This is a genomic window from Dactylosporangium siamense (assembly GCF_016862795.1).
In the GTDB taxonomy this organism is placed as follows: domain Bacteria; phylum Actinomycetota; class Actinomycetes; order Mycobacteriales; family Micromonosporaceae; genus Dactylosporangium; species Dactylosporangium siamense.
This window is the reverse complement of sequence record NZ_BONQ01000185.1, coordinates 1-52,105: the sequence shown is the minus strand read 5'-3', so window position 1 is coordinate 52,105 and position 52,105 is coordinate 1. Positions and strand designations below refer to the sequence as shown.

The 52,105-nt window shown below is 72.0% G+C and carries 42 protein-coding genes; 21 read left to right on the top strand and 21 right to left on the bottom strand.

Annotated features, from left to right (window positions below):
• The 4 genes from Dsi01nite_RS53805 to Dsi01nite_RS53790 form a co-directional block, all read right to left on the bottom strand.
• Positions 1-1,246: Zn-dependent hydrolase (locus tag Dsi01nite_RS53805; RefSeq protein ID WP_203854285.1), on the bottom strand; the 1,246-nt coding region annotated here is incomplete at its 3' end.
• Positions 1,243-1,617, bottom strand: a complete 375-nt coding sequence (locus tag Dsi01nite_RS53800; RefSeq protein WP_203854284.1) for a hypothetical protein — start codon at positions 1,615-1,617, stop codon at positions 1,243-1,245. The genes Dsi01nite_RS53800 and Dsi01nite_RS53805, both read right to left, overlap by 4 nt.
• Positions 1,618-1,644: 27 nt before the next feature.
• Positions 1,645-2,175, bottom strand: coding sequence for a hypothetical protein (locus tag Dsi01nite_RS53795; RefSeq protein WP_203854283.1), 531 nt, complete (start codon positions 2,173-2,175; stop codon positions 1,645-1,647).
• Entirely contained in the window at positions 2,172-3,068 is an 897-nt protein-coding gene (locus Dsi01nite_RS53790; protein WP_203854282.1) for an IclR family transcriptional regulator, read from the bottom strand. The genes Dsi01nite_RS53795 and Dsi01nite_RS53790 overlap by 4 nt, the downstream gene beginning before the upstream one ends.
• A gap of 200 nt (positions 3,069-3,268) precedes the next feature.
• Here Dsi01nite_RS53790 and Dsi01nite_RS53785 point away from each other — a divergent pair, with 200 nt between their 5' ends.
• From Dsi01nite_RS53785 to Dsi01nite_RS53750, 8 genes are read left to right on the top strand one after another with little or no spacing between them, the layout of a single operon-like run.
• Complete coding sequence (locus Dsi01nite_RS53785) at positions 3,269-4,336, top strand: ABC transporter permease (protein ID WP_203854281.1); 1,068 nt, start codon at positions 3,269-3,271, stop codon at positions 4,334-4,336.
• A complete protein-coding gene (locus Dsi01nite_RS53780) occupies positions 4,333-5,154 on the top strand; it encodes an ABC transporter permease (protein WP_203854280.1) in 822 nt (273 codons plus the stop codon). Before Dsi01nite_RS53785 ends, Dsi01nite_RS53780 begins: the two co-directional genes overlap by 4 nt.
• Complete coding sequence (locus tag Dsi01nite_RS53775; protein WP_203854279.1) at positions 5,151-6,014, top strand: ABC transporter ATP-binding protein; 864 nt, start codon at positions 5,151-5,153, stop codon at positions 6,012-6,014. Before Dsi01nite_RS53780 ends, Dsi01nite_RS53775 begins: the two co-directional genes overlap by 4 nt.
• Positions 6,011-6,985 carry an oligopeptide/dipeptide ABC transporter ATP-binding protein gene (locus tag Dsi01nite_RS53770; RefSeq protein ID WP_203854278.1) on the top strand — a complete coding sequence of 325 codons (975 nt, stop codon included), beginning with the start codon at positions 6,011-6,013 and terminating at the stop codon, positions 6,983-6,985. The genes Dsi01nite_RS53775 and Dsi01nite_RS53770 overlap by 4 nt, the downstream gene beginning before the upstream one ends.
• Positions 6,986-7,010: 25 nt before the next feature.
• Positions 7,011-8,639, top strand: a complete 1,629-nt coding sequence (locus tag Dsi01nite_RS53765; protein ID WP_203854277.1) for an ABC transporter substrate-binding protein — start codon at positions 7,011-7,013, stop codon at positions 8,637-8,639.
• On the top strand, positions 8,636-10,024 hold the full coding sequence (locus Dsi01nite_RS53760; protein ID WP_203854276.1) for an amidase: 1,389 nt from the start codon (positions 8,636-8,638) through the stop codon (positions 10,022-10,024). Before Dsi01nite_RS53765 ends, Dsi01nite_RS53760 begins: the two co-directional genes overlap by 4 nt.
• Positions 10,021-11,100, top strand: coding sequence for a ring-opening amidohydrolase (locus Dsi01nite_RS53755; protein WP_203854275.1), 1,080 nt, complete (start codon positions 10,021-10,023; stop codon positions 11,098-11,100). The genes Dsi01nite_RS53760 and Dsi01nite_RS53755 overlap by 4 nt, the downstream gene beginning before the upstream one ends.
• 8 nt (positions 11,101-11,108) lie before the next feature.
• On the top strand, positions 11,109-12,056 hold the full coding sequence (locus Dsi01nite_RS53750; RefSeq protein ID WP_203854274.1) for a hypothetical protein: 948 nt from the start codon (positions 11,109-11,111) through the stop codon (positions 12,054-12,056).
• Here Dsi01nite_RS53750 and Dsi01nite_RS53745 read toward each other — a convergent pair.
• Complete coding sequence (locus tag Dsi01nite_RS53745) at positions 12,045-13,502, bottom strand: ankyrin repeat domain-containing protein (protein WP_203854273.1); 1,458 nt, start codon at positions 13,500-13,502, stop codon at positions 12,045-12,047. The two genes, Dsi01nite_RS53750 and Dsi01nite_RS53745, sit on opposite strands and share 12 nt — an antisense overlap.
• Positions 13,502-14,455, bottom strand: a complete 954-nt coding sequence (locus Dsi01nite_RS53740) for a helix-turn-helix transcriptional regulator (RefSeq protein ID WP_239137167.1) — start codon at positions 14,453-14,455, stop codon at positions 13,502-13,504. The genes Dsi01nite_RS53745 and Dsi01nite_RS53740 overlap by 1 nt, the downstream gene beginning before the upstream one ends.
• Before the next feature lie 82 nt (positions 14,456-14,537).
• On the opposite strand from Dsi01nite_RS53740, the gene Dsi01nite_RS53735 reads away from it, so the two are divergent.
• A complete protein-coding gene (locus tag Dsi01nite_RS53735; protein ID WP_239137165.1) occupies positions 14,538-15,470 on the top strand; it encodes an alpha/beta fold hydrolase in 933 nt (310 codons plus the stop codon).
• Positions 15,471-15,516: 46 nt separating this feature from the next.
• A complete protein-coding gene (locus tag Dsi01nite_RS53730) occupies positions 15,517-16,356 on the top strand; it encodes a polysaccharide deacetylase family protein (RefSeq protein ID WP_239137163.1) in 840 nt (279 codons plus the stop codon).
• Between the two features lie 158 nt (positions 16,357-16,514).
• Here the strand turns inward: Dsi01nite_RS53730 and Dsi01nite_RS53725 are convergent, their stop codons facing one another.
• The 8 genes from Dsi01nite_RS53725 to kduI form a co-directional block, all read right to left on the bottom strand.
• Positions 16,515-20,819 (bottom strand): LamG-like jellyroll fold domain-containing protein, encoded by a 4,305-nt coding sequence (locus Dsi01nite_RS53725; protein ID WP_203854271.1) that lies wholly within the window; start codon positions 20,817-20,819, stop codon positions 16,515-16,517.
• A 220-nt stretch (positions 20,820-21,039) separates the two neighbouring features.
• Positions 21,040-22,536, bottom strand: coding sequence for an aldehyde dehydrogenase family protein (locus tag Dsi01nite_RS53720; RefSeq protein ID WP_203854270.1), 1,497 nt, complete (start codon positions 22,534-22,536; stop codon positions 21,040-21,042).
• Between the two features lie 28 nt (positions 22,537-22,564).
• Positions 22,565-23,551, bottom strand: coding sequence for an ABC transporter permease (locus Dsi01nite_RS53715; protein ID WP_203854269.1), 987 nt, complete (start codon positions 23,549-23,551; stop codon positions 22,565-22,567).
• 82 nt (positions 23,552-23,633) lie between these two features.
• Positions 23,634-25,160, bottom strand: coding sequence for a sugar ABC transporter ATP-binding protein (locus tag Dsi01nite_RS53710; protein ID WP_203854268.1), 1,527 nt, complete (start codon positions 25,158-25,160; stop codon positions 23,634-23,636).
• Complete coding sequence (locus Dsi01nite_RS53705) at positions 25,157-26,053, bottom strand: ABC transporter permease (protein WP_203854267.1); 897 nt, start codon at positions 26,051-26,053, stop codon at positions 25,157-25,159. The genes Dsi01nite_RS53710 and Dsi01nite_RS53705 overlap by 4 nt, the downstream gene beginning before the upstream one ends.
• Before the next feature lie 101 nt (positions 26,054-26,154).
• Complete coding sequence (locus tag Dsi01nite_RS53700) at positions 26,155-27,240, bottom strand: sugar ABC transporter substrate-binding protein (protein ID WP_203854266.1); 1,086 nt, start codon at positions 27,238-27,240, stop codon at positions 26,155-26,157.
• A gap of 104 nt (positions 27,241-27,344) precedes the next feature.
• A complete protein-coding gene (gene kduD, locus Dsi01nite_RS53695; RefSeq protein ID WP_203854265.1) occupies positions 27,345-28,100 on the bottom strand; it encodes a 2-dehydro-3-deoxy-D-gluconate 5-dehydrogenase KduD in 756 nt (251 codons plus the stop codon).
• Positions 28,097-28,984 (bottom strand): 5-dehydro-4-deoxy-D-glucuronate isomerase, encoded by an 888-nt coding sequence (kduI, locus tag Dsi01nite_RS53690; RefSeq protein WP_239137161.1) that lies wholly within the window; start codon positions 28,982-28,984, stop codon positions 28,097-28,099. Before kduI ends, kduD begins: the two co-directional genes overlap by 4 nt.
• 90 nt (positions 28,985-29,074) lie before the next feature.
• Between kduI and Dsi01nite_RS53685 the strand changes: the two genes are divergently transcribed.
• Entirely contained in the window at positions 29,075-29,866 is a 792-nt protein-coding gene (locus tag Dsi01nite_RS53685; RefSeq protein ID WP_203854263.1) for an IclR family transcriptional regulator, read from the top strand.
• Between the two features lie 83 nt (positions 29,867-29,949).
• Here the strand turns inward: Dsi01nite_RS53685 and Dsi01nite_RS53680 are convergent, their stop codons facing one another.
• Positions 29,950-30,174: a tautomerase family protein gene (locus Dsi01nite_RS53680; RefSeq protein WP_203854262.1), complete on the bottom strand. Its 225-nt coding sequence runs from the start codon at positions 30,172-30,174 to the stop codon at positions 29,950-29,952.
• A gap of 201 nt (positions 30,175-30,375) precedes the next feature.
• Between Dsi01nite_RS53680 and Dsi01nite_RS53675 the strand changes: the two genes are divergently transcribed.
• From Dsi01nite_RS53675 to Dsi01nite_RS53665, 3 genes are all read left to right on the top strand, one after another.
• On the top strand, positions 30,376-31,140 hold the full coding sequence (locus Dsi01nite_RS53675; RefSeq protein ID WP_203854261.1) for a YcnI family copper-binding membrane protein: 765 nt from the start codon (positions 30,376-30,378) through the stop codon (positions 31,138-31,140).
• Complete coding sequence (locus Dsi01nite_RS53670) at positions 31,137-32,813, top strand: copper resistance CopC/CopD family protein (RefSeq protein ID WP_203854260.1); 1,677 nt, start codon at positions 31,137-31,139, stop codon at positions 32,811-32,813. The genes Dsi01nite_RS53675 and Dsi01nite_RS53670 overlap by 4 nt, the downstream gene beginning before the upstream one ends.
• Positions 32,814-32,954: 141 nt before the next feature.
• The gene (locus Dsi01nite_RS53665) at positions 32,955-34,961 is read left to right on the top strand and encodes a PAS domain S-box protein (protein ID WP_203854259.1); all 2,007 of its coding nucleotides are present in this window, start codon (positions 32,955-32,957) and stop codon (positions 34,959-34,961) included.
• An 8-nt stretch (positions 34,962-34,969) separates the two neighbouring features.
• On the opposite strand, the gene Dsi01nite_RS53660 is transcribed toward Dsi01nite_RS53665, so the two are convergent.
• The 4 genes from Dsi01nite_RS53660 to Dsi01nite_RS53650 all read right to left on the bottom strand — a co-directional run bounded on the left by Dsi01nite_RS53660 (position 34,970) and on the right by Dsi01nite_RS53650 (position 39,902).
• Complete coding sequence (locus Dsi01nite_RS53660) at positions 34,970-36,196, bottom strand: FIST signal transduction protein (RefSeq protein ID WP_203854258.1); 1,227 nt, start codon at positions 36,194-36,196, stop codon at positions 34,970-34,972.
• 69 nt (positions 36,197-36,265) lie between these two features.
• Positions 36,266-38,443, bottom strand: a complete 2,178-nt coding sequence (locus Dsi01nite_RS53655; RefSeq protein WP_239137159.1) for a bifunctional polysaccharide deacetylase/glycosyltransferase family 2 protein — start codon at positions 38,441-38,443, stop codon at positions 36,266-36,268.
• Positions 38,440-38,940, bottom strand: coding sequence for a hypothetical protein (locus tag Dsi01nite_RS58125; RefSeq protein WP_239137158.1), 501 nt, complete (start codon positions 38,938-38,940; stop codon positions 38,440-38,442). The genes Dsi01nite_RS53655 and Dsi01nite_RS58125 overlap by 4 nt, the downstream gene beginning before the upstream one ends.
• A 251-nt stretch (positions 38,941-39,191) precedes the next feature.
• Positions 39,192-39,902 carry a TetR/AcrR family transcriptional regulator gene (locus tag Dsi01nite_RS53650; RefSeq protein WP_203854257.1) on the bottom strand — a complete coding sequence of 237 codons (711 nt, stop codon included), beginning with the start codon at positions 39,900-39,902 and terminating at the stop codon, positions 39,192-39,194.
• Between the two features lie 81 nt (positions 39,903-39,983).
• Here Dsi01nite_RS53650 and Dsi01nite_RS53645 point away from each other — a divergent pair, with 81 nt between their 5' ends.
• Entirely contained in the window at positions 39,984-40,859 is an 876-nt protein-coding gene (locus Dsi01nite_RS53645) for an NmrA family NAD(P)-binding protein (protein WP_203854256.1), read from the top strand.
• A 42-nt stretch (positions 40,860-40,901) separates the two neighbouring features.
• Positions 40,902-41,645, top strand: coding sequence for an SGNH/GDSL hydrolase family protein (locus Dsi01nite_RS53640; protein ID WP_203854255.1), 744 nt, complete (start codon positions 40,902-40,904; stop codon positions 41,643-41,645).
• Positions 41,646-41,744: 99 nt separating this feature from the next.
• On the opposite strand, the gene Dsi01nite_RS53635 is transcribed toward Dsi01nite_RS53640, so the two are convergent.
• Positions 41,745-41,984 carry a cellulose binding domain-containing protein gene (locus Dsi01nite_RS53635; RefSeq protein WP_239137156.1) on the bottom strand — a complete coding sequence of 80 codons (240 nt, stop codon included), beginning with the start codon at positions 41,982-41,984 and terminating at the stop codon, positions 41,745-41,747.
• Between the two features lie 309 nt (positions 41,985-42,293).
• Here Dsi01nite_RS53635 and Dsi01nite_RS53630 point away from each other — a divergent pair, with 309 nt between their 5' ends.
• A complete protein-coding gene (locus Dsi01nite_RS53630) occupies positions 42,294-43,349 on the top strand; it encodes a polysaccharide deacetylase family protein (protein WP_203854254.1) in 1,056 nt (351 codons plus the stop codon).
• 101 nt (positions 43,350-43,450) lie between these two features.
• Here the strand turns inward: Dsi01nite_RS53630 and Dsi01nite_RS53625 are convergent, their stop codons facing one another.
• Positions 43,451-44,170, bottom strand: coding sequence for a hypothetical protein (locus tag Dsi01nite_RS53625; RefSeq protein WP_203854253.1), 720 nt, complete (start codon positions 44,168-44,170; stop codon positions 43,451-43,453).
• Positions 44,171-44,511: 341 nt separating this feature from the next.
• Here Dsi01nite_RS53625 and Dsi01nite_RS53620 point away from each other — a divergent pair, with 341 nt between their 5' ends.
• From Dsi01nite_RS53620 to Dsi01nite_RS53605, 4 genes are all read left to right on the top strand, one after another.
• Positions 44,512-46,689, top strand: a complete 2,178-nt coding sequence (locus Dsi01nite_RS53620) for a hypothetical protein (RefSeq protein WP_203854252.1) — start codon at positions 44,512-44,514, stop codon at positions 46,687-46,689.
• 16 nt (positions 46,690-46,705) lie between these two features.
• Positions 46,706-47,314, top strand: a complete 609-nt coding sequence (locus Dsi01nite_RS53615) for a hypothetical protein (RefSeq protein WP_203854251.1) — start codon at positions 46,706-46,708, stop codon at positions 47,312-47,314.
• Positions 47,311-50,421: an ATP-binding protein gene (locus Dsi01nite_RS53610; protein ID WP_203854250.1), complete on the top strand. Its 3,111-nt coding sequence runs from the start codon at positions 47,311-47,313 to the stop codon at positions 50,419-50,421. Before Dsi01nite_RS53615 ends, Dsi01nite_RS53610 begins: the two co-directional genes overlap by 4 nt.
• A 109-nt stretch (positions 50,422-50,530) precedes the next feature.
• Positions 50,531-52,105: fibronectin type III domain-containing protein (locus tag Dsi01nite_RS53605; RefSeq protein ID WP_203854249.1), on the top strand; the 1,575-nt coding region annotated here is incomplete at its 3' end.

Here is a 52,105-nt window from a genome sequence, read left to right as displayed (position 1 = left end):
GGAGCAACGTCCGCAGCACGACCTTCGTGCCGGCGGCGATCTGGGCCGGCGTGGTGTACTCCTGCGGCGCGTGACTCACGCCGTCGCGGCTGGGCACGAAGACGAGCGCGGCCGGGGTGATCCGGTTGACCTGCTGGGCGTCGTGGCTGGCGCCGCTGGGCAGCACCCGGTAGGACAGGCCGAGCGCGGCGCACGAGTCGCGGACACGTCCGGCGAGCGCGGCGGACAGCAGCACCGGAGAGGTGTCGGCCAGGACGTCGACCCGCACGCTCGTGCCGTGGGACCGGGCGATCCGGTCGAACTCGGCGGCCAGCCGCCGGGCCACGTCGCGCTGCCGGACGGTGTCCACGTCGCGGACGTCGACGGAGAAGTCGACCGCGCCGGGGATCGTGGTGATCGAGCCGGGCTCGACCTCGAGCCGCCCGACGGTGACCCGGGTGCCGTGGTGCCGTGCGTCGCGTGCCAGCCGGTCGCCCAGCGTCACGCACTCCGCGGCGACCACGAGCGCGTCGTGGCGCAGGTGCATCGGCGTCCCGCCGGAGTGGGTGGCCCGGCCGTGCACGGCGACCCGCAGCCGGGTGCTGCCGGAGATCAGGTCGACCACGCCGATGTCGGCGCCGCGCGACTGCAGGACCTCGCCCTGCTCGATGTGCAGCTCCACGAACGCGTGCCAGTCCTCGGGTGCCCAGCGGGCCTCGTCGGCGCGGTCGGGGGTCAACCCGACGGCGGTCATCGCCTCGGCCATGGTGCGGCCGTCGCGGTCGGCGAGCCGGTCCAGGTCGGCCCGGCCGGTGAGACCGGCGACCATCCGGCTGCCGTTGCACGCCTGACCGAACCGGGCGCCCTCCTCGGCGGCGAAGGCGACGAAGCGCCACGTCCGCCGGCGCGCCGAAGCCCGGCGGGTCACCACCTCAGCGATCTCCATCGCCGCGGCCACTCCGGCGATCCCGTCGAGCCCGCCGCCGTGCGGGACGGTGTCCAGATGCGAACCCGTGCCGAGGGCGGCGGCGTCGCCGGGCAGTTCGGCGATCGTGTTTCCGGCCGGATCCGTGTGCACGAGCAGGCCCAGGCCGCTCATGTGGGCGGCGAAGACGGCGTGCGCCTCCCGTTCGAGGGGGGTGTACGCGAGCCGGGTGCAGCCCTCGCCGGCCTCGGTCAGCCGCGCGAACCGGTCCAGGTGCGCCGCGATCCGGTCACTGTCCACAGTGTCCAGTGCGGCCGCGTCGAGGGCGGTCGGCGGTGTCATGGCGTGTGGTCCGCCGTCCTGACGCCGTCGCGGGCCGAGCAGACCGCGACGACCTGCCCACCGCCGCCCGCCACCGCGGCGATGAGCGGCTCGATCGGTCGGTCGGCGGTGATCGCGTCGGCGACGAGGACGACCCGCTCGGCGCTCAGCCCGTCGGACGGGTCGTGGCCGTCCAGCAGCAGCCGGCCCAGATCGAGGTCCGCCTCCAGGCGGGGGATCCCGAGCTCCCGGGCCACCACATGGGCGAGCAGCACGTCGAGCGTGGCCGACCAGCTCACCACCGAAGTCGGACGGTGCTGCGCGGCGACCTCCGCCAGTGCCGCGCCGGCGAGTTCCACATTGGACGGATCGGCCCGGTTGGTCATGGGCATGAGACTCCTCCTGTCACGTGCGAGCTGTCAGGCTGGGACAAAGCCGTGCGGGCCGCGACGCACGAGCGCCATGGCACCGGGCTCCTCGGCGACGACGGCGACACCTGCGACACCTGGCTCCTCGGCGACGACGACGGCAACCGCGGCGATCACCGCCCCGTCCGCGCGCAACCGTGGCACCAGATCCCGAGCGGTCGCCCCGTTCAGTGCGACGACCACCACCCGGTCACCCCGGTCGAGCTCCCCGAGCTCCGGCGTACACCAGTCGCGATCCGGCACGTCCGAACCTTCGGGGAACGCGACGAAGGGCAGCCCGGTCCACAGGGACACGGCCGCGCCGAGCGCCGCGGCGCCCGGCCCGCCGGCCGCGATCCGGTCGGCGGTCGCGGGGACGTGCCCGGCCAGCCCTTCCGCCAGCCGGCGCAGCAGCGCCGGTCGGGACAGCCACCGGGCCGCCGCGTCCGCGGCGCCGGTGCTCGTCGCCCAGAGGTCGGCCGCCAGCTCGGCGGCGAGCTCGCCCGGGGACCGGTCCAGCGCGGCCAGGGTGAACGGGCTCACGACTCGGCCCGGACCCCGGACACCCGCGGCGCACGGCCGGCGGGCAGGCCGTGCGCCGCGGCGTCGCCGGCGAACAGGTCGGTCAGCTCGGCCACGCCCGGGTCGGCCGCGAACGGCTTGTCGTAGCCCTGTTCCCGGGAGATCCGCTGCGCGGTGTCGAGCACCACCCGGGCCGCGGCCGCGCGCTCGGCCGGATCGGCCACCCGCGACCACGCGGCGCAGACGGTCACCGCGGTGCTGACCCGGCCGGCCGGTCCACTGTGGACCGGCGCGGACACGGCCCACACGCCTTCGTCGAGCTCGTTGTCGCAGACGTCGAACCCGCGCTCGCGGATCAGTGCCAGGTGGTCGATGATCCGGTTCAGCTCGCGCACCGTGCCGGCCGTGAACGACGGGCGCGGAAACGACGAGAGCAGCGCCTCGGCGAGGGCCGGGTCCTGGTAGGCAAGGATCGCCCGGGCCGAGGCCGCGGCGTGCAGCGGGACCTCCTGGCCCAGGCGGACGAACAGGCGCAGCGGCCGTTTCGTGCCGGCGATGGAGACGGCCACCACCCGCCCGTCGATGAGCTGGGTGAGGACGACGGTCTCACCGAGCAGCCGCTCCGCCTCCAGCAGTGCCGCCGGCGGCTGGATCAGGAACGGCTCGTAGTCGTCGCTGTGGCCGAGCTTGACCGCGTTGGCGCCGAGCACGTACCGCTTCGTGGTCGGCGACCGGCTGACGAAGCCTTCGTGCTCCAGGGTGCCCAGCAGCCGGTGCATGCTTCCGACCGGGATCTCCAGCTGCTGGTGCAGCTGCTGCAGCGTCAGCCCCTGCCGGTAGCTCGAGAGGTGATTGAGCACGGCAAGCGCACGCACGACGACGTGCATCGGCTTCTCCTCGCCAGTCTTGCCCATCAGCCGTTCCCCATCCCTCGTGTCGCACATGTTTCCGCCACACGAAATCGTTGTTTCCGCGAGGTCCGAAGTATTGAAGCCACTGTACTGGCTTGTCAATGCCTCCTCTTGACAGCTGCGCGGGACGTTCCAATACTTGCCCGATCGATGGTGGAAATGCAGTTTCCGCCACACGGAAACAGAGTTTGAGGAGGTCCGGCTTGGTAGGCACAGTCACTGCCCGACCCACTGCCGAACCCGCCGCCGCGCGACTGGCGGCGGTGGCGCTGCTCGCCGGCCGGAAGCTCGGCGGTGCCCTGCTCGTGATCTGGGGCGTGGTCACCTTCACCTTCCTCGTCGTGCGGGTCGTCGCACCCGACCCGATCGGCCTGCTCGTCCCGCCCGGGGCCGGCACCGAGGTCCGCGACGCGGTCCGCACCGAGCTCGGGTTGGACGGCTCGATCGTCAGCCAGTACGGCATCTACCTCGGCCACCTCGCCCGCGGCGACCTGGGCACCTCGTTCGGCACCAACCAGCCCGTCAGCGACGACCTGCTCGACCGGTTCCCGGCCACGCTGGAGCTGGCCGTGCCGGCCCTGATCATCGGCGTCGCGCTCGGCACCGGCCTGGGCATCGTCGCCGCGCTGCGCCGGGGCCGGCTCGCCGACCACGCCATCCGCGTCGTCACCGTGGCCGCCCTGGCCATGCCGCCGTTCTGGCTCGGCCTGATGCTGCTCTCGCTGTTCTTCGTCAGCCTCGGGATCCTGCCCGGCCCGATCGGGCGGCTCCCCGCCGGCGTCGACCCGCCGCCGACCATGACCGGCTCCTACGTGCTCGACGCGCTGCTGGCCGGCGACACGCAGACGGCCGGCCTCGCGGCGGCCCAGCTGGTGCTGCCGGTGGCCGTGCTGGCCTGCGGGATCTTCGCACCGATCACGCGGGTGGCCCGCTCGGGCATGGTGGAGGCACTGCGCAGCGACTACGTGCGCACCGCCACCGCCTACGGGTTCCCCCACCGCCGGGTGCTGACCGCGCACGCCCTGCGCAACGCGCTCCTGCCGGTGATCACCATGATCGCCAACGGCGTCGCGTTCGCGTTCACCGGTGCCGTGCTGGTCGAGGGCGTCTTCGGCTGGCCGGGCATCGGGCAGTACGCCCTGGTCGCCGTGCAGCAGTCCGACTTCCCGGCCCTGCAGGGTTTCGTGCTCTACGCCGCGGTCGTCTACGTCGTGCTCTACGCGCTGGTCGACCTCGCCTACGCCGCCGCCGATCCGAGGACGCGCTCATGAGCGCCGCACCGGGCCGCTGGTGGCGGCACCATCCGATGTCCGCCCGGCTGGGTGCGGCGCTGATGCTGCTGCTGCTCGTCGCCGCGCTCGTCGGCCGGCTGTGGACGCCGTACGACCCGAACACCCCCGGCGTCGGGGACCCGTTCCTGGCACCCGGTGCCCGGCACTGGTTCGGCACCGACCAGGCCGGCGCCGACGTGTTCTCGATGACCCTGGCCGCGACCGCGACCGACGTCTGGCTGACCGTGGTCGCGGTGGCCCTCGCCTTCGCCATCGGCGGCGTGCTCGGCGCCGTCGCCGGATACTGGGGCGGCTGGACCGACTGGCTCATCATGCGCGTCACCGAGGTCCTGCAGTCGTTCCCGGCCCTCCTGCTGGCCATGCTCCTGGTCGCGGCCCTGGGCAACGGGCTGGTCAACGTCATCGTCGTGGTGGCCTTCGTGGGCCTGCCCGGCTACCTGCGGCTGATCCGCGCCGAGGTGAAGGCCCGGCGCGGCTGGGAGTTCGCCGACGCCGCGATCCTCGCCGGCAACAGCGGCGCCGGCGTGCTCGCCCGGCATCTCGTCCCCAACAGCCTCACCCCGCTGGTGTCCTACGCCGCCGTCAACGCCGCCTGGGTCGCGATCGTCGTGTCCAGCCTCGGCTTCATCGGCGTCGGCATCGAGCCCGGCAGCCCGGAATGGGGCTCGATGATCGCCGGCGGCCGCGACTTCCCCGACGAGTACTGGATCTCGCTCTTCCCCGGCCTCGGCATCCTGCTCCTGTCGACCGCCTTCTACCTGGTGGGCGACGGCATCGTCGATCGGGACGAGCGATGAGCGCGGCGCTGCTCGAGGTGCGCGGGCTCTCCGGGGTGTTCCGCACACGCGCGGGCGACACCCCTGTCCTGCACGACGTGTCGTTCGACCTGCCGGCGGGCGGCATCACCGCCGTCGTCGGCGAGACCGGCAGCGGCAAGTCGCTGACCGCCCTGTCCATCCTCGGCCTGCAGCCGCCCGGCCTGGTCACCGGAGGCTCGATCCGCTTCGACGGCCGGGAGCTGATGGGTCTGGACGAGGCCGGCTACCGTGCCCTGCGCGGATCGCAGATCGCGATGGTCTTCCAGGACGCCCGCTCGTCGCTCAACCCGGTGCTCACCGTCGGGCGGCAGCTGTGCGACGTGGCCCGGCTGCACCGCGGGCTCTCCCGCCGGGACGCGGCCGCGCTGGTGGAGCAGACCCTGGCCCGGGTCGCGATCCCCGAGCCCCGCCGCCGGATGGCCCAGTATCCGCACGAGTTCTCCGGCGGCATGGCGCAGCGCGTGATGATCGTCATGGCCCTGCTGTGCGAGCCGCGGCTGCTGCTGCTCGACGAGCCGACCACCGGCCTGGACGTCACCACGCAGGCCGACGTCATGGAGCTCATCGTGGCGCTGACCCAGGAGGCCGGCCTCACCACCTGCCTGGTCACCCACGACCTCGGCCTCGTCGGCGAGGCCTGCGACCGGGTGGTGGTGATGCGGCGCGGCCGGGTGGTCGAGCAGGCCGACGCGGCCACGTTCTTCTCCGACCCGGCCACCGACTACGCGCGAACCCTGCTCGCGGCCAACCGCGACACGGTCGACCAGGGCACGGCCAACCAGGGCACGGCCAACCAGGACACGGCCAACCAGGACACGGAACCGGAGGGGACGGCATGACCGAGCCGGGGAAGCCACTGCTGAGCGTCACCGGGCTGCGCACCGAGTTCACCGTGCGCAGCCGAGGGTCCCGGCGCACCCTGCGCGCCGTCGACGGGGTCGACCTGGAGCTGCACGCCGGCCGGACGTCGGCCGTGGTCGGCGAGAGCGGCTCGGGCAAGTCGACCCTGGCCCGGTCCATCCTGCGGCTGGTCGAGCCGACCGCCGGCACCGTCCTGGTCGACGGCCGCCCGCTGTCGGCGTTCCGCCGCCGGCGCGACATCTACAAGGACATCCAGATGGTGTTCCAGGACCCGCGCTCCTCGCTGGACCCGCGCCAGCGCGTCCGCGAGATCCTGGACGAGCCGATGCGGCTGCACCTGCGCCGCTCCCCCGCCGACCGGGCCCGCCGCATCCGGGAGCTCCTCGCGGCGGTGGAGCTGGACGAGGCGATCCTCGAACGGCGGCCGGCCGCGCTCTCCGGCGGCCAGCGCCAGCGCGTCGGCATCGCCCGGGCCCTGGCCGTCGAGCCGAAGGTCGTCATCCTCGACGAGCCGACCGCGTCGCTGGACGCCTCCACCCGCGGTGTGGTGCTCGACCTGCTGGCCCGGCTGCAGCGCGAGAACGACCTCGCCTACCTGCTCATCTCGCACGACCTGCACACCGTGCGCCGGATCGCGCACACCGTGGCCGTGATGTACCTCGGCCGGGTGATCGAGACCGGCCCGGTCGCGGAGGTGCTCCGGCATCCGGCGCACCCGTACACGCAGGCCCTCATCGACGCTGCGCCCGTTGCGGCGCACGGCGGGCACCACCGCACCATCCGCCTCACCGGCGAGATTCCGAGCCCCTTCGACCGCAACCCGGGCTGCGTGCTCGCGTCGCGCTGCCCGCTCGCCGAGGCGAGCTGCACCACCAGGCAACCCTCCCTGGCCGAGTTCCGGCCCGACCACTTCGCCGCGTGCCCGGTGACCCACCGACAACCGCGATGACGAAACTGAGATGAGGACCGCTGCCATGACCCGTTCCCGCTTACGCCGGCGCCTGGCGTACGCGCTCGTGCTCGTCCCCCTGCTGACCGCGTGCTCCGGCAAGACGGACACGCCGAGCTCCGCGCCGACCGGCCTGGTGGCCGCCTGGCCCAGCGACGTGTCCACGATGGACCCCGGTGACACCCGGACCGACCAGGACAAAGAGCTGGCCATGAACGTCTACCAGAACCTGGTCGGCTACCAGCTCGACGCCGACGGCGACCACGCCGTGTCACACGGTCTCACCTCGACGCCCGCGGTGGCCGCGTCGTGGACGTTCGCCGCCGACACGATCACCTTCACGCTGCGCCCGGGCCTGAAGTTCTACCCGAGCGGCAACCCGCTGACGGCCAAGGACGTGGTCTGGTCGCTGCAGCGCGCGCTCAAGCTCAACGGCGCCGTCGAGCTCAACAACAGCGGCGTGTTCAAGCCGGAGCAGATCACCGCGCCGGACGACGCGCACGTCGCGATCCGCTACACCGACAGCGCCGGCGCGCCCGTCAAGGCCAGCGACGTCAACCTGGCCACGCTGCGCACCTGCTGGTACGGGATCGTGGACTCGGAGGTGGCCCGCGGCCACGCCACCGCGGACGACCCGATCGCCAAGGAGTGGCTGAAGAACAACACCGCCGGCAGCGGCCCGTACTTCGTGAAGAGCCGCCAGGTCGGCCAGACCATCAACCTGGCCGCCGTGCCCGGCAACGAGATCAACAAGGCGGCGTTCGAGACGGTGACGCTGCGGGTGGTGAGCGACGGCAACGTGGCGACGCTGCTCAAGGGCAAGAGCGTCAACGTGGCGCTGTACGGACTCAGCCCCCGCGACACCAGCTCGCTGAAGTCCGACGCGTTCCGGGTCGCGCACGCGGCCACGTCCAGCTACGTCTACCTGCAGCTGGCCTCCGACACCGGGCCGTTCGCCGACCAGCGCGTCCGGCAGGCGGTGGCGCACGCCCTGCCCTACGACAGCATCATCAAGAACGTCTGGTTCGGACAGGCCACCCGCGCCGACTCCTACGTGGCGGCGGCCGCCCCGGGCTACGACCCGGCCTGGAAGTCCTACGGGGACAAGGCCGCGGCCACCGCCCTGATGGCACAGGCGGGCAACCCGAAGATCGGCACGAAGCTGCGGTACCCCAGCGAGGACCCCACCTTCGCCACCGAAGCCCAGCTGATCAAGGAGGCCCTCAAGCCGCTGGGCATCGAGGTGACGCTGGAGCCGCAGACGTCGGCGGCCATGTTCAAGCTCATCATCGGCCGCGCGACCAGCAAGTCGCCCGGCGCGCCCGACGACGGCATGGTGCTGTTCAGCCTGTCGACGTACGTCGAGGACGCGAAGACCCCGGTCAAGCTGTGGAGCGTCACCGGCGGCGTGGTCAACTTCGCCCGTACCGGCATCGCCGAGGTCGACACGCTGCAGGCGCGGCACGCGATGGCGCCCCCGAGCGACGAGCGGATCCAGGCATACCAACGGATCCAGCAGCTCGCCGCGCAGGACGCCGGCTTCCTGCCGCTGGTGCTCACCGGCCGGACCATGGTCAGCGCCACCGGGGTGACCGGCCTGGCCTTCACCCCCGAACCAGTGATCCTCTACTGGGCGTTGCGGCCCACGACGTGACCTCCACCGAACTGTGGCGTAGGTCGGCGCGAGCACTCGCGTCGGCCTACGCCGAGGGGTCGACGACACCGGCCGAGGTGGTCGGGTCCGTCATCGAGCACGCGGCCCGCGTCGACGAGCGCCTCAACGTCTTCGCCCACCGTGCGTTCGACGCCGCCCGCGCGCAGGCCGAACAGAGCACCCTGCGGTGGCGCCGCGGCGAGCCGCTGAGCCCCTACGACGGGGTGCCGCTGACGGTCAAGGACAACATCCCGGTCGCGGGCATGCCGTGCGAGTGGGGCAGTCGGGTGTTCGAGGGCCGGGTCGCGCCGCGCGACGAGCTGTGCGTGGCCCGGCTGCGCGAACGCGGCTGGGTCGTGCTCGGCAAGACCAACGTCTCGGAGTTCACCCTCGGCCGCGGCAACGTCAGCACGCGACTGCACGGCACCACCCGCAACCCGTGGGATCCGGCGCTGACGACCGGCGCGTCCACCGGCGGCGGCGCGGCCGCGGTCGCGTCCGGCGTGGGACCGGTCGCGCTGGGCACCGACGGCGGAGGGTCGATCCGCTGGCCGGCCGGCTACTGCGGGCTGGTCGGCCTCAAGCCCTCGGTCGGCCGGGTGCCACGGGTGGACGGGCTGCCCGTCGTCCTGCACGACTTCGAGGTGGCGGCGCCCCTCGCGCGCAGCGTGGCCGACGTCGAGGCGCTGCTGGACGCGATCGCCGGACCGGATCCGCGCGACCGCGCCTCGCACCTGACGCCCGCCGCCGCCGGGCCGGACCGGCCGCTGCGGATCCGGTACGTGCCGCAGTTCGGCGAGCACCCGGTGGACCCGGAGATCACCGCCTCGGTCGACGTCGTGGCCGACCGGCTGCGCGCCCTCGGGCACCAGGTCGACGCCGGCCCGGCCCCGCACGACGTGGCGACCTTCGACGCCCACTGGCCCACCGTCGGCACCGCCGGGCTGGCGTGGCTGCTGCGCGGCCACGACGGCTGGCGCGACGTCGTCGCCGACATCTACCCGCCGATGGTCGCCCACGGCGAGTCGCTGAGCGCCGTCGACTACGTGGCCGCGCTCACCGCCTTCCGCGGGCTGCACCTCGAGCTCGCCGACTGCTTCCGCACCACCGACCTGCTGCTGACCCCGGTCGCCGGCGCGATGCCCTGGCCCGCCGACCAGCTCGCCCCGCCGCACCAGCGGGTGTTCACCGGCATCGCCAACGCGACCGGCGTACCGGCGATCAGCCTGCCCGGCCCCCATTCGCCGGCCGGGCTGCCGATCGGGTTCCAGCTCATCGCCGCGTTCGGCGCCGACCGGCTGCTGCTGCGCCTCGCCGCGCAGTACGAGCAGGCCTACCCGTGGGCCGACCGCCGACCCGTCCCGCCACCGAAGGACACACCATGACCGTAGTGATCGACGCATTCGACACCGCCGGACCCGGCGACGTCGACGGCCTCACCGCCGCGCTGCACCGCCACGAGGCGGCCACCATCCGCCGGCTGGCCCTCGTGGTCAAGACCGAGGGCAGCGCGCAGATCGACGACTTCTCCCGCGAGTACGCCGCCTACCGGGCCCGCGAGGTGGTGACCCGGCACGGCGGGACCGCCCTGCTGGACCGGACCGTCTTCCTGCACTCGACCGGCTGCGAGGGGGCGATGACACCGTTCGGCTACCTCATGGCCGACCTCGAACTGGCCGGCCCCCCGGCCACCCAGCCCACCGGCCTGGCCCTCGGCGTCGGGCGCAGCCGGCCGATCCCGGGCGCGCTGATCGGCACCGTGGCCCACGCCGAGCTCGTCGAGCAGGCCGTGCGGGACGCGATGGCCGACGCCGGGCTCACCGCCGACGCGGTCGAGCTGGCCGTGGTGAAGACCCCGCTGGTCAGCCACGACCCGCCGGCCCCGGACGCACCACCGGCCCGGGTCACCTCGGCCTACGCCAAGGCGGTCGGCGCGCTCGGGTCGGCCGTCGCGCTCGGGGAGGTCGCCCGCGAGCGGGTCGTGCCCGCCGCGTTCGGCACCGAGCTCGACCTGTACTCCCGCCGCACCATGGTCTTCTCCAGCTCCGAGGCGGCCGCCGTGGAGGTGCTGGTGCTCGGCAACCGGGCCGGCGCCACCGGGTCGCTGCGCATCGCCTCCGGCCTGCTCGCCGACGTCCTCGACGCCGACGGCGTCCGCCGGGTCCTCGCCGCCGCCGGCGCCGAGCTCGACGGCGGCCGGGTGGCCGATCCGGGCCGGGTCGCGGCCCTGCTGGTCAAGTCCGGCTACCGGCACGACGGGGCGCTGCGCGGCGCCCGCACCACCGTGCACACCAGCCGCATCGACGCCGACACCCACACCCGGGCGACGATGAGCGGCGTCGCCGGATCGGTGCTCGGCACCGGCCGCATGTTCATCTCGGCCAACTCGGTCCACCAGGCGCCCGACGGCGGCGGCCTGTGCGTGGCGATCGTCGGCCCCGCAGCGCCCGAAGGAGCCTGAACATTCCCATGCTGCCTCTCGTCACCGACGCACAGGCCCGCGATGCCGTCTCCGCCCAGGACGCCATCGACATCGTCGCGCAGACCTACGGCGACCTCGGGTCGGCGCGGGCGTCGCTCAGCGATCCCGGGCTGATGCGCCTGGACCACGACGCGTGGGGCTTCGCGCTGAAAGGGGCCGTCCTGGACCGGTACGGGACCGCCGGTGTCCGGGTGATCCCATCACACCCGGGCGGCGGCAACGGCTGGTGCCTGCTGCTGGACACCGCGTCCGGCCGGCCCCTCGCCCGGGTCGAGGAGACCTGGCTGCACCGGCTGCGGACCGCGGCCTCGGCGGTGGTCACGGCGCGGCTGCTGGCCCGGCCGGACAGCCGGGTGCTCACCCTCGTGGGCACCGGCCGCATCGCCGACCTCGTGCCTCCCGCGTGCGCGGCCGGCTTCGCCGTCGAGGAGATCCGGGTGGTCGGCCGCCGGGCCGGCGCGGCCGCCGACTTCGCCGCCCGGCATCGCGCCGACGGCGTCACGGTGGCGGCGTACGACAGCGTCGACGAGGCCGCCGCCGGCGCCGACGTGATCATCGCGGTGACCTCCGCCACCGAACCCGTGATCCACGCCGGGCACCTGGAGCCGCGCCGCGCCGTCATCGGTCTCGGCGGCGGCGCCGAGATCGCCGCCGGGGTGCTGCTGGCGTCCGACCGGTTCTACGTCGACGAGCTCGGGTTCGCCCGCACGGTGGGGTCGGTGGCCGGTTGGCTCAGGACCGGCCTCGCCCCGGCCGAGCTGCGCGCCCGGCTCACCGGCACCCTGTCCGCCGTCGTCAACGGCGAGGTGCCGGGCCGCACCACCCCGGACGAACGCATCCTCGCCGTGGTGCAGGGCGTGGCCGCCTGCGACGTGGCCCTCGCCTGCCTCGTCGTGGAACGCCTCGGCCTCGCGGTCGACCGCCTACCGGAGTGACCCCCCGAACAGCGGGGCGAGCCGTTCCCGCCGGGCCGGGCCGGCGAGGTCGAGCGGGGGCCCGCCCGGCGGGGAGGGGTCGGCGCCCGCGGTCAGCAGGCCCCGGATCAGCGACGCCGACCCGCCCCGCAGGACCGCGTAGTGCAGCGGCGTCCAGCCGGTACGGTCGACGGCGCCGACGTCCAACCCGGCGGCTACGAGCCGGTCCAGGACCCGCAGCCGGCTGTCGGCCGGGAACAGCCACGGCAGCAGGTGGGCGAGGTTCCGTCCCCGCGCGTCCAGAACGCGGGGGTCGATGCCCGCGTCCAGCAGCGCCTCGACCTCGGCCGACTCGCCGTGCATGACGTACCGCAGCAGCTCCATCCGCAGGTGCACCAGCGGCGGCGGCAGCCACCCGTCGGATCGCCCCCAGTTCTGCTCCACGGCGGCGCAGCCGGTCGGGGCGCGACCGGTGAGGGCGCTGAGGGCGCGTTCGCGGGCCAGCTCCTGCGGTGGGTGCGGGAAGTGCAGGGCGCCGTCACGGACCGCCACCTTGTGCACGCCGGCGCCGCAGAGCATCTCCACCGGACCGGGCAGTTGTGCGGGGGCCGGCGACGTGGGTGCCCGCGAGGGGAAGAGCGCCGCGCCGACGAGTGGGTGCAGCTGCGCCGGGTCGTACTCGCCGGAGCGCAGCCGCTCCAGCACCGGTGGGTAATGCTGGGCGGCGTGCGGCAGCACGGGCACCCCGTCCGGCGGCCCGTTGTGGGTCGGCACGGTTCGCACCCGGGGGCCGGCGGGGTCGTCGAGCCGGTCGAGCAGGAGGGCGTGGGACGACGGCAGCCGCGCCATGACGACGTCACTGCCGGTGATCCCGGCGAGGTGCCGGGCCCGCTCGGCGAGCATGGTGAGGCCCGGCCGGTAGTGCTTGACCAGGTCTTCCGGCGCGTCGAGCACGAACCCGGCCGTGCGCCACGCCTCGGCGACCCTGACCTCCTTGAACAGGCGGAGGACCCGCTCGGTGCCGTCGTCGAAGCTGCCGCAGCGGGCCAGGAGCTCGGTGGTGTGCCGGTCGTCCCAGCGTTCCCGGGACAGGTGCAGACCCCGGTGCTCGTCCTCGGCGGTGACCGGTCCGACCCGCAGCGTCAGCCGTTGCGGCTGGTCCGTGGCGGCGGGTCCGATCACGCACAACGCTGTTCCGGTGCCGTACACGCTGAGCGGCGTCAACGGGCCGGTGGCGTTCAGCGGCTCAGCGGGGCCCGGCAGGTGCCAGCGCAGCAGGTCGGGCACGAGGTGCCCGAGATCGTCGGCGACCCGATCGGCGACCTCAACACCAAAGGTGCGGGAGACGGCCGCGAGGTCGACGTCCGGGGCGATGTTGGCGGCCTCGCACGCGCCGCGCCAGTCTCCCGCGAGCCGCCGCCGTGTGGCCAGCTCGATCATGCCGGCCGGCACGCCGTGCTGACGCATCACGTTCCTCCCGACGGCGGTGTGCAAGGGTATCGCTCGAGGAGCGCCCTGCCGATCGAGGCAAGGTGGGCCCGCACACCCGGCGGGCCGGTCACCTCGAGCCATTCGACCAGTCCGGCGAGCTCGCCGGCGATCACGTACTCGTCGTTGCCGCGGATCACGACCTCGACGCGGCCGTCGGGCGTGGGGCCTCCCACCTCGAGCCGGCCGCCGAACCCCATCCGGAGCAGGCGTATCCCGTGGGGCGTGCAGAGCGCCTGGATCTCGAGGGGCATTCGCCTGCGGTCGACCTCGTCGGCGATCTCGCGCCAGCTCCCGGCGAGGTCGAAGTCCTCGGGTCGGTGCACGGGATCGGCGGTCGGGTTGACGGACGACACGCGGTCGATCCGGAAGGTCCGCCGGCCGGCCTCGGTGTTGGAGACGAGATACCACGACGGCCCTTTGGCGACGATGCCCAGCGGGTGGACGGTTCTCCCGGTCTCGGTGCCGGTGCGGTCGACGTAGCCGAGCCGCACCTGGACGCCACGGATCACCGCGTCCTGGAGTTCGTCGAGGAAGCGGGGCGGGCGGTGCTCCACCCGATCCGACCCCCACCGTCGGGGGTCCGTGACCAGCGCCGACGCGGCCGCCTCGGCCTGCACCCGGAAGGGCTCCGGCAGGGCATGGACGAGCTTGCGCAGCGCCGCTTTCACGGCCGGCGTCGCGGCCGAGGCCGGGCCGGCCACCAGGAACAGGGCGCGGGCCTCACCCGCGGTCAACCCGGACAGGTCGGTGCGGGCGCCGCCCACGAGGCGCCAGCCGCCGCCTCGGCCCTGCACGGAATACACGGGCACCCCGGCCATGCCCAGGGCGTCGAGGTCGCGGCGGGCGGTGCGCTCGGAGATCTCCAGCTCGCGGGCGACCTCTGCCGCTGTCACCTGCTCGCGCTGTTGCAGCAGCAGGAGGATGGCCATCAACCGGTCGGCTCGCACCCCGACAACATTTCCACATGAAACCGGTCATGGGGTGACCGGTTTGGGTCGGCAGGATGGCGGCATGACCACCGATTTTCCCGAACCGACCATGATTTCCGTCAACGGCGTGGAACTCGAAGTCTTCGAGGCCGGCAGACACCATGCAGGGCGACCCATTGTGCTGTGTCACGGCTGGCCGGAGCTCGCCTATTCCTGGCGTCATCAGGTGCCTGCCCTCGCCGCGGCGGGCTACCACGTCATCGTCCCGAACCAGCGGGGCTACGGCAACTCGTCCCGTCCGGCCGCGGTGCCGGACTACGACATCGAGCACCTGTCGGGTGATCTCGTCGCGTTGCTCGATCACTACGGATACGACAATGCCACCTTCGTCGGCCATGATTGGGGTGCGTTTGTCGTCTGGGGCCTGACCTTGTTGCACCCGAACCGTGTCAACAAGGTGATCAACTTGAGCCTGCCGTACCAGGAGCGCGGGGAAACGCCCTGGATCGAGGTCATGGAGGCCGTGCTCGGCGGCGACTTCTACTTCGTCCACTTCAACCGGCAGCCAGGCGTCGCCGACGCCGTGTTCGACGAGAACACCTTCCAGTTCCTTCGCAACCTGTACCGGAAGAACGTGCCCTTCACGGAGCCTCAGCCGGGCATGTCGTTCATCAATCTCGCCGGAGCGGGGACCCCACTCGGTGATCCCTTGATGAGCGCCGACGAACTGGCCGTCTTCGTCTCCGCGTTCGAGGCGTCGGGGTTCACGGGCGGCATCAACTGGTACCGGAACCTCGACCGCAACTGGCGTCTGCTGGCGGACGCGGACCCGATCATCCAGCAGCCCACACTCATGATCTACGGCGACCGTGACGCGGTCCAGCGGTCCGAGCGGCTGGCCGAGTTCGTGCCCGACGTGGAAGTGGTCAGTCTGGACAGCGGCCACTGGATCCAGCAGGAGCGGCCCGAGGAGACCAACCGGGCCATCCTGAAGTGGCTGGACCAGCGGCACTGACCGGGTCGCCGGCCGGCCGGCCGGCGCGGCATGCAACCCTGTCGCGGTGTTCGCCCGTCTGGCAGGTGTGCGTCCTGCGATCTTCGGCCGGCCGGCCGCCGTGGTGGTGTTGCTGCTCATCACGCTGACCGGCGACGGCATCACCGTGACACGGCCCGCGCAGCTGGCGCCGGCCGTGTCCGCCGTCCCGGTCGGCGCCGCGCCCCTGCCCAGCCCCACCGTGCCGGCGTCGCCGTCGCCCAGCCCGACCTTCCATGACGGCGACGGGCGCTTCGGCGCCTTCATCACGACGGGGAGCCCGGCGGTCGCCCTGACCTTCGACGACGGGCCGGACCCGATCAACACCCCCAAGCTGCTGGCCATGCTGCGGGAGCGGCACATCCACGCCACGTTCTGCATGGTCGGGTTCCGGGTCCGCGACCGGCCCGACCTCGTCCGGGCCATCCACGCCGACGGGCACACCCTGTGCAACCACTCGTGGCAGCACCTGCTGAACCTCGCCCAGCGCGACGACGCCTACATCGACTGGGACCTCAAACACACCAACGAGATGATCCGCGCGGCGGTCGGCACGGACGTGCCGGTCCGGTACTTCCGCGCGCCCGGCGGCAACTTCACGCCCGCCCTCGTGGCGAAGGCGCGCTCGCTGGGCATGGACTCGATCTCCTGGGACGTGGACCCGCGCGACTGGGAGCACACCCACGACAGCGGCGCGTCGGCGCACATCTCCCGCGTGGTGAGCCACGTGAAAGGCCACACGCGCCCGGGCTCGATCGTGCTGTCCCACGACAACGGCCAGCCGAACACCATCACCGCCTACCAGTACCTGCTGCCCTGGCTCCAGGAACGCTTCACCCTGGCGGGCCTGCCCCCCGACGGACTGTGAGGTTCGCCGAGCTCAACCACACGTGGGCCCCGGGAGGATTCCCGGGGCCCACGTCGTGCTGTTCACTCGGACCGAAACCTGGCTGCCCGCCGGTTGGGGCGTCATCAGTGCACCGGCGGGCCGCCAGGCGTCAGATCGGCCCTACGCCCTGCGAGCGCTCATCGGCGACCCGCGTACAGCTGGTTCACGTGGTCGGCGCTGAGCTCGTAGCCGTACAGCCGGAAGTCGTCGATCAGGCCGTCGAACCTGTCATCGCCCCAGCTGGTCCCACCGATGAAGTTGGCCGTGGTGCTGCCGCTCACGCCCACGGCACCGATGCCGAAGGGGAAGTCGGTGCGGGTGGCCCTCAGGACGCCGTTGAAGTAGATCTTCCCGGTCGAGCCGTTCATCGTGAAGACCACGTGTGTCCACGCGTTGAGCGGCAGGTCGTTGCCGGCACCGAGCAGGAGCCGTTCCTGCGTGGCCACCCCCGGTGCCTTGAACGTGGCCCCGAACCCGGTGGTGTTGCCGTTCGTGGCCGACTGCATCAGGAAGAACGTGTCCGTGCTGCTGCCGATCTGCACCAGCGGCACCCAGTTCGGCAGCGTGTCCGGGCGGGCCCAGAAGGACACCGTGAACTGGTCGGTCAGCCCGGCCTGGATGTTGTCGGGCAGCCGGACCTGGTTGCCCGTGCTCGCGGCACCGCCCGGCAGGTTCACCGCCGGACCGTACTTGCCGGCCGCGCTCCAGGACGTCGTGCCCTGGAGGGTCGCCGCGCCGGTCGACGCCTTCGCGCCCGAGTTCGCGGCCGTGGTGCCCGTGTTCTCGTCGAAGCTGTACCGGATCGGGACGCCTTCCCGGTACATCGCGCCGATGTCCGACGCGGTCAACGCGGACGTGTAGATCCGTACGTCGTCCATGAGGCCGTCGTACGCCGCGTCCCCGTAGCCGTTGCGGCCCAGCCAGTTGTTGGCCGTCGGACCGACCTCGGTCATGCCGATCGTCAGGTCGGTGCGGGTCGCGATCACCACGCCGTTGAGGTACAGCGTGCCGATCGAACCCTGGCGGGTGAACGCCACGTGGTTCCACTGGCCGGCGACCACGTCCTGGGCGGGACTGGCGTAGACCCGCTCCTCGGGGCCGGTCTTCGCCTTGAACGTGACCGCGAGGCCGGTGCTCCCGTTCGCCTGGGTCTGCATCTGGATCTGGTAGTAGCTCCCGGCGGCGCCGAGTCCGTCACCGATGTGGAACAGGCCCGTCCAGTTGGACTTCGTGTCGGGGCGCACCCAGAACCCGGTGGTGAAGTTCGCCGCGCCCTGGAGCAGGTTGTCCGGCAGGTCCACCGCGTTGGCGGTGCTGCCACCGGGCAGGTTGATCGCCTTGCCGATCACACCGTTGCCGGCCCAGCCGGTGGTCCCGGTCAGGATCGCGGAGCCGACGCTGCCGACGGATCCGGTGTTGACGGCGGTGGTGCCGGTGCCCTCCTCGAACTCGTACCGGATCGGGATACCGGTGGCCGGCGGCGGTGCGTTGTCGCCCACGATCACCAGATCGTCGACGTTGAGGCCGGCACCGCTGCCCGCGGCGGCCTTCAGGGTGAGCAGCTGCGAAGCGGTCGCGGCCGTGAAGGTGCCGACGTACGTGGCGTACGGGGCCGTCGAGGGTTGGGCGGTCGTGGCGGTGAGTGTGGCGTTCAGGTTGCCGATCGTCACTGTGCCTGTCGCCGCGGCGGTCCCGGCCGACCGGGCGTCGCGTGCGTAGCGCAGCGAGATCCGGTAGGTGTTGCCGGGGGTGAGGTCGCTGACGGTGCGGGTCATGTTGCCCGTGGTGCCCAGGCTGAGCTGGTACCCGGTGTAGCCCATGCCGCCCTGACCGGTGGCGTTGCCGCGCACCAGCTGGACCTGGCTCACGACGTTCCACGGCGACATCCGGCTGTTGCCGGCGGCGACGTCGACGGTCGCGGGCGGGTTGTTGGTGCGCCACTCGGCGGGCAGGCGCGGGTACTCGAACTGGTCGACGACCCGCGGGTTGAGCTGGGTCATGAGGACCGACGGGTCGATCTGCAGGATCTTCGCGACCGACGGGGTGCCGGTGTTGTCCCAGACGTACAGCATGTACGACCCGGGCGGGGCGTAGTTGCCGTTGAGCGGCGAGGTGATGTTCACCGTGCCACCCGACTGGGAGAACGCCAGGTCCTGGAAGTTCTGGTCGTTGTTGAACCCGTGCGTCACGGAACCGTTGCGGACCAGCGTGACCCGGGAGACCGTGCCGGTCGCGGTGATCTGGAAGTTGCCGTTGTACCCGATCTTCTGCGGCGCGGCGCTGATCACCGGCCGCGGGGCGACCGAGTCGCCGTTGAACAGGTAGTTCGGCGAGTAGTACTCCACGTCCGTGTAGTTGCGCGGACCGGGAGCGCCGCCGCCGCCGACCATGACCCGGCCGTCGGGCAGGAGCAGGGCGGTGGAGTGGTAGAGCCGGGCGTGCTCGTGCGCCACGACGACCTCGGACCAGGTGTTGGTGACCGGGTCCCAGATCTCGGGGTTGGTGACGTAGCTGCCGTTGCCGTTGTTCTCCCGGCTGCCGCCGGTGATGAGCACCCGGCCGTCGGGCAGGAGCGTCGAGGTCAGCCAGTGCCGCTGGTACTTCATCGGCGGGATCGCCGTGATGACCGGGTTGGCGGTGCCGCCGGTGATGTCGACGGTGAAGCCGGCGCGGGCGCCGTCCGGGCCACCGCCGTTGCCCCACCAGCCGCCGCCGACCTGCATGATCTTGCCGGGGCGGTACATCACCGCGGTCGACGTGGCACCGACCGGGTTGCCGTTGGCGCCCTGGTTGGAGATGTTCGCCGGCAGGGTGCCACGCAGCGTGATCTGACCGGTGCCGCCGTTGCCGGCGGGGTTCAGCTCGTACATCTGCGTGCCGGTGATGTTGAACAGCGTGCCGGTGGTCGGGGCGACGAACGCCCGGGGGTACCACCAGCGGTTCTCGTCGTTGCCGGCGTGGTCGGAGCCGCCGTCACCGTACGCGGCCGTGCTGGTGGCGCCGGTGAGCAGCTTCCAGCCCGTGCCGGTCTCCGGCGTGTAGATCTCCGGGGTCTTGACACCGGCGCCGCCGGGTCCGCCGGTGAGGGTGCCGCCCTGCACGACGACGGAGCCGTTGGGCATCGTGGTGCCCGTCGGGTACCACCGCGGGATGTTCAGCGGCGCCTCGGTCTGCAGCCCGTTGTTCGTGGAGTAGCTGGTGACACCGATCGAGCCGTCGTTCGGGGCGTTGCCGCCCATGCCGTCGTCGCCGCCGACCGTCATGATCGAGTGGTCGTGCGGCATCTGGACCTGCATGGAGCAGAACAGGTCGGTGTACGTGGTGTTCGGGATGATGCCGTCGCGGAGGTTCGCCAGGGTTCTCGGCGTTGCCGGGTTCCAGACGTCGACCTCCATCTGGCCGCCCTGGGTCACCCCGTCGTTGCCGGTCCAGTCGTACGGCGTGGTGTCGTTGGCCCAGCCGCCGACGCTGCCGAAGGACTGCACCCGGCCGTCGGAGGTGAGCGCCATGTTGATCGGCACCAGCGGCCACGGCGTGACGCCGCTCCAGGCACCTGCCGAGTCCTTCCGCGGCGGGGAGCAGTCCGCGGGCAGCAGCTTGGCTGAGTAGGCGAGGCCGTTCTTCATCTGCGCGAGCATGTAGGGCTCGGCGTAGGCGGTGCCCTCGTGGCCCATGGAGGTGTACCAGGACCGGCCGGAGTCGATCGTCTGGCACCAGGTGAGCGGGTGCGAGGAGCCCTGCCGGCCCATGCCGTACGAGGCCTCGTCGGCCTCGATCAGGGTGCGGACGTTGGGTCCCGGGTTGACGACCCAGTCGTACCACTCGTCGCTGCGGGTGATGCTGGTCGTCACGCCCGCGACGAGCGGGTGCGTGGCGTCCCGCACGAAGACCCGGCCCGGCCGCACGCCGGGGTTCTCCGGGTGTCCCTCGGAGACGGCGCCGACGAGGCGGTAGTAGAACGGGTTGACGTCGGCCTCGCTCTCACCGACCGACCAGGCGTCGTAGTGCATGCCCATGTAGCCGCCGCCACCGCGGATGTAGGCCTCGAGCGCGCTGCGCTGTGCGGCGTTGAACAGCACGCCGCCGGTCTGCGCGAAGACCACCGTGTCCTGGATGGCGAGGTTGGCGGTCGTGAACGCCGCCGGGTCGTCGGTCTCCTGGATGTCGACCGGCTGGTTGTACTGGGCGCCGAGCTGGGTCGCCAGGTTACGCACAGCCTGCCGGGCCTCCACGTTGGACGCGTGGAAATTGGCCTTGTAGAACAGCAGCACCTTGAGCCGGCCATCGTTGTCAGGGGCCGCGAGCGCGGGGGTGGGCAGCGCGACGGCGACCGCCGAACCGGCGACCAGCGTCAGAGCGGCGAGCGCCGTGGTGGCCCGGGACGAGAATCGGTCGAAATGAGTGGATAGGCGGATGCGGAGCGACCTGCGGGGCACTTTCATAAGAGATCCCTTGAGGTTCGGCGGACGTGAGGGCGAGGCGGACGCCATCACGGAGAGCCTGAACGTAGGGCAACTATGAATACATCGTCAAGAACTGTGTCCATATACGTGAACATAAAATTACAGCGTTCTCATATGAGAACCACATCCGAACGCGAGGCAGGCCCCCGGAAGCATTCCCGGGGGCCTATCTCGTCAGTTCAAACGGCTTGCTCCGGGCTCAACGCAGCTCGGCGATGACCGTCTTCAGCTCGGTGTAGTCGTCCAGGCCGAACGACCCGAGCTCGCGGCCCCAGCCCGACTGCTTGAAGCCACCGCGCGGCAAGGTGACGTCGTCGGCGTGCCACGTGTTGAGCCACACCGTGCCGGCCCGCAGCCGGGCACCGACGCGGTGCGCCGTGCCGATGTTCTGCGACCAGACACCGGCGGCGAGCCCGTACACGGTGTTGTTCGCGGCCGCGACGACCTCGTCCTCGGTGTCGAACGGAATCGCGGTCACGACCGGGCCGAAGATCTCGTCGGTCTGCACGGCCATCTGCTCGTTCACGGAAGTGATCAGCGTCGGCGCCACGAAATAGCCGCGCTCACCGACCGCGTCGGCGCTTCCCGCGTTCAGAACGGCGCCATCCTGCACCGCTCCACGGATGTAGCCCAGCACCTTCTCGTGCTGTTCCCGGGAAACGAGCGGACCCATCTGCGAGGCCGGGTCGAAGCCGTCGCCGACCTTGATCGCGCGCGCGGCCGCGGCCACTCCCTCGACGACCTCGTCGAAGACGCCCCGCTGGACGTAGAGGCGCGAGCCGTTGACGCAGCACTGCCCCTCGTTGAAGTAGCCACCCAGCACCGCGCCGGCGATGGCGGCCTCGATGTCGGCGTCGTTGAAGATGATGTTGGGAGCCTTGCCGCCGAGCTCGAGGGAGACCTTCTTGAGGTTGCCCGAGGCCGCGGCGGCGATCTTCTTGCCGACCTCGGTGCTGCCGGTGAAGGCGACCTTGTCGACGCCGTGGTGGTCGACCAGCGCGGCCCCGGTGTCACCGAAGCCGGGCACGACGTTCACGACGCCGGCGGGCAGGCCGGCCTCGAGCAGGAGCTCGCCGAGGCGCAGCGCGGTCAGGGGCGTCTGCTCGGCCGGCTTGAGGATGACGGTGTTGCCCGCGGTGATGGCCGGGACGATCTTGAAGCAGGCCATCAGCAGGGGGAAGTTCCACGGCACGATGCCCGCGACGACGCCGACCGGCTCGCGGCGGGTGTAGGCGTGGAACTCCCGGCCCGGCACGGACATCGGGATGGAGGTGCCCTCCATCTTGGTCGCCCAGCCCGCGAAGTACCGGAAGAGCTCGGCGGCGATCGCCACGTCACCGTCGCGGGCCGCTTCGACGCGCTTGCCGTTGTCGAGGGCCTCCAGCTGGGCGAACTCGTCGGCGTGGGCGTCGATCAGGTCGCCGATGCGCCACAGCAGGTGGGAGCGCTGCCGCGGGGTGAACCTCGACCACGCCGAGCCGTGCTCGAACGCCGTGCGAGCCGCCACGACCGCGCGGTCCACGTCGACGGCGGACCCGTACGCGACCTGGACAAGGTCCTCTTCGGTCGACGGGTTGACGGTGGCGAACGTCTTGCCGTCCTTCGCGTCCACCCATTCGCCGCCGATCAGCAGCTGCTTGGGCGAGGACAGGAACGAGCGGACGGCGGGCAGGAGCGGGGAGTTCTCGTGGGGCATGATGGCCTTCCGTAGGTGCCGGGATCGGCTATTTGATGATCGAGACCTTGGACCAGTCGAGGGTGAGCGCGACGCAGACGACGATGATGACGCCGTACAGGATCTGCTCGTAGGCGGACGGCACGCCGACGATCGGCAGGCCGACCCGCAGCAGCGTCACGACGAGCGCGCCGGCGAGGCTCCGCCACACGCTGCCGTGACCACCGGTGATCGCGGTGCCGCCCACGACGATCGCCGCGACCGCCGGCAGCAGCAGGTTGTCGGCCATGGTGGGGCCGCCGCTGTACTGGCGGGAGACGAGCATGACCGCGGCGAGCCCGGCGCAGGCGCCGGAGACGCAGAACGCGGCGATCTTGACCAGGTCGACGGGCGTGCCGGCGAGCCGCGCGGCCGACTCGGAGTAGCCGGTGGCCGAGACCCAGCTCTGCAGCGGGGTCACCTTGAGGACCACGGCGATCACCGCGACGACGATGATCGCCACCGCGGCCGACATCGGCACGTAGCCGCCGACGTAGAGCTCGAGCCACTTGACCGGCGTGTCGTCCACCACCCGCACGGTGCCGGCGCCGGAGACGACGAGGGCGACCGCGGACAGGATGCTCATCCCGCCCAGCGTGACGATGAACGACGGGATCCGCAGCAGCACGTGCGCCACGCCCTGCACCGCGCCGATCGCCGTCGCGGCCAGGATGACCACCGGCGTGGCGAGGCCGCCGAGGTCCGGCAGCCACAGGGCCAGCAGCACGGTCGACAGCGACGCGAGGGCCGCGATGGACAGGTCGATGCCGCCGCAGAGCACGACGAGCGTCGCCCCCGCGGCGAGCACGATGAGCGGCGCCGCGGTCCGCAGCGCCGCGGTCAGGCTCCGGGTGGTCAGGAAGTCCGAATCGGCGATGGCCAGGGCGAGCACCAGCGCCACCAGGGCGATGAGCGGCATGAACCCGGTGAGTCGCCCCGCACGGCGCGGGCCCGCTGGATTGGCCGCAGGTTCAGCGACAGCGACTGGAGTGCTCATGCCGCCACCTCCGCTGCGCTCCGGCGTCGACCTGAGCCGAACCTGTCACATGATGAGCGGCCCGAGCCGCTCCGCTGACCGCTCATACCATCTCTTTCACGAGGTCCAGAGGGCTCGGCTTGCCGCCGGCGGGGCAGGCGACCTCGGTCACGACCCGTCCGTCGTTCATGACCAGGATCCGGTCGGCCATGCCGATGGCCTCCTCGAGGCTGTCGGCCAGCAGCACGGTGGCGACGCCACTCGCGGCGAGCTCACGCATCAGCCGGTACACCTCCGAGCGGGCACCGATGTCCAGGCCGCGCGTCGGATGGTCCAGCAGGAGCAGCTTGATGTCGCCGCCGACCAGCCACCGGGCCAGGACCACCTTCTGCTGGTTGCCGCCGGACAGCCGCTGGATCGCGGTGTCACGGGTCGGCGTGCGGATGGACAGCCGCTCGATCCAGCGGTCCACCAGGCTGGCCTGTTTCGCGGGTGCCACGAAGGGACCCGCGCAGCGCGCCTTCTGCTTGGTCAGGGTCATGTTGTCGGCCACCGACATGGGGCCGACCATGCCCTCGATCTTGCGTTCGGCCGGCACGTAGCCGATGCCGGCGGCGCACGCGGCACGGGTGCTGCGAAGATCGATCTTCCGGCCGTCCATCCGGATCTCACCGGCGGTGGCCGGCTCGGCGCCGAACAGCGCCCGGCAGACGTCCTCGCGGCCGGATCCGTGCACGCCGACGATCGACACGATCTCACCGGCCGCGACGTCCAGGTCGATGCCGCGGAACGACTTGCCCGACAGCCCGCGGACGGACAGCCGGGGCTGCTCGGACCCGACGACCGAGGCGGCGTTCTCGTGGTAGTGGTCGTCCGACCCGGTGGACCCGATCATCATCCGGTGCAGCTCGCGCGGCACGGCACCGGCCGCGGCGACCTCGCCGACCGACTGGCCGCTGCGCAGCACCGTCACCCGGTCGCACACGTCCAGCACCTCGTCGAGACGGTGCGAGACGAAGACGACCGAGGCGAACTCGCGCAGCCGGCGGATCTGCGCGAACAGGGTGTCGATCTCCTTGGACTCCAGCACCGAGGTCGGCTCGTCCAGGATGATCACCGGCGGGTGCTGGCTGCGTTGCTCGATGCGCAGCACCTTGGCGATCTCGACCATCTGCCGGTCGGCGAAGGACAGCGAGTCGGTCCTGGCCAGGGGGTCGATCTTCGACCCGATCTTGTCGAGCTGCTCCTGGGCCAGCCGGCGCATGACGTCCCAGCGGTACAGGCCGCGACGGACCGAGGCCCCTTCGCTGCCGAGGAGGATGTTCTCCGCGGCGGTCAGGTTGGGCACCAGGGACTGCTCCTGGAAGACCATCCCGATGCCGTGGTTGGCGGCCTCGACGACGCTGCGGAGCTTGACGGCCTCGCCGCGCACGTAGATCTCACCGGCGTCGGGGGTGACCAGGCCGACCAGCGCCTTGAGCAGCGTGGACTTGCCCGCGCCGTTCTCGCCGGCCAGACCGAGGACCTCGTGCTGACGGACCACCAGGTCGACACCGTCGAGCGCCTTGACGCCCGGGTAGTGCTTGACGAGCCCGCGGACCTCCAGCGCCGGCATTTCTGCGACGCTCATTTGACCACCTGGTTTCTGCGACGCTGCGGGATGACCGCGGCGGCGACCGCGGCGACCACGATGAGACCCTCGACCCCGCCCTGCCAGTAGGGGCTGACGCCGACCTGCACGAGCCCGTTCGTGAGCACCATGACGAGCAGGACGCCCACGGCGGAGTGCAGGACGCCGCCCCGGCCCCCGGTGAGCAGGGTGCCGCCGACGACGGCGGCGGTGATGGCCGAGAAGTCGTATCCGTTGCCGGCCTGGACGAGGCCGGCGCCCAGCTGACTGGTCACCATGACCCCGCCCAGACCGTAGAAGGCTCCGGCGAGGGCGAAGACCGCGACCTTGTACGGCTTCACCTTGACACCGGAGAGCGCGAGCACCTCCTCGGCGCCGCCGATCGCGTAGGCGTATCGGCCGAGCCGGGTGTAGCGCTGGATGAGCCAGCCCACCAGGATGCACGCGACGGCGATCCAGGTGAGATAGGACAGCCCCAGGAAGCGGTCGATCGCCCAGCCCTTGAGCATGGCGTCGGTGATGTTGGGCTGGACGCCGGCGAACATGAGGGTGGCGACGCCGAGCCCGATCGCCGACACCCCCAGCGTGGCCATGAACGACGGCACCTTCAGCAGCACCAGCGCGAGCCCGCTCAGACAGCCGAACGCGCAGCCCAGCAGGACCGCGACCGCGATCCCGAGAAGTCCGAGGTCGTTGTCGTTGCGATTGTTGGCCACCAGGAGTGACACGGTCAGGGCCGAGGCACCCATCACGCCGGCGGAGGAGAGGTCGATGGACCCCATCATCAGCACGAACGTGATGCCGCAGGTGACGACCGCGAGCACCGCGGCGGCATCCATGATGTTCTGGGCGTTCCCGAGACTGCGGAACTGCGGGCTCAGGGCCGCGAACACCAGGTAGATGACGACCAGTGCGACCGGTGGGCCAGCGTCTCGGAACGACGCGCCTCGCCGAGAGCTACGGCGAGGCGCTGTGACGACCTCGGATGTCACGGTCACGTCAGGGGCCCGGCCACACGGTTGAAGACGTTGCCGCACTCGAAGTCGGACGCGGTCGTCTTCGGCTGCGAGAAGTCGGCGGCGTTGGCCTTGGTGACGAGGAACTGCTTGGCGAAGAACGCCCGGTTCGCGGCGGCGATGTCGGCGACCTTCAGCTTGCCGGTCGCGACGCAGAAGCCGATCGCCAGACCGATGCCACCCTGCCAGGTGCCGTCGCTGGAGACGGTCGCGGTCATGGTGCCGTCGTTGACCGCCTTCACGGCGTCCGGAACGGCGTCGATACCGGCAACAGCGACCTTGCCGGACAGACCCGCCTGCTGGAGGGCTTCCAGCGCACCGAGGGCCATGTCATCGTTGGCCGCCCAGATGGCCTTGACCTTGTCGCCGTGCTTGGTCAGCAGGGTCTTGGTCACCGTGAGCGCCTCGGCGCGGGAGAAGTTGGCGGCCTGCTGGTCGAGCAGCGTGACGCCCGGGTTCTTCTTCAGCGACGCCTGGAGGCCGGCGAACCGGTCCTTGGCGGCCGCGGTGTCCAGGACGCCCTGCAGCGCGATGATGCCGCCCGAGCCGCCGATCGCCGTGGCGAGCGCGTCGCCGATCTGCTGGCCCGACTCGACACCGTTGTACGTGATGTGGCTGACCCACGTCTTGTAGTCGGCCGGCTTCAGGTCGGCCGGCTTGTTCCACTGCGTGACGAGGTAGGCACCGGCCTTGTCGGCACCCTTGACGATCGGAGCGGTGTCCGAGTCACCGTTGGGGAGCACGTTGAGGACGAGGCACTTGTCGCCCTTGGCCAGGATCTGGCTGATCTGCTCCTGCTGCTTGGTGGAGTCGCCGCCGTAGGTGAGGCGCTCCTGGGTCAGGCCGACCGACTTGGCGAAGGCGTCGCCACCGGCCAGCCACGAGGCCTCGTAGGGGTTGGACTCGTTACGGACCTGACCGACCAGCTTGACGTCGGCCGGCTTGCAGCCGCCCGCGTCCGTGGCGGTCTTGTCCCCCGCGGCCTCCTCACTGCAGCCCGCCAGGGCGGCGGCGGCCAGTGTCAGGCTCAGTAAGGCTACGGCGGGACGTGGGGTGATTCTCATGCTGATCCTCAATCTCTTCAGTGCCGGCAGGGGTCCGGCGGGGTGTGGCACAACCAGAGAGGAGTCGTCGTATCTTGCGGGTTCGGTGCGCTGAAGACCAGGGGTCACCTGGCCATCCAGCCTCCGTCGACGACCAGAACGTGGCCGTTGACGTAGTTGGCGGCGGCGGAGCTCAGGAAGACGGCCGCTCCGGCGATGTCGGCGGCGTCCCCCCAGCGGCCGGCGGGGATGCGTTCGAGGATGGACCGGGAGCGATCCGGGTCCGCACGCAACGCGGTCGTGTTGTCGGTGCTCATGTAACCGGGCGCGATGGCGTTGACCTGCACGCCGCGCGGGGCCCACTCGTTGGCCAGGGCCTTGGTGACGCCGGCGACGGCGTGCTTGCTGGCGGCGTAGGACGCCACGCGGAGTCCGCCCTGGAAGGAGAGCAGGCTGGCGACGTTGACAATTTTACCCTGGCCACGTTCGGTCATCGGTTGCCCGAACGCCTGGCAGAGGAAGAACAGTCCGGTCAGGTTGGTGTCCACCACGCGGTTCCACGACTGCCGGCTGACGTCCACCGAGTCCTGGCGGTCGATGATGCCGGCGTTGTTGACCAGAATGTCCACCTGGCGGTTGCCGTTCACCTCGGCGGCGACCCGCTCGACGGCCTCGTGGTCGCTGACGTCGAGGTCGACGACCTCCACGTCGCGGCCGAGGTCGGCCACCTGGTCCCGCGTGGCCGACTGGCTTCCCGGCCGGCCCAGCAGGACCAGGTCGGCGCCCGCCTGGGCGAGCCCGAGGGCGATGGCCTGCCCGAGGCCCCGGCCGGCGCCGGTCACCACGGCGCAGCGGCCGCTGAGGTCGAACGGAGAGGTCACAGATCCTCCAGCGGTACCGGCGTCAGATCGGTGTAGTCGTTGTTCTCGCCGCCCATCGCCCAGATGAAGGCGTAGGAGCCGGTGCCGACGCCCGAGTGGATCGACCACGGCGGCGAGATGACCGCCTCGCGGTCGCGCACGACGAGGTGGCGGGCGGCGCCGGGCTGGCCCATCAGGTGGAAGATCCGGGCCTGCTCGTCGAGGTCGACGTACAGGTAGACCTCGGTGCGCCGGTCGTGCAGGTGCGGCGGGAACGTGTTCCACACGGACCCGTCGGCGATGACGGTCACGCCGAACTGGAGCACCGACGTCTGCAGCTCCTGGCCCCAGGCGTAGCGGTACAGGCTGCGCTCGCTCGCGCCCTGCGGCGTGCCCAGCTTGACCGGCTCGATCTCCGCGTGGCTCAGCAGGACGGTGGGGTAGGTCGCGTGCGCCGGGGCGGAGACGAAGTAGAACGCGGCGTCCTGGCCGGCGAAGACGACCTCGTTGCCGCGGCCGACGAACAGCCCGTCCAGGTGGTCGAGCTCGAACTTCTCGCTGTTGACGATCACGTGGCCGGCCTGCCCGACGTTGATGATGCCGAGTTCGCGGCGGGTCAGGTGGGACGGGGTGCCGAGCACGTCCCAGGCCGGCAGCTCGAGCTGGCCGGCACCGGGGACCGCGCCGCCGACGACCAGCCGGTCGTCGTGGGTGTAGACCCCGTGCACCTCGCCGGTGCGGAACAGTCGCTCCACGAGGAAGTTCTTTCGCAGCTCCGCAGTCGTCGCCGTCTCAACCTCAGACGGTGATGCGGAGTACCTAACTTCGATCAAAACTTTCTCCTCGTTTGTGAACCACGTTCCGCTACGTGAACTGGGGGCGACAATACCTGTGGCTGCGATCACAGGTCAAGGGGCTGAAGTCTGTCCCTCTATGTGAACCGTGGGTTAGTGTTTACGCCGGGTGCATGCGCACGATTGATGAGGAGGCCCTCGGTGGACACGGACAAAACGGTCAACGGCAGCTCGGCTACCTCGCAGGTCAAGTCGGCCGCTCGAGTCCTCGATGTCCTGGACGACATAGCCGCCCACGGCCCCGGCACCCAACTGCAGCTGGCCAAGCGCCTCGGCATCCCGAAGAGCAGCCTGCACGCGCTCCTGCGCACGATGTGCGCCCGCGGATGGCTGGACACCGACCAGACCGGCAGCATCTACCGGCTCGGCGTCCACACGCTGACGGTCAGCTCCGCCTACCTCGACGGCGACCCGGTGCTGTCGCGCGCCAGCTCGGTGATGGACGAGATCGCGGCCGCCACCGAGGAGACCATCCACCTGGGCCGGCTGGAGGGTGCGGAGATCATCTACACCGCCAAGCGCGAGTCCAAGCACCCGTTGCGCATGTACTCGGCCGTCGGCCGACGCCTCCCCGCCTACAGCACCGCCCTCGGCCGGGCGATGCTCGCCGAGATGCCCGAAGACGTCCGCGACACGCTCGTCCCCCACCAGATCAAGGCGATAACAGCTCAGACGATCACGGACCGCAACGCCCTGCTGGCGATCATCGACAAGGCCGCCCAGGTCGGCTACTCGGAGGAGAGCGAGGAATCGTGCCTGGGCGTGCGCTGCTTCGGCGTCGCGCTGCCCTTCTCGCGCCGGTCGGTCGACGCGCTGAGCATCGCGGTCCCGATCAGCCGCCTCAAGCACGGCCGGGAGGACTTCATCATCGAGACCCTGCTGAGCGTGAAGGCCCGGCTGTCGGCGATGCGCGACAACAGGCTGGTGCGCTGACCCACCCCCGCTGACGACGATGGGGCCGAACCGTGCTGACGGGTCGGCCCCGAACCGTCCAGGGCTACGCCGGAACAGCGACCTCAGTGCTGGTCGAGCGCGGCCAGCACACCGGCGCGGGAGGCATCCTCGCTGGCCAGCACGCCCCCGTTGGCCACGTCGTTCGCGGTGATCTCGGTGAACACCATGCGGACGTCCTGCAGGCGGGCTCCGAGGATCTCGACGGCGTTGTCGGCCACGGCCCGGGCAAAGGCCTTGCGCTGCTCCAAGGACCGGCCCGCGAGCAGCTCGACGGTGATGTTCGGCATGGTGCCCCTCTCTGACCGGCTGTCCACCATATGGACCCCAGTTCACTAGTGTGAACAAACGCTACCGTGCGACCTTGGACGCCGCAATGCGCGGGCCGCATGAGTTCACATACTTGACATCAGTTCGGCATGTTGGTCGAATCACACGTGCACCCGGATCACCACGGCGAGCCGGCTCGTCCTGAGGCGCAAGGATGCGACATGCGGCGCAACGACATCGGATCTGACCGGGCCGGCGGGCACGACCGCCGCCCGGCTCGGGCGTGGCCACGGCGCATCACGCGGACCGGTGCCGCCGCGCTGATCGTCGGCGTGGTCGGTGTCGCGTCCCCGGCGAGCGCCCACGTCACCGTCACCCCTTCCACCACCGCGGCCGGCGCCCAGGCCCTCCTCCAGTTCAGCGTCGGGCACGGCTGCGGCAACTCGCCCACCACCAGGATCACCATTCAGATTCCGGCGCAGATCACCTCGGTCACCCCCACCCGAACCGCGCTGTGGAAGGTCACGAAGCAGACCGAGACGGTCGACCCGCCCGCCGTGGACCCACACGGCAACACGATCGTGCAACGGGTCGCCTCGGTCACGTTCAGCACGGAGTCCCCCCTCCCGGACGGCTACCGCGAGGTGTTCGAACTCGCGGTCCAGCTGCCCGACGCCAAGGGAACCAGGCTCGCCTTCCCGACCATTCAAACCTGCGAGCAGGGCGAATCCGCCTGGATCGAGGTTTCGCAGGACGGGCAGAACGTCGAAGGGCTCGAGTTGCCCGCACCGAGCTTCGTCATCTCCGGGCCCGTCGACGGCACGCACCACCACGTGACCGCCGGCGACCCGCGCTCCGACGAGACATCCGCCGCGACGCCCGCGCCGGGCCGGGACGACACCCTGACGCTCGCCGCGCTCGCGGCCGGCGTCCTCGGCTCGGTCCTCGGCGGCGTGGCGCTGGTCCGACAGCGCCGCCGGACATGAGCAACCGACGGCCGCGACGGCTCCGGACAACGGCATGGCTGGTCCTGGTCAACGTCGCGGTGCTGCTGTTCGGCTTCCCCCAGCCGGCGCACGCGCACGCGCACCTCGCCAGCACCGACCCGGCCCAGGGCGCGGTGCTGCAGACCGCACCCGAGCGGGTCCTGTTCACGTTCGACGAGGCCGTCCGCGGCGTCCCGGGCGGTGTCCAGGTCTTCGACGCTCAGGGTGAGCTGGTCGAAGCGAGGCCGACCGTCCAGGGCCTCGAGCTCGACATCGCGCTGCCCAAAGGCCTGGGCAGCGGCACGACCGTGATCACCTGGCGGGTCGTCTCCACGGACGGGCATCCCATCAGCGGCGCCCTCACGTTCTCCGTCGGCGCGCCCACCACCGGCATCACCCCACCTTCGAACGACGCGAGCAGCGTTCCGGAGGTCCCCTGGACGCTGACCCTGGCCCGTGCGGTGGGCTATGTCGGCCTCTTCCTCGCCGCCGGGCTGGTCGCGTTCGCCGCCATGTTCCTGCCCACCGACCCGTCGGCCGACCGCCCGCGACGCCGCCTGACCGTCTCCGCGCGGGCCGCTGCGGCCGTCGCCGCCGGGGCGTGGCTCGCGGTGTTGCCGATCACCGCGGTCTACCTGCTCGGCGGCGGGCTGGGCCGGCTCAACCAGGGCGCGACGTGGTCCTCCTTGCCGCCGACCGAGTACGCCGTCACCGCGGCCGTCACCGCCGGCCTGGCGCTGGCCGTGGCCCTGCTCGGTCCGGGGTTGGCAGCGCGACGCCGACGCGTCACAGCGGTGGCGGCCGCCGCGATCGCGGTCATGGCCCCCGCGCTGGTCGGGCACACCCGCGCGGCGAGCCCCGAGCTCCTCGCGATCGGCGCGGACGCGCTGCACCTCGTCGCGGGCGGCGTCTGGCTCGGCGGACTCGCCGGCCTGGCGCTGACCTTGCCGGCCCTCTCCAGTCGTGGCGTCACCGCGGCCGAGGTGCTCGCCCGGTTCTCGACCGTCGCCGCCGGCATCCTCGCGGCCCTGGTCGCCACCGGCTCGCTGCTCGTGTGGCGGATCCTGGGGTCCTGGACCGCGCTCGTCGACACCAGCTACGGCCGGCTGGTGCTGGCCAAGATCGCCGTCGTGCTGACCGCGCTCGCCATCGCGGCGTGGAACAGATGGTCGCTCCTCCCCCGGCTCAAGCGGGCACCCAACACCACCAGCCGGCAGGCGCGCACCCGACCGGTGGTGCGCGCCACCGCCGTCGAGGGCGCGGTCCTTGTCGTCGCCCTGCTCCTCACCGGCTTCCTCGTCGACACGAGCCCCGAGGGCGGTTCCCGGCCGGCGGGCGCGTCGGCCGAGGCCAAACCCGACACCCGCACGACAACGCTGGGCGACATCACGGTGCGGGCCTCCCTCACCCCACTCACCCGCGGTCCCAGCACCATCATGCTCCGGCTGAGCTCCGCGGCCGGTGAACCCGCCGAGGGCGTCGCCCCGCCGGTGGTGCGCCTGTCCTCCGACGGCGCGACGCTCGGCGACATCCCGCTGACCCACGTATCAGCGGGCATCTACACGGCGCAGGTCACGCTCCCGGTGCCCGGCACCTGGCGGATGCAGGTGTCCCTGCGCGTCACCCAGTTCGTCAACCCCGTGGGTGAGCTGGAGTTCGTCGTCAGGGGATGACGTCGCCGGCGGCGTAGAATCGGGCGCGAGCGGTCGGGCGGTGCGCCCGTCGCCGGCTCCTCCACCTGGGGTGGGTCCCCCCGACTCCGAGGCATCACCGGGAACACAACATGACGTCAGTTGTCCTCGCGGTGGACTGACATGCTGCCCTCCGCAACCGCGCTGTCGACCCAGAGCCTCGCCGAGTTCCTCGCGGCGGTGTCAGCCGCGCCCGATGCTGCGGCGGCGACCCTGGTCGCCGCGGAGCGGGCTGCCCGCGCGCTGGAGGGCGAGGTCGGCATCGTCCTCGGCCGTGACGGTGCGGTCAGCTCGGTCGGCTTCCCGGTCGGCCGGCTCCCGCTGGCCGAGATCACCGAGGTCGTCAACCGGCGCAAGGCGATGCTCGAGGTTCCCGGCGCGGGGAGCTGCCACACGGTGGTGGTGCCGCTGGACGGTGGTTCGCCCGGGCATCTGCTGGTCGCGCGCCTGGGCGAGGACGGGTTCAGTGTCGACGAGGTCAGCCTCGTGCGGAGCATGGCCAGGGTGCTCGACCTGACCCTCGGCACGATGAAGACCTTCGAGGCCCGGCAGCAGGCCCGGGAGGAGTTCGACCGCATCTTCATGCTGTCGCGCGCCCTGATCTGCACGGTCGGGTTCGACGGCTACTTCAAGCAGGTGAACCCCGCGTTCGAGCGGACGCTCGGGTATTCCACCGCGGAGCTGCTGGCGCGTCCCTTCCTCGAGTTCGTGTGCGAGGAGGACCGGGAGCGCACCGCCGCCGCGACGAGGCTCCTGGCCGAGGGGCACGAGAACACCAACTTCCAGAACCGCTACCGCTGCAAGGGTGGATCGCCGCGCTGGCTGGATTGGATCGCGCTGGGCGTTCCGGAGCAGCGCCTGATCTACGCGAGCGCGCGCGACGTCACCGAACGCAAGCAGTTCGAGGAGGAACGGGAGCGGCGGGAGGAGGCCCTGCGGCGCTCGCAGGAACAGCTGGCCCGCCTGTATGAGGAGTTCCGCCGCATCGCCGACGAGCAGACCGCGTTGCGGCGGGTGGCGACGCTCGTGGCTCGCGGGGCCCCGTCGCAGCTCGTGTTCACGGCGGTGGCCGAAGAGGTCGCCACGCTCTTCGGCGCCGACAGCACGACGATCACCCGGTTCGAGCCGGGCGGGGAGACGACCCTCATGGGTGGCTTCCCGCTGCTGCGCTCACGCTGCGGTGCACGCGGAAAGCTCGACCCCCGCTCGGCCGTGACAACCGTCCAGGCGACCAGCCGCGCGGCCCGCCGCGACGTGGACAACACGGAGACCGTCGCTGTCACGCCCTTCCGGCAGCTCCCGGCTGACGAGGCCCGCTCCGCGGTCGCCAGCCCGATCGTGGTGGAGGACCGCATCTGGGGCGCGATCAGCGTGGCAGCGCTCGGCGAGCGGCTCCCCCAGGACACCGAGCCCCGGCTGGCCGACTTCACCGAGCTCGTCGCGACGGCCATCGCCAACGCCGAAAGCCGCGCCGAGCTCAACACCTCGCGGGCCCGCATCGTCGCCGCCGCCGACCAGACCCGCCGCCGCATCGAACGGGACCTGCATGACGGCGCCCAGCAGCAACTGGTCACCCTGGCGCTGGAGCTGCGGGCGGCGCAGGCGGTGCTGCCGCCCGGGCTGGACGCGCTCGACGCACAGCTCGACCGCGCCATCGCCGGGGCGACCGGCGCGCTGGAGGAGCTGCGCGAAATCGCGCGTGGCATCCACCCGGCAATCCTGACCGAGGGCGGTCTCCGGCCGGCGCTGCGCGCGCTTGCCCGCCGCTCACCGGTCCCGGTCGAGCTGGACATCCGAGCGGACCCGCGGCTGCCCGAGCATGTCGAGGTCAGCACCTACTACGTCGTCGCCGAGGCGCTCACCAACGCGGCCAAGCACGCGCACGCCTCGGCCGTGGCGGTCACCGTCGAGGCCGACGCCACCGACGGCCTCCTGCGTGTCGCGGTCCGCGACGACGGCGTCGGCGGCGCCGACCTCACCCGCGGCACCGGGTTGCTCGGCCTCAACGACCGCGTCGAGGCGCTCGGCGGCCGGGTCGTGCTCCACAGTCCCCCCGGGGTCGGGACCACCCTGCACATGGAGCTGCCGATCACCGACGCCGGTGTCGACGTTGCCCGCCACCGGCGATAGGCACCACGTCAGCCGACCGCGAGCAGGACGAGCGTCATGTTGTGGTATCCGGTGATGCCGCGGAGCCGGGCCCACTCTCCCCAGGTGTAGAAGCCGGCGACGGGCGCACCGCCCGCCCGCTCGCGCATGCGCCCGACCGAGGCCCCGGAGCGCTCCTCGCCCAGCAGTTGTCGGCGAGCGATGCAGTCGAAGGCGAGCAGCCCGAGCGGGCGGGGCTGACCCACCGCGGCCACCGCCTTCTGGCAGGCGTCCCCGGCCGCGTCCAGCCCGGATTCGGCGTCGCCTTCCATCAGCCAGATCACCCCGCCCTCCGGCACCTCGCCCAGGGAGCGCAGCCAGGGCTCTCCGGCGACGAAGCGGTCCGAGCCGATGTCGCGGATCTCCAGACCGCTCCGGCGGCGGATGCCGATGGGCCGGGTGCGAACGAAGGCCATGAACGCGTCCGGATCCGTGTAGGCGTCCCCGGGAGCGCCCAGGCGGTCCAGGTACGCGCCGCGCGCCGGCTGCTCGTCGAGCGTGTAGATGTCCCCGCCCGCGCTGTGCGTGACGATCATGGGTGCGCCGACCCTGCGCCAGCCGTGCCCGACGGCTCCTCCGAACGGCCCGTCCGACTGGATCGCGGCACCCACCACACCGCCGGTGAGGACTTCCGTCCCGAACAGCTCGTAGGTGCCGCCGAACGCGGTGTCCGGGCTGGCCGCGCCGCCCACGTACGGCATGCTCGCACCCACCACGCTGTAGGCGCCGGCGAGGATCCGTTCCTGGTTCAGGACCTGACCATCGGTCAGCAGCACCAGGACATGGTGCGCGCGCTCGGCCAGGTCGGTCGCGCCGGCGGCCGCCGCCGCGCCCGCCTCCTGCAGTCCCGCGGCCGCGTCCCGTCCGGCACCGGTCGCAGCCGAGAGGCCGGCCCCGCCGAGCGCGGTGACGACCACGCCGTCCCACCGCGGACCGTCCGGATCGATGGCCACCGTCGAGGAACACCCGATCAGCGGCACGCCCGGAGCGACCTCGGCGATGCCGGCCAGCACCGCCGCGGGGTCGGGAGTGTTGGCGCAGAAGACGACCAGGAGACGCGGGTCCTCGCCGGTGATCGCCTCGAGCGCGGCCTGGCGCCCCGCGTCGTGGCCGACGGTGCTGGCCCGGGTGCCCGCACTGCCGACCGACAGCCACCGCCTCGCCGACGGTGCGACGCCGTCGCGATCGCGATCGCGTTCATGCAGGCGAAGGTTCATCCCGTTCTCCCAGCCGTAACACGAAAATGCTATCACGTCTGGCATATGGCATGAATCTGGTCAAGAGCGTCAACCGGTGCGCAACGCCGCCGTGCGGGCGTCCGCGGGCGCCACCGGAAGCACCGGGGCGGCCGCGGCGGCGGAGCCCGACCGGTGCAGCTTGTGCCAGCGCAGCCGGGCGCCGGTGAGGGCGGTGCCGAGGGACTGTAGGAGCACGATGTACATGAGCTGGCGGTAGGCGATCTGCTGCAGCGGCAGGACCCACAGGGCGCGGAGCCGCTCCTTGTCGAGGCGGAAGGCGACGACGGCGGTGAGGACCTGCACGGCGAACATGACCAGCCAGGCGACGGTGGTGACCATCCGGCTGGAGAAGCACAGGCCGTACACGAACATGATGTCGATGAGCGGGGCGAGCAGCGGCAGCGCGATGCCGAAGAACCCGACCAGGGGCAGACCGACCCGGCCGAACCGGCCTGACGGGCCACGGTCGAGCATCGCCCGGCGGTGCTTCCACATCGCCTGCATGGTGCCGTAGCTCCAGCGGTAGCGCTGCAACCACAGCTGCCGCAGGGTGGCCGGCGCCTCGGTCCAGGCGCGGGCGCGTTCCTCGTAGACGACGCGCCAGCCGACGCGGCACAGCGCCATGGTGGCGTCGGTGTCCTCGGCGAGAGTTTCGTGGCTGATCCCGCCGATGTCCTGCAGCGCCTCGCGGCGGAACGCGCCGATCGCGCCCGGGATGGTCGGCATGCAGCGCAGGGTGTCGTAGAGCCGGCGGTCCAGGTTGAACCCGATGACGTATTCGATGTGCTGCCAACGGGCCACGATCGACCGGCGGTTGCCGACCTTGACGTTGCCCGCCACCGCGCCGACGAAGGCGTCGGCGAACGGCTGCACCAGATGCCGGATCGAGTCGGGTTCGAAGACGGTGTCACCGTCGACCATGACGATCAGGTCGTGCTGGGCCATCGCCACCCCGACGTTCAGCGCGTTCGGCTTGCCGCCGTTGGGGATCCGCACCACCCGCACGTTCGGTAATCGCATCGCCTCCACCAGCGCCGCCGTGCCGTCGGTCGAGCCGTCATCGACGACCACCACCTCGATCCCACCGGGGTGGTCGCCGCCGGCCAGGGACCGCACCGCGGCCTCGATCCCCTCCTTCTCGTTGTAGGCCGGCACGATCACCGACACCGGCAGGCGCACCGGCGGGCCCCACCGCCACGACGCGGCCCGCCGTCGCCGCGCGTGCCGGCCCGCGAGCAGGAGCATCGCCACGGTACGGGCGATCGTCAGCACGCCGGCGGCCAGGAACAGCACGCGGAAGGCGGCCGTCACCCAGTCCGCCAGCACGACGGCCGTGGCCAGTGCGAATGCGCGCCGCTTGTCGGCCGCGCCCGTCGGCGCGCCGACGACGACCGCGTGTCCCGCGAGCGTGCGCGCCAGGCCCTGCGACACCGTGGTGAAGGTGTAGCCGCGCCGCTGCATCATGGGAATGAACCGGTCCAGCGCCGCGACGGTCTGCGCGCGGTCGCCGCCGCCGTCGTGCATGGGCACGATCGCGCCCGAGTCGCCCGGCGGAGTCGCGCCGGCGATGATCGCGTCGACGCCGGGACCGCTCCAGTCCCGGCTGTCCGTGTCCGCCATGATCGACAGGTAGCCGAGCCGGCCGGCCTCCCGGATCAGCGGCCACTGGGTGTCGTCGACGGCACGGGCGCTGGAGGTGTACGGCAGCCGCAGCAGCGCCGACTTGGTGCCGGTGGCGTGCACGATGGCGAGCTGGGTCTGGGAGTACTCCAGCTCGCGCTGCCACTGTGGCAGGCGGTCGAGTCGCGGGTGCGTGAAGGTGTGGACACCGATCTCGTCGCCGGCCCGGGCGAGCGCCGTGACGATCTCCGGGTGCCGGATCACCTGGGACCCGACGACGAAGAACGTGGCGTTGACGTGGTGCCGGCGCAGCACCTCCACAACCCGCGGCGTCCACCGCGGGTCCGGGCCGTCGTCGAAGGTGAGGGCGATGGTGCGGGCCGGCAGCCGGTAGGAGCGCACCGTCGCGGTGCGGGTGTCGATGATCGGGCCACCATCGATGACCTCGGCCGGCACCTTGCTGCGCTGCCCGGGTTTCGCGGTGTGATCGGGGTGGAACTCGGCATTGGCGTAGGCCTCGACCAGCAGCGCGCCGACCAGCACGCTCAGCGCGATCGCCCCGAAGATCAGCCGGCCGAACGACACCCGACCCCGCGCCCGGGTCACGCCGGGCCCGCCTCGGCGGTGGGGCTCTGCTCCGGCTGCTGCGGCGTGGCGGACGTGCTCGGCCCGGTCGATGGGCCCGACGGCGACACGGAGGCCTCCGGCGGTGACGGCTCGGGCGACGGCGCGACGGTCACGGAGCCACGCGGCCCGACGGACGCGCTGGCCACGACGGGCGTGGGGTTGCGGCCGGGGTTGCGCTTGCCGGCCTGCCCGGGCGTCGGCGTGTTCTTGCCGGCCGGCGCCCTCGTGGGCGCGGACGTGGACGGCGCCGGCGCCGGCGCCGGCAGCGACAGCAGGTCCAGCGGGCCGGTGACGAGGAGCGCGGCGGTCAGGACCAGCACCGCATAGGCCAACGCCGCTCCACCGAACAGATGGAAGACGACTCGGATCCGCCGTCCACGACGACCCGTGGCATCGACGAAGACAGGTGCTGACACCTCGCCGGCGGCGATGGTGGTGTCGTCCGCCGCACCGGCGGCCGGGGCATTCACGAGCACCGCGCCAGCTTAGGAGCGACCCGCCGCCGAAAGCGCGGGAAGCAATGCCAGATCGAAGGGCGTTGCTGAATCTCCCACCGCGTTCACCTCGCGACCGCGCCGGCCTCACCCCGCGCCCCCACACCGCCGTCGCCGCCTTCACCCGACGGTGTGACTCCAGCGACCGGGCGCCTGCGGCAATTGCGGCAACTCCGGATCGCCTGCCCGGGGTGAACGACGACCGGCCATGATCGTGTCGAGTGAGACCGCCCTCAGCTTCGCGGGGGCCGCGCATCATCGAGGGAGCGGGTGAGCCACTCCGCCATCAGGGCCCGCTCGGCGGCGGAGAGCCCGGGCAGGTCGGGCACCACGGTGGCGAACGCGACCGTGACCGTGGTCGTGGTGGTGTCGCCCGTCACCGAGGGTGCGGCCGTGAGGATCCGGTCGGCGACGGCGCCGAACATCACGTCCGCCAGGCCGGGGTCCCGCATCGCCGCGGGCATGCCCAGCAGGGCGAGGACGGTGCCGGTGCCGGCGGCATGGATCATCGCCACGGCCCGCCGCTCGTCGACGCGCAGGAGGCCCGCGGCGGCGAGCCGCCGCACCAGGGTCCGCAGCACCTCGATGCCGGCGGCCGTCGCCGGTGAGAGCGCACCGCGGCCCGGGGTGTTGAGCAGCGCGTACAGCTCCGGGTTGGCCAGCCCGAACTCGACGTGCAGCCGCCACCCGGCGCGCAGGTCGGCCACCGGGTCGCCGCTGCCCTCCGCCACCGAGACCGACTTGCCGGCGACGTAGGTCGCCATGACGTGCTCGGCGAGGGCGTCGATGAGCCCGTCCTTGTCGCCGAACAGCCGGTAGATGGTCGGGGCCTGCATGCCGGCCGCCTGGGCCACGGCCCGGGTCGTCACCCCGCGTGCGCCGTGCTCGACCAGCAACCGCGCGGCCGCGTCGAGGACGGCCGTCCGCATCTGCACCTGCTCCATGTATCAAAGATAACAGAATCTGGTTTCCGTTGGAAAATCACTGATAACGTCTCAGGCATATCAACGGAAACGAGGAGTCTCATGATCATCGTCACGGGAGCCACCGGTCACCTCGGATCGCAGATCGTCGCCCGGCTGCTGGAGCGGGTCCCCGCCGACACCGTGGGCGTCAGCGTCCGCGACGTCGGGAAGGCGGCGGCGCTCGCCGAGCGCGGCGTCCGCGTCCGGGCCGGCGACTTCACCGATCCCGCCACGCTCCGGCACGCGTTCGAGGGCGCCAGCCAGGTGCTGGTCGTCTCCGCCTCGATCCGCGGTGCCGGCGCGGTCGCGGCCAACATCGCCGCCGTCGACGCCGCGTGCGCCGCGGGGGCGAAGCGCGTCCTGTACACGAGCCACCAGGCCGCGTCGAAGGACTCACTGTTCGCGCCGCAGGCCACGCACGCCCTGACCGAGGAGCACCTCGCCGGGCAGGCCATCCCCTTCACCGCCCTGCGCAACGGGTTCTACACCAGCACCCTCGGCCACTACATCGGCGCGGCCCTGGAGACCGGCCGGCTCGTCGCGCCCCAGGACGGCCCGGTGTCCTGGACCGATCACGCCGACCTGGCGGAGGTGGCCGCGGTCGCACTGGCGCGCGGCGGCGTCCTCGACGGCGTCACCGCCCCGCTGACCGCGCCCGAGCTGCTGGACTTCGAGGCCGTGGCCGGCATCCTCAGCGACCTCACGGGACGCACCGTCGTCCGGGTCGTCGTGGACGACGAGGAGTGGAAGGCGGGCGCGGTCGAGCGCGGCATGCCACCGCAGGCCGCCGACTTCACCCTGGGCCTGTTCCGCGCCGCCCGCCGGGGCGAGTTCGCCGTCACCGACCCGACCCTCGAGACCGTCATCGGCCGTCCCGCCGTCCGGGCCCGCGCGGTCCTCACCGCGATGACCGCGACGTTGCCCACAGCTCGATGACCTGACCCCAGCTGCGGAGATCGACTCGGTATCGTCGGGCGCATGCGCTACGTGGCGATCGGCGACAGCTTCAGCGAAGGCATGGGTGACGAGCGGGCGGACGGCACGCCCCGCGGTTGGGCCGACCTGGTCGCGGCCGCGCTCATCGCCGACGACCCGAGCTGGCAGTATGCCAACCTGGCGATCCGGGGGCGGCTGCTGGAGCCGATCGTGACCACGCAGCTGGACGCCGCCCTGGCGATGTCGCCGCCGCCGACGCTGGTCTCGCTCAACGGCGGCGGCAACGACATGATGCGCCGCAACGCGGACCTGGCACACCTCGTGCGGCTCATCGAAGGGGCGGTCGAGCGCTGCACCGCGGCCGGCGTCCGCATCATGGTCCTCAGCGGCGCCGACCCGTCGGACCACCTGCCGCTCGGGCGGGTGCTGCGCCGCCGCGCCGCGCAGCTCACGGAGGCGGTGCGGGACCTGACCGAGCGCCACGGCGTGCTGTTCGTCGACTGCTTCGGCGACGCCGAACTGCGCCGGGCCGGGTACTGGTCGGCGGACCGGCTGCACCTCAACGCCGCCGGCCACCGCCGCGTCGCGGGGTTCGTCCTGGCCGCCCTCGGCGTGGCGGACGCCGAGCACCGCATCGACGACAGCCACGCCGGGTCGCACGGGCTGATCGTCCAGGCGCGGTACTACCGCCAGCACGTCCTGCCGTGGGTGCTGCGCCGGGCCCGCGGCCGCTCCTCCGGCGACGGGCGCACCGCCAAGTATCCGGCCTGGACCAGCGTCACCTGAGCGAGCACCGCGGCGAAACCGCAGAACGATCGCACGCTGGCACGGGGACCGGTCATCCTGGTCTCCTCAAGTCCGTCGTGGACGCGCTTCGCGCGGCGGTCACGGGCTGGTGCAGGTGATGCCGCTGGGCGTCGGCGAGCTGGCGCCGGTGGCGGTGAACCCGAACGTCGTGGTGGCGTTCGGGCCGAGGGTGCCGTTGTAGACGGCGTTGCGGACGCTGACGTTGCCGGTGGTGCCGGTGTTGACGCCGCTCCAGAGGCTGCTGATGGCCTGGCCGCCGGCGAGACCGAACCGGGTGGTCCAGCCGGTGAGAACTTCCAGATCTCCCCCGACGTCCACGTCCGGGCGTCGTTGGGCGAGCCTGACCCACGGGCCGGTCGTGAAAGTTGCACGGCGGACAGCCGGTTGCGGAAAATGTGCTATCGGCCGCTCGAATCACGAGTCGCGGCAAGGCATTTCACCGCCGTGCGCAACGATTCCGTCCCCGCCGCACCGGCCCCGATCCGCCCGCCGGCGCGGCACCGCGGGGTTTCGAAAGCTTTGACTCCGCCGCGACAACCGCCTAATACTGGCGCCATCGACATCCGTCAACCCCGGCCGCCGACCGGGTTGTCGCATGCTGCCCTGTTGAGGAGGAACGCGCGCACCATGAACCTGCGGAACCGTCTGCTCGCCACCGCTGCCGCCGTATCGGCGGCCGCGGCCCTCACCACGTTCGTCGTCACGGCCGCCACCCCGGCGAGCGCCGCGACCTGCAACGGCTATGTCGGGCTCACGTTCGACGACGGCCCGGGCAACAACACCGGCAACCTGCTCAACGCGCTGCGCCAGAACGGCCTGCGCGCCACGATGTTCAACGAGGGTCAGTACGCCGCGCAGTACCCGTCCCAGGTCCGCGCGCAGGTGAGCGCCGGCATGTGGGTCGGCAACCACAGCTACACCCACCCGCACCTGACCCAGCAGAGCCAGTCCCAGATCGACTCCGAGGTCTCGCGCACCCAGCAGGCCATCGCTAACGCCGGGGGCGGCACCCCGAAGCTCTTCCGGCCGCCGTACGGCGAGACCAACGGCACCCTGCAGTCGGTCCTGTCCCGCTACGGCCTGACCCAGATCATCTGGGACGTCGACTCCGGCGACTGGAACAACGCCAGCGTCGACGCGATCGTCCAGGCCAACGCCCGCCTCACCAACGGCCAGATCATCCTCATGCACGACTGGCCGGCCAACACGGTCGCCGCGATCCCGCGCATCGCCCAGGGCCTGGCGTCGCGCAACCTGTGCGCGGGCATGATCTCCCCGCAGACCGGCCGGGCGGTCGCCCCGGACGGGACCAACCCGACCACCCCACCGCCCAGCAGCCCGCCACCGCCCAGCTCGCCGCCGCCCAGCTCACCGCCGCCGGCGGGTGGGGCCTGCTCGGCGACGTACGCCATCACCAACCCGTGGCAGGGCGGATTCCAGGCCCAGGTCACGGTGACCGCCGGGACCGCCGCCATCTCGCGGTGGACGGTGAGATGGACGTTCGCCAACGGCCAGACGATCACCCAGCTGTGGAACGGCACGTTGAGCGCGTCCGGCGCCACGATCACGGTGACGAACGCGTCCTACAACGGCACCGTCCCGGCCGGCGGCACGACCTCGTTCGGCTTCACCGGCACCTGGAACGGCACGAACTCCGTACCCACGCTGACCTGCACGGTATGAGATGACCCGCGCCCGTCCTGGCGTGTCCGCCAGGACGGGCGACCGGGCCGGGCACTATCCTGCCGAAACCACCGCCGCCGCCTGCAACGAGGCCGTCCGCTCTAGTGCCCGGCCAGGACCAGGCCGTGCACGTCCGCGCCGGGCAGCCACAGCCAGGCGTCGGCCGCGTACTCCTTCTCCACGACCGCGACCCGCCGGCACCATCCGGGCCGCACGGCCGACCGTCCACTGCGGACCCAGTCGCGGTGGACACCGTCGGACAGCATGACCGCGAGGTCGGCCGTGCCGGTCAGGGCGAGGGCATGCCGCAGCGGTGCCGCGCCGACCAGGCGGCTGGCGCCGACGACCGCCTGGCCGGCGAAGCCGTTGCGGGCGACGTCGGCCGGGCCGTCGTCGAGCGCCAGGCGCAACCGCATCCGGGTGATCGGGTCACGCACCCGGTTGTACCGCCACAGCGCGGCCGCGAGCTCCAGGCAGAAGTCGCCGACCACCCGGGCCGGCGCCTCGGCGTACGGGATCAGCGCCAGCTCCGCGTCGCCGGCGGGTTGCCGGATCCAGCGCCGGCGATCGAGGCCGGCCCGCGCTCCCGCCTGATCGAGCAGGTCGATGAGGTCGTGCTGGATCTGCGCCTGCCGCAGGTCGTCGTTGCGGGCGTACCCCTGGACGTCGACCGACAGGCAGAGGAACCGTTGCGTCGCACCGGCGGCCTCCAGCCGCGGCGGCGGATACGACTGCCGCCACACCGTGATCAGCCTGAGGGCGGTCGCCGCGAAGATCAGAAGAGAGCCACCGCTCTGGACGATGGTGTGCCATTGCTGCATCGGGACTCCTTGACGCGATGGGGCGGGGTCCCGGCCGGGTTCCCGAGGTTGACGGCATGAGTTCACCAACCAGGAGACCCGTCCGGCCACGGAACCGGAGCGATCCGGCCGCAGCCGGCCGGCCACCACCGCGCTGAGCTGCGACGCAGCCCCGCGACCGTCCGGTGTCCGGTGGATCCACCGGACGCTCCGGAGGGCCGCGCCGGACGGCACCACTGCCGGAACGCGTGACCCGAACGGAGGACCAGACAGTGAAGAGCGCCGATGGCATTCCGGGCCGGCCGTCAATAGCCTGACCGCAGGTCCGCTGGTGCACACCGCGAGCACCAACGGGTTGGGGGGTGAGCACGCTGACGCCCGGAACCGCCGCCGACCTCTCCCGAGTGCGCACGAAAAGCGAATTCGGCGCCGCGCTTCGAGCCCTCAGCCAGGGCAAGGGATTGTCACTGTCCCAGATCGAGAAGCGCACCAGCGCATGGAACGGTCCGCACCTGGCGCTGAAACGGGCCACACTGAGCGACGCGTTCAGGGGTCAGACCCTGCTCGGCGAGCAGGCCCTGGAGAGCCTGCTCGCCCTGTGCGAGGAGCCGTCACACGTGCGGCAGTCGTGGCTCGCCGCGCACCGGCGGATCAAGGCCGGGGAGCGGGGCGCCGCCCAGCGCGCGGCCGGCACCGACCGCTTCGACACGGCGTCCCCGCGCGAGCTCGGCATCCACAGCGCGATCATGGCGCCCGACGCGGCCGATGACCTGCCCGCATACGTCGAGCGGGAGTTCGACTTCCGGTTGCGCGCGGCACTGACGAGCGTGGTCGAGCGCGGAAGCTTCGTGATCCTGGTCGGCGGGTCGTCGACGGGCAAGACGCGGTCGCTGTACGAGGCGATCCACGACGTGGCGCCGAACTGGTACCTCGTGCAGCCGGCCGAGACCGAGGAACTGCTGGAGCTCCGGCACGATCCGCCCGGCCAGACGATCTTCTGGCTCGACGAGCTCCAGCGCTACCTCGGCAGCCATCCCCCGCTGTCGGCGGAGTGTGTCCGTGCGCTGACCCGCAAGCCGAACATCGTCGTCGGGACGCTGTGGCCCGACCACTACGACGCGCGGCTCGTCGGCGGGCAGTCCGACCCGACCGGCGCCGACGACATCCGCCGGCTGCTGCGCAGCGCGACCGTCATCAGCGTCGCGGACGACTTCACCGCCGACGAGCGCGAACGCGCCCACGCGAAGGCCGCGGAGGACGCCCGGATCCGGATCGCGCTGGAGACCCGCGACGCGGGCCTGACCCAGGTGCTGGCCGGCGGGCCCGCCCTGGTCCTCCACTGGGAGCAGGCGCGCCCCTACGCCAAGGCGATGATCAACGCGGCGGCCGACGCGCACCGCCTCGGCGTCCAGTCGCCGTTGAGCGAGCACCTGCTGGTCGACGCGATGGCCGGGTACCTGACCGGACAGTGGCGGGTGAAGCCACAGGAGCATTGGCTGGCCGAGGCCGTCCCGTACGCCACCCAGTCGCTGTACGGCGACGTGTCGGCGCTGTCGGCGTCCGACGGTGGCCGGCCCGGCACCTTCGCCGGGTACACCGTCGCGGACTACCTGGCGCAGCACCTGCGGCGGCAGCGGCGGGCCGAACGCGTCCCGCACGAGGCCTGGCAGGCGTTGATCGCCCGGACCGACCGGCCGGCGGACCTGCGCCGCATCGCCGACAGCGCCACCGCCCGGCTGCGGTACGAGTACACCGAACAGGCCCTGGAACGGCTCGCCGGCGCGTTCGGAGACGGCGCCGCAGCCGTGGAACTCGCCCGGCTGCTGGCCCGCCAGGACCGGTTCGGACGGGCCGTCGAGGTGCTGCACCGCAGGCTCGCCGCGGACCCCTCGGACGGCGTTGCCGGCGACTGCCTCGCCGCCGTCGAGGCGCTCCGCCAGCGCTTGGACCAGCTCCGACCCTTGGCGCTGCGGGATCCGGTCGCGCGCCGGCGGCTCGTGGAGATCCTCGACGACGGTGGCCGCCGCGACGCCCTGCGCGCCCGGGCGGACGCCGGTGAGGCCGTCGCCGGCGAGGAGCTGGTCGAGGACCTCGCCAGGCACGGCTGCCTGCGGGAGCTGCGGGAGCGCGCCGACGACGGGCACGAGTACGCCGCCGAGGCCCTCGCCGACCTGCACGTCGCCTGGGGCGACGTGGACGAGCTGCGGGCCCGGGCGGACGACGGCGACGAGGCGGCGCGGCGGCGCCTCTCGAAGGTCCACGAGGCGGTGGTGCGGGCCGCTGGAGCGGCGTCGGAACTGGCCGCGCTGCGGGCCACCGCCGGCGGCGACCCGGAGGCGGCCTGGCAGCTGTGCGGCCTGCTCTTCGAGCTGCGCGACCTGGAGGGGCTGCACACCGAGCTGGACGCGGGCACCCACGGCGCGGCCGACCGGCTCATGGCCCTGCACACCGCCCACGAGACGATGCCGATCGAGCAGCTGGCCGAGCTGCGCGCGTTCGGGCTGACCGCCGACGGCGCCCCCCGTCCCCCCACCCGATAACCCGAAAGGACCCCACATGGCCGGCGACCTGACCCCCACGGACTACGCGTTCCTCATCCTGCTGCAGATCGAGGGCCGGGAGATCTCCAACAAGGAGCTGGACACGGCCTACGGCGTCCGGCTCATCGGCGACAGCTACGCCCGGCTCAACGGGCTTGGTTACGTGGACTCGCAAAAGGTGGGCAGCACCTACCACCACACCCTGTCGAAGACCGGCACGAAACTGCTCGGCGGCCAGATCGCCGAAGACCGGTCCGACAAGGGCAAAAGCAATGGCCGGGAGCAGCAGCTCTGGGCCGCGCTGTCAGCCCTCCACAACGCGCAGCTCGACCGGCCGCGCGTGGCTGCGGTCAACGGGCACCGCGGCCTGGAGGAGCGGATCCGGGCGGCCTACGCCGAGCTGACCACTGAACCCGGGGCGTGGGTCAGCCTGAGCCGCCTGCGCCCGAGGTTCGCCGACGTGTCGAAGGACGACCTCGACAAGGCGCTGGAGCGGCTGCTCGACTCCCCCGACGTCGAACTCGAGCCCGAGGACAACCAGAAGACGTTGAAGGTCGAGGAACGGCGGGCGGCCGTGCGGATCGGCGGCGAGAATCGCCATCTGCTGTCGATCGGGCTGCGATGACCGGACAGGACCTCGCCGCACTCGCCGCGCTCCGGCTCACCTGGGCGCCGGTGCCGGACGACGCCTGGCGGCCGTCGCCGTTCCACGTCGATGGCCTGCACACCGACGTCGTGCAGGAGCTCCGGGACGGGGTCGCGGATGCGGCGGCCTGCACCGACTCCAACCCGATCGGCCTGGCGTTGCTGGGCCGGCGGGGATCGGGCAAGACCCACCTGCTCGGCGGGGTCCGGCAGCGCGTGCAGGAGCAGGGCGGGTACTTCTTCCTCGTCAGCCTGCTCGACGAACAGACCTTCTGGCCCAACGTCCTGGCCCACCTGCGGGAGAGCCTGGCCCGGCCGGTCGCCGACGGCGGGAACCAGTTGCGGCTGCTGCTGCGCCGCCTGTGTTCGCGCATCGGTGCGCCACGGGCCGCCCGCCGCGCCGTCATGGGCGAGATCGAGCTGACCCCGAAAGCACTGAACGAGTTCCTCGAAGGGCTCAGGGAATTCGATTCGTATGTGGCCGACACGGCCTCGGACACCGCGCGGGCGCTCGCCCTCAGCGCCTCCCCACAGTCCGAGCACCGCGACGTGGCCGACGCCTACTTCATCTCCGACGACGAGTCTGTCGCCGGCGAACGCAAGGAGTGGGGGATCCGCCGCCGGCCGCACACCGCCGAGGACATCGTCCGCGACCTGTCGCTGCTGCTGGCACTGACCGGACCGTCGGTGATCGCGGTCGACCAGATCGACACGTTGGTGGCCCAGGCGTCGCTCAGCGCCGACCTGGCACTCAACACGGACGAGCAGGCCGGTCAGCGGCAGGCGCTGGCCCTGGAACAGATGGGCAGCGGTCTGCTGCGGCTGCGGGAACGCACCCGCCGCACGCTTGTTGTGGTCGCCTGCCTACCGGCGACCTGGACGCTCATCATCAACCGGGCGACCAATACCACTGCCGACCGGTTTCGCCTCTGCTCGTCGCTGAAGGGCATCCTGGACGCCGACATCGCCCGGGAGATCGTCGAGCGTCGGTTCACCGCCCGGTACCACGACATCGGGTTCGTGCCGGACTACACCACGTGGCCGGTGCGGGAATCGGTGTTCGCGGAGGTCGACAAGTACACGCCGCGGCAGCTGCTCAAGGAGATCGACCGGCACGTCCGGGACTGTCTGAAGACCGGCGTGGTCCGGGAGCTGACGAGCCTGTCCGGGGAGCTGGACGAGGCCGAGGAGCCGGCACCGCCCGTCGTGGTGGTGCCCGAGGTGGCCGACGACGTCATCACCCGGATCGACGCGCGGTTCGAGGCGCTCAAACGCGATGCCGACGTCGCGTCCCCGCTCGATCCCGACACCGAGGACACCACGTTCCCGGCCCTGCTCACCGCCGGCCTGACCGCCTGGATCCTGGAGCACGGGGTGAACGCCGAGGTGTTCACCCTGGACCCGCCGCCCAGTGAGAAGCCGGACCTGCACGCGAGGCTGCGCCGTACCCTCGACGAGGCGACCGAGGATCAGGTGCACTGGTGCTTCCGGGCGGTCAGCGACACCCACCACGCGATCGCCGCGCTGAACCGGGTCCGCCGGGCCCGCACCGCCGCCGGGCTGACCGCGGCGGTGGCCAAGCGCAAGCTGATCCTCGTGCGCAACGGCCCGTGGTCGTCGGGGGCCAAGACGCGGCTGGCGGTCGAGGAGTTTCACCGCGACGGCGGCCTGACGGTGGGCGTCGACGAGGCGGACCTGAGGGTGCTCGCCGCATTGCACGGACTGCGCGACGAGAACCCGGTGGACCTACAGGCGTGGCTGGTCAAACACCGGCCGGCGGCGCAGGTCAAACTGTTCAAGGAGGCCCTCGCCGACGCCGATGACTGGGCCGGTTCGAGTGCGCCGCCGGCCGCGGCGGAGGTTCACGAGTTGGTGCTGGGCCGCGAGGGGCGGGGCGGCGACGCCGTGCGCGTGCCGCTGGAGGCCCTGCGCAAGCACGTGGCGATCTTCGCCGGCTCGGGCTCGGGCAAGACGGTGCTCATCCGCCGGCTCATCGAGGAGTGCGCGCTGCAGGGCGTGTCCGCCATCGTCCTGGACCCCAACAACGACCTGGCCCGGCTCGGCGACGCGTGGCCGGAGCCACCGCGATGGTGGGGATCCGGCGATCGGGAACGCGCGGAGGAGTACCTGGCCGGCACCGAGGTCGTGGTCTGGACCCCGCGCCGTGAGTCGGGCCGGCCGTTGAGTTTCCAGCCGCTCCCGGACTTCGGCCAGGTGCGCGACGACCCGGACGAGTTCGCCGAGGCGGTCGAGGCCGCGGTGGCCGCCCTGGCCCCGCGCGCCCAGCTCGCCGGGCGGGCCGCCAAGGTGCACCTGGGCCTGGCGGTCCTGCGCCGCGCGGTGGAGCACTACGCCCGGCAGGGCGGCCGCGACGTCCCCGGCCTCATCCACCTCCTCGCGGACCTTCCCGCCGGGGTCAGTGGCCTCGACGGCGCGGACAAGATCGCCGCCGGTCTGGCGCAGACGCTCACCGCCTCGATGGACAACGACCCGCTGTTCGCCGGCAGCGGGGCACCGGCGGATCCCGGCGTGCTGCTCACGCCGACGGCCGGCAAGCGCGCCCGGATCTCGGTGATCAGCCTGATCGGCCTGCCGGCCGAGGAGGCCCGCCAGGGCTTCGTCAACCAGCTGCAGATGGCGCTGTTCGCCTGGATCAAGAAGCACCCGGCCGCCGACCGGCCGTTGCTCGGCCTGTTCGTGATGGACGAGGCCCAGACCCTGGCGCCGTCGGGTGCGATGACGGCCTGCACCCAGAGCACCCTCGCCCTCGCCTCCCAGGCCCGCAAGTACGGGCTCGGCCTGATCTTCGCGACCCAGGCGCCGAAGGGCCTGCACAACCGGATCGCGGGCAACGCCACGACCCAGTTCTTCGGCCTGCTCAACGCGCCGGTGCAGATCGAGGCGGCCCGGGAGATGGCCCGGATGAAGGGCGGCGACATCCCCGACCTGGGACTGCTCACGTCGGGCGAGTTCTACGTCACGGTGGAGGGCGAGCCACCGCAGCTGGTGCGGACGCCGCTGTGCCTCAGCCATCATCCCCGGGCCCCGCTCACCGACGACGAGGTCGTGGCCCGCGCCCGCCGGTGACGACGTCCACGGGAGCCGGAACAGGAACCACCTCCAGCATCGGCCCGCCAAGTCACCTCATTACCGCAAAATCACCCGCGAACTATCCGCAAAACGGTTTAATTCGGTCGTGTCGTTCCACGCCTGGCGAGCCGTTGCCGCCGTTGCCCTCGCCGCCGCGCTCGGGGCAGTGGTCGTGCCGGCGCCGGCGCGCGCCGCCACGTTCAGCACCACCGCCGTGAGCGCCGGCGCCTCGGTGTACCAGGTCGCGGTGAGCCCGAACGGGCAGTACGTGTACGCGGCGGCGACCGGCAGCAACGAGGTCGTCACGATGGACACGACCTCGCTGCCGTACTCCACGAACCGGGTGTCGGCCGGCCTGACCCCGACGGGCGTCGCGTTCACTCCCGACAGCTCGCGGGCGTACGTGTCGATGACCGGCATGAACACCGTGTTCGCCTACGCCACGTCCACCGGCATGTCCATGGGCCCCACGATGGTCAACAACATGCCGAAGGGCGTCACCGCCGGCACCGTCAGCGGCAACCCGCGCGTGTACGTGGCGAACTTCGGCCTCGGCAGCGTCACCGTCATCGACGGCGCCACCGGCGGGATCGTCGCACAGACCGTGCCGACCGCGATGAACCCGGTCGCGGTCGGCTTCGTCCCCGGCGCCGGCAAGGTCCTCATCGCGCACGCCGACTCGACCGTCTGGGTCCTCGACACGTCGAACAACACCGCCAGCTGGCCGGGCGTGATGAACCCGCCCATCGGCTCCATGACGACGTCCCTGGCGGTCGCCCCCGACGGCCAGACGTTCTACCTCGGCGCCGGCAGCGGCGTGTACGCGTTCGACGCCACCACCTATGCGCGCAAGGGTGCCACGATCGCGCAGAGCGGGACCGTCGGGCAGATCGCGGTCAGCCCCGACAGCGAGACGGTCTACGCGACCTCGGGCAGCGGATCGCAGGGCGTCTACGTGTACCGCGCCGACTCGTTCGCCAACGCCCTGCCGGTCGAGCCCAGCGACACGATCACGCTGCCGGGCAGCGTGCCCGCCGAGGGCGTCGCCGTCGACCCGGGCGGCAGCGGCCGGCTGTACGTCACCACCGGCAGCGACGGCAAGATCGTGGTCGCCTCCCCGCAGACCAGCATCCCCGGCAACCCGACGCAGGCGGCGGCGACGGCCGGCAGCGGCCAGGCGGACGTGGCGTGGGAGCCGCCGGCCCTGAGCGGCGGCTCGCTGATCACGGCGTACACCGCGCAGGCGTACGCCGGGGGCGTGCTGCAGTCCGGCAGGACGTGCACGCTGAGCTCGCCGTTCACGCCGCCGCTGACGTGCACGGTGACCGGCCTGACCGGCGGCACCGCCTACACGTTCAAGGTGACGGCGACCAACGGCTCCGGCGCGGGTGCCGATTCGGCCGAGTCGGCGCCGGTCACCCCAACGGCCCCCGCCGGCACGGCGCCGGGCGCGCCCACGATCGGCACGGCGACCGCGGGCCAGGGCCAGGCGGATGTGACGTGGACCGCGCCGCTCTCCGACGGCGGCAACGCCATCACGTCCTACACCGTGCAGGCCTACGCGGGCGGCGTGTCGCAGTCCGGCAAGACGTGCACGTTGACTTCGCCGTTCACGCCGCCGTTGACGTGTACGGTCACCGGCCTGACCAACGGCACCGGGTACACGTTCCGCGTCACGGCG

Bases quoted from the DNA above. Each gene is read 5' to 3' on its own strand.
- Dsi01nite_RS53775 (WP_203854279.1), top strand. From the start codon at position 5,151: ATGAGCGCGGCGCTGCTCGAGGTGCGCGGGCTCTCCGGGGTGTTCCGC.
- Dsi01nite_RS53610 (WP_203854250.1), top strand. From the start codon at position 47,311: ATGACCGGACAGGACCTCGCCGCACTCGCCGCGCTCCGGCTCACCTGG.
- Dsi01nite_RS53625 (WP_203854253.1), bottom strand. From the start codon at position 44,170: ATGCAGCAATGGCACACCATCGTCCAGAGCGGTGGCTCTCTTCTGATC.
- Dsi01nite_RS53650 (WP_203854257.1), bottom strand. From the start codon at position 39,902: ATGGAGCAGGTGCAGATGCGGACGGCCGTCCTCGACGCGGCCGCGCGG.
- Dsi01nite_RS53780 (WP_203854280.1), top strand. From the start codon at position 4,333: ATGAGCGCCGCACCGGGCCGCTGGTGGCGGCACCATCCGATGTCCGCC.
- Dsi01nite_RS53670 (WP_203854260.1), top strand. From the start codon at position 31,137: ATGAGCAACCGACGGCCGCGACGGCTCCGGACAACGGCATGGCTGGTC.
- Dsi01nite_RS53770 (WP_203854278.1), top strand. From the start codon at position 6,011: ATGACCGAGCCGGGGAAGCCACTGCTGAGCGTCACCGGGCTGCGCACC.
- Dsi01nite_RS53665 (WP_203854259.1), top strand. From the start codon at position 32,955: ATGCTGCCCTCCGCAACCGCGCTGTCGACCCAGAGCCTCGCCGAGTTC.
- Dsi01nite_RS53745 (WP_203854273.1), bottom strand. From the start codon at position 13,502: ATGCGTCAGCACGGCGTGCCGGCCGGCATGATCGAGCTGGCCACACGG.
- Dsi01nite_RS53735 (WP_239137165.1), top strand. From the start codon at position 14,538: ATGACCACCGATTTTCCCGAACCGACCATGATTTCCGTCAACGGCGTG.
- Dsi01nite_RS53790 (WP_203854282.1), bottom strand. From the start codon at position 3,068: ATGGGCAAGACTGGCGAGGAGAAGCCGATGCACGTCGTCGTGCGTGCG.
- Dsi01nite_RS53720 (WP_203854270.1), bottom strand. From the start codon at position 22,536: ATGCCCCACGAGAACTCCCCGCTCCTGCCCGCCGTCCGCTCGTTCCTG.
- Dsi01nite_RS53680 (WP_203854262.1), bottom strand. From the start codon at position 30,174: ATGCCGAACATCACCGTCGAGCTGCTCGCGGGCCGGTCCTTGGAGCAG.
- Dsi01nite_RS53725 (WP_203854271.1), bottom strand. From the start codon at position 20,819: ATGAAAGTGCCCCGCAGGTCGCTCCGCATCCGCCTATCCACTCATTTC.
- Dsi01nite_RS53660 (WP_203854258.1), bottom strand. From the start codon at position 36,196: ATGAACCTTCGCCTGCATGAACGCGATCGCGATCGCGACGGCGTCGCA.
- Dsi01nite_RS53740 (WP_239137167.1), bottom strand. From the start codon at position 14,455: ATGGCCATCCTCCTGCTGCTGCAACAGCGCGAGCAGGTGACAGCGGCA.
- Dsi01nite_RS53800 (WP_203854284.1), bottom strand. From the start codon at position 1,617: ATGCCCATGACCAACCGGGCCGATCCGTCCAATGTGGAACTCGCCGGC.
- Dsi01nite_RS53700 (WP_203854266.1), bottom strand. From the start codon at position 27,240: ATGAGAATCACCCCACGTCCCGCCGTAGCCTTACTGAGCCTGACACTG.
- Dsi01nite_RS53675 (WP_203854261.1), top strand. From the start codon at position 30,376: ATGCGGCGCAACGACATCGGATCTGACCGGGCCGGCGGGCACGACCGC.
- Dsi01nite_RS53710 (WP_203854268.1), bottom strand. From the start codon at position 25,160: ATGAGCGTCGCAGAAATGCCGGCGCTGGAGGTCCGCGGGCTCGTCAAG.
- Dsi01nite_RS53640 (WP_203854255.1), top strand. From the start codon at position 40,902: ATGCGCTACGTGGCGATCGGCGACAGCTTCAGCGAAGGCATGGGTGAC.
- Dsi01nite_RS53750 (WP_203854274.1), top strand. From the start codon at position 11,109: ATGCTGCCTCTCGTCACCGACGCACAGGCCCGCGATGCCGTCTCCGCC.
- Dsi01nite_RS53755 (WP_203854275.1), top strand. From the start codon at position 10,021: ATGACCGTAGTGATCGACGCATTCGACACCGCCGGACCCGGCGACGTC.
- Dsi01nite_RS53630 (WP_203854254.1), top strand. From the start codon at position 42,294: ATGAACCTGCGGAACCGTCTGCTCGCCACCGCTGCCGCCGTATCGGCG.
- Dsi01nite_RS53715 (WP_203854269.1), bottom strand. From the start codon at position 23,551: ATGAGCACTCCAGTCGCTGTCGCTGAACCTGCGGCCAATCCAGCGGGC.
- Dsi01nite_RS53615 (WP_203854251.1), top strand. From the start codon at position 46,706: ATGGCCGGCGACCTGACCCCCACGGACTACGCGTTCCTCATCCTGCTG.
- Dsi01nite_RS53765 (WP_203854277.1), top strand. From the start codon at position 7,011: ATGACCCGTTCCCGCTTACGCCGGCGCCTGGCGTACGCGCTCGTGCTC.
- Dsi01nite_RS53645 (WP_203854256.1), top strand. From the start codon at position 39,984: ATGATCATCGTCACGGGAGCCACCGGTCACCTCGGATCGCAGATCGTC.